The sequence below is a fragment of the Pseudomonas sp. EA_65y_Pfl1_P113 genome (genome assembly GCF_963970525.1).
Lineage (GTDB): Bacteria > Pseudomonadota > Gammaproteobacteria > Pseudomonadales > Pseudomonadaceae > Aquipseudomonas > Aquipseudomonas tritici.
In genome coordinates, this window is the sequence record NZ_CAXAQM010000011.1 from 57,672 (window position 1) to 115,342 (window position 57,671).

General features: G+C 60.9%; 46 protein-coding genes, 2 pseudogenes and 1 riboswitch (2 of these 49 cut by a window edge). Of the genes and pseudogenes, 14 read left to right on the forward strand and 34 right to left on the reverse strand.

Features of this window, described 5'->3' with window-relative positions; all coding sequences use genetic code 11:
• The 4 genes from AACY52_RS12745 to AACY52_RS12760 all read right to left on the reverse strand — a co-directional run.
• On the reverse strand, positions 1-44 hold the 5' end (the start) of the coding sequence (locus tag AACY52_RS12745; protein ID WP_339415634.1) for a YqiA/YcfP family alpha/beta fold hydrolase. 565 nt of this gene lie to the left of the window's left edge; only the first 44 of its 609 coding nucleotides appear in the window; its start codon is at positions 42-44; its stop codon lies off the left edge, out of view.
• Positions 45-247: 203 nt separating this feature from the next.
• Positions 248-1,063, reverse strand: coding sequence for a 3',5'-cyclic-AMP phosphodiesterase (gene cpdA, locus AACY52_RS12750; RefSeq protein ID WP_339415633.1), 816 nt, complete (start codon positions 1,061-1,063; stop codon positions 248-250).
• A gap of 97 nt (positions 1,064-1,160) precedes the next feature.
• On the reverse strand, positions 1,161-1,610 hold the full coding sequence (locus tag AACY52_RS12755; protein WP_339415632.1) for a DUF1249 domain-containing protein: 450 nt from the start codon (positions 1,608-1,610) through the stop codon (positions 1,161-1,163).
• A complete protein-coding gene (locus AACY52_RS12760) occupies positions 1,601-2,218 on the reverse strand; it encodes an NUDIX domain-containing protein (protein WP_339415631.1) in 618 nt (205 codons plus the stop codon). Before AACY52_RS12760 ends, AACY52_RS12755 begins: the two co-directional genes overlap by 10 nt.
• A gap of 247 nt (positions 2,219-2,465) precedes the next feature.
• Here AACY52_RS12760 and AACY52_RS12765 point away from each other — a divergent pair, with 247 nt between their 5' ends.
• The gene (locus AACY52_RS12765; RefSeq protein WP_339415630.1) at positions 2,466-3,203 is read left to right on the forward strand and encodes an RsiV family protein; all 738 of its coding nucleotides are present in this window, start codon (positions 2,466-2,468) and stop codon (positions 3,201-3,203) included.
• On the opposite strand, the gene cytX is transcribed toward AACY52_RS12765, so the two are convergent.
• Together cytX and thiC are read right to left on the reverse strand one after the other, a co-directional pair.
• Positions 3,172-4,461, reverse strand: a complete 1,290-nt coding sequence (gene cytX / locus AACY52_RS12770) for a putative hydroxymethylpyrimidine transporter CytX (protein ID WP_339493306.1) — start codon at positions 4,459-4,461, stop codon at positions 3,172-3,174. The genes AACY52_RS12765 and cytX overlap by 32 nt on opposite strands.
• Before the next feature lie 154 nt (positions 4,462-4,615).
• On the reverse strand, positions 4,616-6,520 hold the full coding sequence (thiC, locus tag AACY52_RS12775; RefSeq protein WP_339415628.1) for a phosphomethylpyrimidine synthase ThiC: 1,905 nt from the start codon (positions 6,518-6,520) through the stop codon (positions 4,616-4,618).
• Positions 6,521-6,669: 149 nt separating this feature from the next.
• A riboswitch (TPP riboswitch) is annotated at positions 6,670-6,775 on the reverse strand.
• A 207-nt stretch (positions 6,776-6,982) separates the two neighbouring features.
• Here thiC and AACY52_RS12780 point away from each other — a divergent pair.
• On the forward strand, positions 6,983-8,422 hold the full coding sequence (locus AACY52_RS12780) for a TolC family outer membrane protein (protein WP_339415627.1): 1,440 nt from the start codon (positions 6,983-6,985) through the stop codon (positions 8,420-8,422).
• Positions 8,423-8,540: 118 nt separating this feature from the next.
• On the opposite strand, the gene waaA is transcribed toward AACY52_RS12780, so the two are convergent.
• Positions 8,541-9,818 carry a lipid IV(A) 3-deoxy-D-manno-octulosonic acid transferase gene (gene waaA, locus AACY52_RS12785; protein ID WP_339427251.1) on the reverse strand — a complete coding sequence of 426 codons (1,278 nt, stop codon included), beginning with the start codon at positions 9,816-9,818 and terminating at the stop codon, positions 8,541-8,543.
• A gap of 23 nt (positions 9,819-9,841) precedes the next feature.
• Positions 9,842-10,732 (reverse strand): LysR family transcriptional regulator, encoded by an 891-nt coding sequence (locus AACY52_RS12790; protein ID WP_065879892.1) that lies wholly within the window; start codon positions 10,730-10,732, stop codon positions 9,842-9,844.
• A 102-nt stretch (positions 10,733-10,834) separates the two neighbouring features.
• Between AACY52_RS12790 and AACY52_RS12795 the strand changes: the two genes are divergently transcribed.
• The 4 genes from AACY52_RS12795 (at position 10,835) to AACY52_RS12810 (ending at position 14,292) form a co-directional block, all read left to right on the forward strand.
• On the forward strand, positions 10,835-11,170 hold the full coding sequence (locus AACY52_RS12795) for a multidrug efflux SMR transporter (protein WP_339415624.1): 336 nt from the start codon (positions 10,835-10,837) through the stop codon (positions 11,168-11,170).
• A gap of 142 nt (positions 11,171-11,312) precedes the next feature.
• Entirely contained in the window at positions 11,313-12,482 is a 1,170-nt protein-coding gene (locus AACY52_RS12800; protein WP_339415623.1) for an FAD-dependent oxidoreductase, read from the forward strand.
• Entirely contained in the window at positions 12,479-13,291 is an 813-nt protein-coding gene (locus tag AACY52_RS12805; protein WP_339415622.1) for an aldo/keto reductase, read from the forward strand. The genes AACY52_RS12800 and AACY52_RS12805 overlap by 4 nt, the downstream gene beginning before the upstream one ends.
• Positions 13,292-13,332: 41 nt before the next feature.
• The gene (locus AACY52_RS12810; RefSeq protein WP_339415621.1) at positions 13,333-14,292 is read left to right on the forward strand and encodes a metal ABC transporter ATPase; all 960 of its coding nucleotides are present in this window, start codon (positions 13,333-13,335) and stop codon (positions 14,290-14,292) included.
• Positions 14,293-14,401: 109 nt separating this feature from the next.
• On the opposite strand, the gene AACY52_RS12815 is transcribed toward AACY52_RS12810, so the two are convergent.
• From AACY52_RS12815 to AACY52_RS12840, 6 genes are all read right to left on the reverse strand, one after another.
• Positions 14,402-15,328: an NAD-dependent epimerase/dehydratase family protein gene (locus AACY52_RS12815; RefSeq protein WP_339415620.1), complete on the reverse strand. Its 927-nt coding sequence runs from the start codon at positions 15,326-15,328 to the stop codon at positions 14,402-14,404.
• Positions 15,321-16,745: a bifunctional D-glycero-beta-D-manno-heptose-7-phosphate kinase/D-glycero-beta-D-manno-heptose 1-phosphate adenylyltransferase HldE gene (hldE, locus tag AACY52_RS12820; RefSeq protein WP_339415619.1), complete on the reverse strand. Its 1,425-nt coding sequence runs from the start codon at positions 16,743-16,745 to the stop codon at positions 15,321-15,323. Before hldE ends, AACY52_RS12815 begins: the two co-directional genes overlap by 8 nt.
• A gap of 103 nt (positions 16,746-16,848) precedes the next feature.
• Entirely contained in the window at positions 16,849-17,457 is a 609-nt protein-coding gene (cysC, locus tag AACY52_RS12825) for an adenylyl-sulfate kinase (RefSeq protein WP_339560534.1), read from the reverse strand.
• The gene (locus AACY52_RS12830; RefSeq protein WP_339427254.1) at positions 17,450-18,154 is read right to left on the reverse strand and encodes a sulfotransferase family 2 domain-containing protein; all 705 of its coding nucleotides are present in this window, start codon (positions 18,152-18,154) and stop codon (positions 17,450-17,452) included. The genes cysC and AACY52_RS12830 overlap by 8 nt, the downstream gene beginning before the upstream one ends.
• Positions 18,155-18,307: 153 nt before the next feature.
• Positions 18,308-20,116 (reverse strand): lipid A export permease/ATP-binding protein MsbA, encoded by a 1,809-nt coding sequence (gene msbA / locus AACY52_RS12835; protein WP_339427255.1) that lies wholly within the window; start codon positions 20,114-20,116, stop codon positions 18,308-18,310.
• 9 nt (positions 20,117-20,125) lie between these two features.
• Positions 20,126-21,304, reverse strand: a complete 1,179-nt coding sequence (locus AACY52_RS12840) for an O-antigen ligase family protein (protein ID WP_339560535.1) — start codon at positions 21,302-21,304, stop codon at positions 20,126-20,128.
• Positions 21,305-21,452: 148 nt separating this feature from the next.
• Here AACY52_RS12840 and AACY52_RS12845 point away from each other — a divergent pair, with 148 nt between their 5' ends.
• Entirely contained in the window at positions 21,453-22,019 is a 567-nt protein-coding gene (locus tag AACY52_RS12845) for a toluene tolerance protein (RefSeq protein ID WP_339427257.1), read from the forward strand.
• On the opposite strand, the gene AACY52_RS12850 is transcribed toward AACY52_RS12845, so the two are convergent.
• From AACY52_RS12850 to AACY52_RS12885, 8 genes are all read right to left on the reverse strand, one after another.
• Positions 22,008-23,093, reverse strand: coding sequence for a glycosyltransferase (locus AACY52_RS12850; protein WP_339427258.1), 1,086 nt, complete (start codon positions 23,091-23,093; stop codon positions 22,008-22,010). The two genes, AACY52_RS12845 and AACY52_RS12850, sit on opposite strands and share 12 nt — an antisense overlap.
• A gap of 46 nt (positions 23,094-23,139) precedes the next feature.
• Positions 23,140-23,901 (reverse strand): glycosyltransferase family 2 protein, encoded by a 762-nt coding sequence (locus tag AACY52_RS12855; protein ID WP_339560536.1) that lies wholly within the window; start codon positions 23,899-23,901, stop codon positions 23,140-23,142.
• Positions 23,902-23,954: 53 nt separating this feature from the next.
• Positions 23,955-24,911, reverse strand: coding sequence for a glycosyltransferase (locus AACY52_RS12860; RefSeq protein WP_339427260.1), 957 nt, complete (start codon positions 24,909-24,911; stop codon positions 23,955-23,957).
• A complete protein-coding gene (locus AACY52_RS12865; RefSeq protein ID WP_339560537.1) occupies positions 24,911-26,296 on the reverse strand; it encodes a PIG-L family deacetylase in 1,386 nt (461 codons plus the stop codon). Before AACY52_RS12865 ends, AACY52_RS12860 begins: the two co-directional genes overlap by 1 nt.
• On the reverse strand, positions 26,293-27,189 hold the full coding sequence (locus tag AACY52_RS12870) for an antimicrobial resistance protein Mig-14 (protein WP_339415612.1): 897 nt from the start codon (positions 27,187-27,189) through the stop codon (positions 26,293-26,295). Before AACY52_RS12870 ends, AACY52_RS12865 begins: the two co-directional genes overlap by 4 nt.
• Complete coding sequence (locus AACY52_RS12875) at positions 27,189-28,319, reverse strand: glycosyltransferase (RefSeq protein ID WP_339560538.1); 1,131 nt, start codon at positions 28,317-28,319, stop codon at positions 27,189-27,191. Before AACY52_RS12875 ends, AACY52_RS12870 begins: the two co-directional genes overlap by 1 nt.
• Entirely contained in the window at positions 28,303-30,060 is a 1,758-nt protein-coding gene (locus AACY52_RS12880; protein ID WP_339560539.1) for a carbamoyltransferase, read from the reverse strand. The genes AACY52_RS12875 and AACY52_RS12880 overlap by 17 nt, the downstream gene beginning before the upstream one ends.
• Before the next feature lie 142 nt (positions 30,061-30,202).
• Positions 30,203-30,559 (reverse strand): YceK/YidQ family lipoprotein, encoded by a 357-nt coding sequence (locus AACY52_RS12885; RefSeq protein ID WP_339415609.1) that lies wholly within the window; start codon positions 30,557-30,559, stop codon positions 30,203-30,205.
• A gap of 198 nt (positions 30,560-30,757) precedes the next feature.
• Between AACY52_RS12885 and AACY52_RS12890 the strand changes: the two genes are divergently transcribed.
• Positions 30,758-32,860 carry a TonB-dependent receptor gene (locus AACY52_RS12890; RefSeq protein WP_339560540.1) on the forward strand — a complete coding sequence of 701 codons (2,103 nt, stop codon included), beginning with the start codon at positions 30,758-30,760 and terminating at the stop codon, positions 32,858-32,860.
• Positions 32,861-32,979: 119 nt separating this feature from the next.
• On the forward strand, positions 32,980-33,246 hold the full coding sequence (locus tag AACY52_RS12895) for a hypothetical protein (protein WP_339415607.1): 267 nt from the start codon (positions 32,980-32,982) through the stop codon (positions 33,244-33,246).
• 7 nt (positions 33,247-33,253) lie between these two features.
• Here the strand turns inward: AACY52_RS12895 and AACY52_RS12900 are convergent, their stop codons facing one another.
• The 8 genes from AACY52_RS12900 to glnE all read right to left on the reverse strand — a co-directional run bounded on the left by AACY52_RS12900 (position 33,254) and on the right by glnE (position 43,366).
• Complete coding sequence (locus AACY52_RS12900) at positions 33,254-34,699, reverse strand: lipopolysaccharide kinase InaA family protein (RefSeq protein WP_339415606.1); 1,446 nt, start codon at positions 34,697-34,699, stop codon at positions 33,254-33,256.
• Positions 34,699-35,451: a lipopolysaccharide kinase InaA family protein gene (locus AACY52_RS12905; RefSeq protein WP_339415605.1), complete on the reverse strand. Its 753-nt coding sequence runs from the start codon at positions 35,449-35,451 to the stop codon at positions 34,699-34,701. Before AACY52_RS12905 ends, AACY52_RS12900 begins: the two co-directional genes overlap by 1 nt.
• Positions 35,448-36,182, reverse strand: coding sequence for a lipopolysaccharide kinase InaA family protein (locus tag AACY52_RS12910; protein ID WP_339415604.1), 735 nt, complete (start codon positions 36,180-36,182; stop codon positions 35,448-35,450). The genes AACY52_RS12905 and AACY52_RS12910 overlap by 4 nt, the downstream gene beginning before the upstream one ends.
• A complete protein-coding gene (gene rfaP, locus AACY52_RS12915; protein ID WP_339415603.1) occupies positions 36,182-36,988 on the reverse strand; it encodes a lipopolysaccharide core heptose(I) kinase RfaP in 807 nt (268 codons plus the stop codon). Before rfaP ends, AACY52_RS12910 begins: the two co-directional genes overlap by 1 nt.
• Positions 36,985-38,109 (reverse strand): glycosyltransferase family 4 protein, encoded by a 1,125-nt coding sequence (locus AACY52_RS12920; RefSeq protein ID WP_339493308.1) that lies wholly within the window; start codon positions 38,107-38,109, stop codon positions 36,985-36,987. The genes rfaP and AACY52_RS12920 overlap by 4 nt, the downstream gene beginning before the upstream one ends.
• Positions 38,109-39,170 carry a lipopolysaccharide heptosyltransferase I gene (gene waaC, locus AACY52_RS12925; protein ID WP_339415601.1) on the reverse strand — a complete coding sequence of 354 codons (1,062 nt, stop codon included), beginning with the start codon at positions 39,168-39,170 and terminating at the stop codon, positions 38,109-38,111. The genes AACY52_RS12920 and waaC overlap by 1 nt, the downstream gene beginning before the upstream one ends.
• Position 39,171: 1 nt before the next feature.
• On the reverse strand, positions 39,172-40,206 hold the full coding sequence (gene waaF, locus AACY52_RS12930) for a lipopolysaccharide heptosyltransferase II (protein ID WP_339415600.1): 1,035 nt from the start codon (positions 40,204-40,206) through the stop codon (positions 39,172-39,174).
• 220 nt (positions 40,207-40,426) lie between these two features.
• Positions 40,427-43,366 (reverse strand): bifunctional [glutamate--ammonia ligase]-adenylyl-L-tyrosine phosphorylase/[glutamate--ammonia-ligase] adenylyltransferase, encoded by a 2,940-nt coding sequence (gene glnE, locus AACY52_RS12935; RefSeq protein WP_339427264.1) that lies wholly within the window; start codon positions 43,364-43,366, stop codon positions 40,427-40,429.
• A 383-nt stretch (positions 43,367-43,749) separates the two neighbouring features.
• Here glnE and aceE point away from each other — a divergent pair, with 383 nt between their 5' ends.
• The 4 genes from aceE to msrA all read left to right on the forward strand — a co-directional run bounded on the left by aceE (position 43,750) and on the right by msrA (position 51,777).
• Entirely contained in the window at positions 43,750-46,395 is a 2,646-nt protein-coding gene (gene aceE, locus AACY52_RS12940) for a pyruvate dehydrogenase (acetyl-transferring), homodimeric type (protein WP_339415598.1), read from the forward strand.
• An 11-nt stretch (positions 46,396-46,406) separates the two neighbouring features.
• A complete protein-coding gene (gene aceF / locus AACY52_RS12945) occupies positions 46,407-48,050 on the forward strand; it encodes a dihydrolipoyllysine-residue acetyltransferase (protein ID WP_339529784.1) in 1,644 nt (547 codons plus the stop codon).
• Between the two features lie 316 nt (positions 48,051-48,366).
• A complete protein-coding gene (locus tag AACY52_RS12950; RefSeq protein WP_339415596.1) occupies positions 48,367-51,057 on the forward strand; it encodes an EAL domain-containing protein in 2,691 nt (896 codons plus the stop codon).
• 72 nt (positions 51,058-51,129) lie between these two features.
• Positions 51,130-51,777: a peptide-methionine (S)-S-oxide reductase MsrA gene (msrA, locus tag AACY52_RS12955; protein ID WP_065875274.1), complete on the forward strand. Its 648-nt coding sequence runs from the start codon at positions 51,130-51,132 to the stop codon at positions 51,775-51,777.
• Between the two features lie 79 nt (positions 51,778-51,856).
• On the opposite strand, the gene AACY52_RS12960 is transcribed toward msrA, so the two are convergent.
• Positions 51,857-52,693, reverse strand: a complete 837-nt coding sequence (locus tag AACY52_RS12960; protein ID WP_339415595.1) for a 23S rRNA (adenine(2030)-N(6))-methyltransferase RlmJ — start codon at positions 52,691-52,693, stop codon at positions 51,857-51,859.
• A gap of 249 nt (positions 52,694-52,942) precedes the next feature.
• Between AACY52_RS12960 and AACY52_RS12965 the strand changes: the two genes are divergently transcribed.
• A complete protein-coding gene (locus AACY52_RS12965; RefSeq protein ID WP_339415594.1) occupies positions 52,943-54,220 on the forward strand; it encodes an O-acetylhomoserine aminocarboxypropyltransferase/cysteine synthase family protein in 1,278 nt (425 codons plus the stop codon).
• Here AACY52_RS12965 and AACY52_RS12970 read toward each other — a convergent pair.
• The 3 genes and pseudogenes from AACY52_RS12970 to putP form a co-directional block, all read right to left on the reverse strand.
• Positions 54,206-54,889: pseudogene (locus tag AACY52_RS12970) on the reverse strand (DUF4123 domain-containing protein). The gene AACY52_RS12965 and the pseudogene AACY52_RS12970 sit on opposite strands and share 15 nt — an antisense overlap.
• A 27-nt stretch (positions 54,890-54,916) precedes the next feature.
• Positions 54,917-56,892, reverse strand: a pseudogene (locus AACY52_RS12975) (type VI secretion system tip protein VgrG).
• A gap of 204 nt (positions 56,893-57,096) precedes the next feature.
• Positions 57,097-57,671, reverse strand: partial view of a sodium/proline symporter PutP gene (gene putP, locus AACY52_RS12980; protein WP_339415593.1) — the final stretch only. Its footprint extends 910 nt past the window's final position; 575 of the gene's 1,485 nt are visible here — the last part of the coding sequence; its start codon lies off the right edge, out of view; it ends in the stop codon at positions 57,097-57,099.

Genomic DNA, 57,671 nt, shown 5'->3' on the forward strand with positions numbered 1-57,671 from the left:
GGCGCGCTATTGAAACCGTGGATATAAAGGATCGAAGCGGACATGCCGGGCTCTCCGTGACGTGGCCAAAGAGGCGCAGTTTACAGGGATCGGGGTGGTGTGTGAGTCCCCTATCGTCCAGCCGCTGCAGAACCAATGTGGGAGCGGGCTTGCTCGCGAAGGCGTTGGGTCAGCAAATACAGATGTCGACTGTTACACCGCATTCGCGAGCAAGCCCGCACACATTTTTGATCAGCGTTTACCGCTTTTAATAGCCGTTGCTGCCGTAGTCCACGGTAAATGCAAAATCCTGGACCCGCTCCACCCCCGTTTCCAACCGTCCGTCGGCATGCAAGCGCAACCAGCGATACCCCGGCGCCTGCTCGCTGACCTTGAAATCCTCGCTGCCCGGCGCGAACTGGATGCAAGTGGACGGCGACGCCAACAGCCGCACGCCGTTGCGATCGCGGTCGATCTCCTGGTGCACATGGCCCCAGAGCACCGCCCGTACCTGTGGAAAACGGTCGAGCACGGCAAATAAAGCATCGGGATTGCGCAGGCCAATGGGCTCCATCCAGGCGCAACCGATAGGCACCGGATGATGGTGAAAGCACACCAGATGATGCCGATTCGGCGCTTCGCTCAGGGCCTGGGCGAGCAATTGCAGTTGCTGGTCTTGCAGATAGCCCGGTACCGAACCGGGTACCGCCGAGTCCAGCAAGGTGACGCGCCAGTTACCGATATCGACCACCGGCTCCAGCAAGTCGCTGTGCATGGCGGCGTCGGCCATGATCTGCGGCTCGTCGTGATTACCGGGAATCCAGCGGGCCGGGGCACCGATGGGCGCGGTCATGGCGCGAAATTGCTGGTACGACTGCAATGTGCCGTCCTGGGACAAATCCCCCGTGGCCAACACCAAATCAATCCGGGGCTGCTGCGTTTGCACCAGCTCGATCACCCGTTGCAGGCTTTCACGGGTATTCATGCCCAGCAGCGTGCCATCGGCCTCGGCAAACAAATGGCTGTCGGACAGTTGCACCAGCAAGGCTGGCGCATCAGGACTCACAGTGGATACGCTCGGCAAGGCGCTCTCCCAAGGCAATCACAGGAATGGACGTTTGGCGTGATTATGCTGGGGCAGGACACAAAGAGGAAACCCATGAAGCGGACGCAGTTCACATCTACCGCACAGCTTCGAACTCATGGCCCAGGGCCAGGCAGTGGCTCAACCATTCACCGAGGAACACATTGAGTTGTGCTTTCTCATCGGGCTGGTGCATGAACACGTTGGGGTAAGGATAGATGCTGCGAAAGCGTCGCGCATGTTCGGCGCTGATCACTTCAGCCATGCGCGCATCATGGTAGACCTGCACTTCCAGTTGCGGCACCGGCAGCCATGGCAGGCTGTGTTCCTGGCGCACGCGCAGGGTGGTGGTGTACGGGCAGTTGACGATGACGTCCAGGGCCAGCACGCCAAGCATCTGGTCGCCATGGGTCACACCGATGCGCCGAGCCGCAGGGGCATGGCGCATGTCGGGGAGCAAGCGCATCAGCCGCGCATAGTTGGCCTCGCAGGCGGCTTGCAGCCCGATCAGGTCGACTCGATAACGTTCCCGTGCCTTTACTGCCATAACCCCCTCACTTCCGCGCGATTAAGCGCAAGCCATTGCAGGGCGATGATGCTGGCTGCGTTGGAAATTTTGCCGTCACGCACCGCTTGCAGGGCATCTTCGAAAGCCCATACGGTGACGCGGATATCTTCAGCTTCTTCTTCCAATCCATGGACGCCACCTACACCGGTGCTGTCGCAACGGCCCAGGTACAAGTGCACATATTCAGTACTGCCGCCGGGCGAAGGGAAATATTGGGTGATCGGCCACAACGCAGAGAACGTCAGCCCAGCTTCCTCTTCGGCTTCGCGGTGTGCAACCTCCTCCGGTTGCTCGTCCTTGTCGATCAGGCCGGCGACCATTTCGATCAGCCAGGGGTTGCCGGTACGGCCCATGGCGCCGACGCGAAACTGTTCGTTCAACACTACTTCATCGCGCTGCGGGTCGTAGGGCAATACGCACACGGCATCATGACGCACAAAGACCTCGCGATTGATCACTCGGCTCATGCCACCATCAAATTTCTCGTGACGCAGCTGCAGGCGGTCGAGCTGGTAGAAGCCCTTGAAAGCATTGTCGCGCTGAACAATTTCAATCTTGCTCGGCGTCGATTTCGCAATGTCCGTCATATCCTTCCTCGTTAGCCTGTGCAATTCGCGCCATCCTAACGCGCTCACGCTGGTTGGTGCAGCCCCTTTCCAGTTGCCGGGATAGACGGCGAGCGTCAAACTCAGGGGGGCGCTCTCAATTAGTTTCCCCGTCGCGGCGGGAAAACTAATTGAGAACGCCCCCTGATCAGCTTAGTGGCGAACTGACTGCCTTGCCGGTAGTCGAAGCTCCACAAATTTCGCTCTTATCGTTAGACGAAGGACATCCATGTCGCTTTTAAAAATCGCCTCCGTGGCCTGCATCGCATTGACCCTGGGTGCCTGCCAAAGCCTGTTCCAACCGAGCTTTAGCACCCCGCTGGAATCCACCCGCGACGCCACCGAGCAGAGCAAGCCGGGCTGCGCCAGCACCGATTGCCCGCTGGTGAATATCGACACCGTGCACTTTGCCAAGGAACCCAAGCTGGACGCTTTGATTGAACAGCGCCTGCTGGAAATGACCCAAACCGACCCGCTGCCGACGAGCCTTGCGACGTACAGCGAGCAGTTCCTGCGCACCGCTGCACCGCGCAATAGCATGTATTTGCAGGCCAAGGTACGGGAGCAGCATGACGGTCTGGTGATCATCGAGCTGTCCAGCTACCTGGACCAGGGTGCTACCCACGGCGAACCAGGCCGTGCGTTCATCAACTATTCGCGCCAGCAGCAAAAGGCGCTGACCCTGACCGACATGCTGTTGCCGGGCAAGGAGGACGCGTTCTGGAAAGCGGCCCAGGTGGCTCACAACAGCTGGCTGATCAGCACCCGCCTGAGCCTGGAGCCGGAGTTTGTGAAAACCTACCCCTTCCAGAAAACCCCGAACGTGGCGCTGACCTATGGTGGCGTGATCCTCAAGTACCCGACCACCACGATCGCCCCCTATGCCCTGGGCCATGTCGAGCTGCAGATCCCCTACTCGCGCCTGGACGGCATCCTCAGGCCTGAACTGGTGCCCGCACGCCGCTGAAGATCCGACTCAGGATCAACTGCAACAGCCCTGCCAGCACCAGTGCCGGCAGGGTCGCGCCGATGTCCGGATACAGATCGGCCAGCAGGTGGTAAGTCGCGATGCCACCCAGCCAAGCCAATAACGCCGGCCAGCGCAGGTTGGCGATTGCGCCCTGGCCACGACGGCGCAGGATGAAGTGATCCACCAGCACCACGCCAAACAGCGGCGCAAACACCGAGCCGATCAATAGCAGGAAATTCTGGTACTGAGCCAACGGTGCAAAGCAGGCGATCAGGGTGCAGATGACGCCAATGGCCAATGCCAGGTGCTCGACCTTCAAGCGCAACAATATCCCGCTGGAGACTGCCGCCGAGTGAATATCGGCAAAGGCGTTTTCCGACTCATCCAACAGAATCAATAAAAGCGGAATGCCCAGGCCCGCCCCGGCCAAGGCCAGCAATAGCGCATTCACTTCACCGCTCGGCGCAAATGCCAGGGTGTACGCCACGCCCAGGCTCATCAGCCATAAATTACCGATAAAGAATCCAAGCGCAGTGCCGCCGAACACGCTTTTTGCGCGTTTGCCGAAGCGTGAGTAATCGGCGATCAGCGGCAGCCACGAGAGTGGCATGGCGATGGCGATATCGAAGCCCACGGCAAACGGCATCGAGCCGTCTCCAGCCTGGGCCCAGAGTGCAGCGAGGTCGGCTTTGGCGAACAGGTTCCAGGTGAGCCACACGCAGGCGGCAAGCAACAGCCAAATGCCCCATTTGCGCAGGATTTGCCGCACAAAAGTCAGTGGGCCGCTGACGGCCAGCAGGGTCGCCAAGCCGCCGAAAAACAGCGTCCATAACAAAGGACTGGCTAGCAGGCTGCCGTCACTGAACGCCCGCGCGCCCAACAGGCTGGCAGCGTCGCGCATCACAATGATTTCAAACGAGCCCCAGCCGATCAGTTGCAGCAGGTTGAGCAGCGCCGGTAGGCTCGCGCCTTTGGTGCCGAGGCTGAGCTTGAGGGCGGCCATGGCGGACAGGCCGGTGTCACTGCCGATCACGCCGACGGCGGCCAGCAACAGCACACCGACCAAAGTGCCAAGGAGGATCGCCACCAAAGAGCCCGACAAGCCCAGGCCAGGCGCGAGCAATGCGCCGGTTTGCAGGACCATCAGGCCGATGCCGAGGGAGAACCAGAGGGAAAAGAGGTCGCGGGCGCCGAAGACGCGCTTGTCAGCGGGGACTGCGATGTCCGGGGAGTAGGTGCTGGGTTGAATGCTCAAGGGGGTTATCTCTGAGGGACACGTTGTTGTTTGGGAGATCGCTATCGCGGGCAAGTCGAATCGTCGCACCGCCGCTCCCACACTGGAATGCATTCCAAATGTGGGAGCCGGTCTTGCCCGCGATGGCGGCGGCACAGTCACCGCCGCCTCTGGATCAGACCTTCTTGTACAACTGACTGCCTTCCTGCTTGAACCGCTCCGCCTGCTCCGCCAACCCCTTGGCTACATCGACATCCACCGCTTCAATGCGCTGGTTGGCCGCGTACTCACGCACTTCCTGAGTGATTTTCATCGAGCAGAACTTCGGCCCGCACATCGAGCAGAAATGCGCGACCTTGGCCGAGTCCTTCGGCAGGGTTTCATCGTGATACGAACGCGCGGTGTCCGGGTCCAGGCCGAGGTTGAACTGGTCTTCCCAGCGGAACTCGAAGCGCGCCTTGCTCAAGGCGTTATCGCGGATCTGCGCACCTGGATGGCCTTTGGCGAGGTCAGCCGCGTGCGCAGCGATCTTGTAGGTGATGATCCCGGTCTTCACGTCATCCTTGTTTGGCAACCCCAGGTGCTCCTTGGGCGTGACGTAGCAGAGCATCGCGCAACCGAACCAACCGATCATCGCCGCACCGATGCCGGAGGTGATGTGGTCGTAACCCGGCGCGATGTCAGTGGTCAGCGGGCCAAGGGTGTAGAACGGCGCCTCGTCGCAGCACTCGAGCTGCTTGTCCATGTTTTCCTTGATCAACTGCATCGGCACATGGCCAGGGCCTTCGATCATGGTCTGCACGTCGTGCTTCCAGGCGGTCTTGGTCAGTTCGCCAAGGGTTTCCAGCTCGCCGAATTGCGCGGCGTCGTTGGCGTCGGCAATCGAACCGGGACGCAGGCCATCGCCAAGGGAGAAGCTGACGTCATAGGCCTTCATGATTTCGCAGATTTCGTCGAAATGCGTGTAGGTGAAGTTTTCTTTGTGGTGCGCCAGGCACCACTTGGCCATGATCGAGCCGCCACGGGACACAATGCCGGTGACGCGTTTGGCGGTCAGCGGCACGTAGCGCAGCAACACGCCGGCGTGGATGGTGAAGTAATCGACGCCCTGCTCGGCCTGCTCGATCAGGGTGTCGCGGAACAGCTCCCAGGTCAGGTCTTCGGCGGCGCCGCCGACTTTTTCCAGGGCCTGGTAAATCGGCACGGTGCCGATCGGCACCGGCGAGTTGCGGATGATCCACTCGCGGGTTTCGTGGATGTGCTTGCCGGTGGACAGGTCCATCACGGTGTCCGAGCCCCAGCGAATGCCCCAGGTCAGTTTCGCCACTTCTTCTTCGATGGACGAACCCAGGGCGCTGTTGCCGATGTTGCCGTTGATCTTCACCAGGAAGTTACGACCGATAATCATCGGTTCCAGCTCGGTGTGGTTGATGTTGGCCGGGATAATTGCACGGCCACGGGCGATCTCTTCACGCACGAATTCGGGGGTGATGATCTTCGGCACGCTGGCGCCAAAGCTGTAGCCGGCGTGTTGCTGGTCGAGAAGGCCACTGGCGCGGGCTTCTTCAAGCTTCATGTTTTCGCGGATGGCGACGTATTCCATCTCAGCGGTGATGATGCCTTTGCGCGCGTAGTGCATCTGCGTGACGTTGGCGCCGGCCTTGGCGCGGCGCGGGTTCTTCACGTGGGCGAAGCGCAGCGCGGTCAACTCGGCATCGCTGAGGCGCTGTTGGCCGAAGTGCGAGCTCAGGCCGGGCAGGCGCTCGGTGTCGCCACGCACTTCGATCCACGGCGAACGTACATCGCCCAGGCCTTTGCGCACATCAATGATCACGTTAGGGTCGGTGTAGGGGCCGGAGGTGTCGTAGACGACGACGGGCGCGTTGATTTCACCGCCGAAATCGGTGGGGGTCACGTCCAGGCTGACTTCGCGCATCGGCACGCGGATGTCCGGGCGAGTGCCCTGCACGTAAATTTTTTGCGAGCGGGTAAAAGGTTGCACGGAGCCTGAGTCAACCTTGGCCGATTCACTCAGGTGCACGGTGTTTTTCAGTTTTGTACTTTTTTGTTCTGTGCTCATCACGGGCTCTCCAACTTATCCAGGCGGTGGATTTTTGTCGGAGCGAACCTGTGACGGATGGACGCACTGAAACCAGTGCTGTGCTTGGCGCACGAGGGCTGTTCGATTGTCGAACAACATCCCGGACGAAGCACAAGAGGACTCGCCGGGTGACGAGAAATCTTGTTCCCTACGCAGGCGCTAACCTGATCAGGTTCAACGGGATCCGGTATTTACCGATCTCAGCCTTCCAACAAGGCACCCCGACAAGAACGCGTCCAGTCTAGACCATGCCGTGGGCAAATTGCCAACACCCGAGCATTCAGCGTGATGAATGGCTCTTTTGCAGATTGTTGTGTGGTGAACACGCCACTACACTCGGGAACTGCTCAAGCCCTTGACGCCAGGAATCGGCCGTCTCAGCCTTGAGCGCAAATTACAGCCGTAATATTCAACTCATTATTTTCAACAAAGGATCGCCTCATGCTGCGCAAACTTTCACTGGCGCTTGCCGTGTCTTGTGCGACCAACGGAATGGTCTGGGCAGCAGAAGCGCCCTTGTCTGCCAGAACTGACCTGGTCAGCGTCTACCAGGAAGCGGTGGACAACAACGCCGACCTGGCCGCCGCCCGCGCCCAATACGGCGCGCAAAAAGAGGTGGTGCCCCAGGCACGCGCCGGGCTGCTGCCGAACCTGACCGGTGGTGCCGATATCAATAACGTGCGCACCCAGATCGACACGCCCGCCGCCACCGCCAACCGCGATGCTCACTCCTGGCGCGCAACGTTGAGCCAGCCGCTGTTCCGTGCTGATCGCTGGTTCCAGTTGCAGGCTGCCGAGGCCACCAACGAACAGGCGGCGCTGCAACTGTCGGCCACCGAACAGAACCTGATCCTGCAAAGCGCCGAAAACTACTTCGCCGTGCTGCGCGCCCAGGACAACCTGGCGTCGACCAAAGCCGAAGAAAATGCGTTCAAGCGTCAGTTGGACCAATCCAACGAGCGCTTCGACGTGGGCCTGTCGGACAAGACCGACGTGCTGCAATCCCAGGCCAGCTACGACACCGCCCGCGCCAACCGGATCCTGGCCCAGCGCCAGGTGGAAGACGCGTTTGAAGCGCTGATCACCCTGACCAACCGTCAATACAACTCAATCCAGGGCATTGTCCACACGCTGCCGGTGCTGCCACCGCTGCCGAATGACGCCAAGGCGTGGGTGGAAACCGCCGGCCGCCAGAACCTGAACCTGCTCGCCAGCAACTACGCCGTTACCGCCGCTGAAGAAACCCTCAAGCAGCGTAAGGCAGGGCATGCCCCGACGCTCGATGCTGTTGCGCAATATCAGAAAGGCGATAACGACGCCCTCGGTTTCAGCAACCCGAATGCCTTCGGCACGCCGTATCGGGGTGATGTGGAGCAACGCACCATCGGCCTGCGCCTGAGCATCCCGATCTACAGCGGCGGCCTGACCAGCTCGCAGGTGCGTGAATCCTACTCGCGCCTGGGCCAGACCGAGCAGCAACGCGAAGGCCTGCGCCGCCAGGTGGTGGAAAACACCCGCAATCTGCACCGTGCGGTAAACACCGATGTGGAACAAGTACAGGCGCGCCGCCAGTCGATCATCTCCAACCAGAGCGCGGTGGAAGCCACGGAAATCGGCTATCAGGTGGGTACGCGCAACATCGTCGACGTGCTGGAATCACAGCGCCAGCTCTACGCCTCGGTGCGCAACTACAACAACAGCCGCTACGACTACATTCTCGACAACCTGCGTTTGAAGCAGGCAGCGGGCACCTTGAACCCAGGGGATCTGCAGGACCTGGCGCGCTACCTCAAGGTTGACTACAACCCGGATAAAGACTTCCTGCCACCAGACCTGGCCAAGGCCGCAGCCGAACAGCTCAAGGCCCGCCCGAATAATTAAGCACACCGCATGACCCCTGTGTGAGCTGGCTTGCCTGCGATGCAGACGCCTCGGTACTTCTGGTACACCGAGGCGATGCTATCGCAGCCAAGCCAGCGCCCACGTTTGATTGGTGTTGTCAGCGCGCAAGCAGTTTGTCCAAACCATCCAGCAAACGCTTGAGCGCGCCCTGATTGGCCTGCATCACCTTAAGGCCAGCCTGGGCCATCTTGCGTGCATCCTGCGGTAGCTCGAACAGCTGGCGCACGGCTTCGGCCAGTCCTTGGGCATCATCCACCTCTAGCAACGCCCCGGCTTCCCGCATCATCGCGGTGATTTCGAGGAAGTTGAACACGTGCGGCCCCATGATCACGGGTTTGGCCAACGCTGCCGGCTCCAAAGGGTTGTGCCCACCGGTCGCCACCAGGCTGCCGCCAACAAACGCGCTGTCGGCCAACGCATAGAGAAACAGCAGCTCACCCATGGTATCGCCGAGCAAGACTGACGTTTGCGCGGTAACCGGTTCGCCGCTGGAACGGCGCACGGTAGCAAAGCCTTGCTGCTCGCACAGTTCAAACATCGGACCGAAGCGTTCCTGATGGCGCGGCACCAGAATCAGCAACGCGTTGGGATAGCTGTCGAGCAGCTGGCGATGGGCAGCCAGCACCACGTCATCTTCACCTTCGTGGGTGCTGGCGGCGATCCACACCGGACGCTCGCTGGCGCCCCATTGTCCGCGCAACGCAGCAGCTCGCACCGGCAACTGGGGGTCGATGGTCAGGTCGAATTTGATCGAGCCGGTGACGTCGACGGTTTCCGGACGAGCCCCCAGGCTAAGGAAACGCTGGGCTTCGGTTTGCGTCTGCACGGCGAACAGGCTCAGCTCAGACAGCATCGGCGCCGTCAGCTTGGCGAAGCGCCCGTAACCCTTGGCCGAACGCGCCGACAATCGCGCGTTCGCCAACGCCACCGGGATCCCGCGCTGGGCGCAAGCGTGGATATGGTTGGGCCACAACTCGGTTTCCATGATCACCGCGAGTTTCGGCTGCACACGATCAAGAAAACGCTTGGCCGCGTACGGCAAGTCATACGGCAAGTAGCAGTGCTGAATGCGCGGCTCGTTGGCGAACAGCGCCTGGAGGCGCTCGGAACCGGTGGGCGTCATGCAGGTGACGGTGATTGGCAGCTCTGGATAACGCGCAAGCAACCCCCGAACCATCGGCGCAGCAGCGATGCTTTCGCCCACCGACACCGCATGCACCCAGATCCCGCCCGGTTGCATCACCGGCAAGCCATAGGAAAAGCGCTCGCCGACGCGCTTGGCATAGGCCGGCGCCTTGCGCGCACGCAACCAAAGACGTAAAGCCACCAACGGCAGCGCCAGGTAAAACAGACAGCTGTAGAGAGTTCTATTCATGGCGCAGGAGTTTATCGGCTTTTTCAGTCGATCGCCTGCAAGCACTCAGCAAAACGTTTGGCCAGGAAGCGCGCGGCGGGCCCCAAGTGCTCGTCGCGGCGCCACACCAATTCCACCACCAGGGCCGGCGGCGTCCATTCGCTGTCCAATTCGACCATTTGTTGCTGATAAGTCGGGTACTGCACGATATGCCGGGGCAGCCAAGCCCAGCCCAGGCCACTCATCAGCCATTCGGCCAGCACGTAGAAGCTGTCGGCGCGCCACACCAGCGGGCTGGCGGCTTCACTGCCGGGGTAAACGCTGGTCTGGGTCGACATCAGCAGTTGGCGAAATTGCGCCAGGCGCTGGCAATCCACGTACTTTTCCTTGGCCAGCGGGTGATTGACACCGCATACCGTGACCATCTCCACACTGCCGACTACTCGCCGCTCGAGTGCTTCGGGGATCTGGTCGTGATAGAACAACAGGCCCAGGTCCGCCTTGCGCTCCACCAACTTGCGCGCGACATCACCCTGGGCGGCGCTGGACAGTTGCACTTCCAGCAGCGGGTACTGCCCCGCCAGCGCCTCAAGGCTATCGAGGACCGGCTGGAACAACATGGCTTCATCCTGAGCCAGGCGCAAGCAAGCCTCCTCGCCGCGCGTCAATGACAGCGCCCGGCCATTGAGCCGCTCGCATTGGCGCAGCACTTCGCGTGCTTCTTCCAGCAACACGCTGCCGGCTTCAGTCAGCCGCGGTTGGCGGCCACTGCTGCGCTCGAACAGGCTCACGCCCAGGTCCGCCTCCAGCATGGCAATCGCGTTGCTGACTGCCGATTGGGCCTTGCGCTGCTCACGCGCCACCGCCGAAAACGAACGCTGCTCGGCGACGCTGACAAATAGGCGCATCTGCTCCAGATCCCACTGCACGCTCATGGCTCAACCCATCTCTAATTCGGATAGGTAATGACTTTACCCCATCTGATAAAACTCTAAAATGCCAGCCTTATCTGATTGCTTTACCCCGAGGATTGACCCATGAACGCCGCCTACTATTACTTGGCAATCGCCATTTGCTCGGAAGTGATCGCCACCGTTTCGATGAAGGCCATCAAGGGCTGGAGCACGCCAATTCCCCTGCTGCTGGTGATCGTCGGTTACGGCGTGGCATTCTGGATGCTGACGTTGGTGGTGCGCACGGTACCGGTCGGCGTGGCCTACGCCGTGTGGGCCGGGATGGGCATTGTGATGGTGAGCATCGCGGCGCTGTTTATTTATGGGCAGAAGCTGGATATCCCGGCGGTGCTGGGAATGGGCCTGATTGTGCTTGGGGTTGTGGTGATACAACTCTTTTCGAAAACAGCAGGGCATTGAGGCGATAGCCAGCGGCAAGTTTCAAGCTACAAGCGGCAAGAAAAAGCAACGCGGTTCGCTTCTAACTTGCCGCTTGCAGCTGATAACTACCAGCTGCGCGCTATACTAGCGCTCCTTTTTCTACGCCAGAGGTCCCGCGCGCATGCCTATTTCCACCGACGTTCTGATTGTCGGCGCCGGGGTTGCCGGCCTCTGGCTGAATGCGCGCCTGCGCCGCCAGGGCTTTTCCACGGTGGTCGTGGAAAGCGCCACCCTGGGTGGCGGGCAAAGCGTGAAGTCCCAGGGGATCATTCACGGGGGTGCGAAATACGCCCTGCACGGTGCCCTTACCGGCGCTTCTGAAGCGATTGCCGATATGCCGCGCCGCTGGCGTGAAGCGCTGGCAGGTAAGGGTGAGCTGGATTTGTCCGGCGTACGCTTGCTGTCCGAGGCCCATTACCTCTGGTCCCCCGGCACGCTCGCTGGCAACCTCACCAGTTTCTTCGCCAGCAAGGCCGTGCGCGGCCGTGTCGACCAGGTCAAGGGCGATGACCTGCCACCCGCCCTGCAAGACCGCCGCTTCAAAGGCAAGGTCTATCGCTTGGCCGAACTGGTAGTGGATGTACCGAGCCTGATCGAACGCCTGGCACAACTGGCCGGCGACGGGTTGCTCGCCGGGCAACAGATTGAACCGTTGCTGGAGGGCGACGCGCTGGTGGGTTTGAAGGTCGACGGTCGCGACATTCGCGCCCAACGCATCGTGTTGAGCGCCGGCGCCGGCACGGCAGATGTGCTGACCGCGCTGGGCATCAGCCAGCCCGCCATGCAAAAACGTCCATTGCACATGATCATCGCCAAAGGGCCCGGCCTGAAGCCGTTGTACGCCCACTGCCTCGGCGGCGGCACCAAGCCACGCATCACCGTCACCACTCACCCGGCGGCTGATGGCAATTGGGTGTGGTACATGGGCGGCGACATTGCCGAAGCCGATGGCGTGGCGCGCACCCCACAAGAACAGATCGCCACCGCGCAGAAAGAGCTTGCTCAGCTGTTGCCATGGATCGACATGAGCCAGACCCAGTGGACCACCCTGCGCGTCGACCGTGCCGAACCATTGCAATCAGGCTTATCCCGCCCCGACAACGCCTTCATCGCCGAGCAAGGCCGGCTACTAGTGGGCTGGCCGACCAAGCTGGCGTTGGCGCCTGACTTCGCTGACCGGGTGATCGACAGCCTGGCGCGTGATGGCATCCGCCCAAGCGCCAGCGAGCCACTGCCCGCGCTGCCAAAACCCGCCATCGGCGTACCTGCCTGGGAGCAACTGTTGCCATGAGCCTGCCAACCCTGCACGACCTGCATCGCCCCTTGGGCAGCACCGGCCTGCTGGTCTCGCCGCTGGGCCTGGGCACCGTCAAGCTGGGTCGCGATCAAGGGGTGAAATACCCCAGCGGTTTCCAGATTCCCGGTGACGACGAGGCCCGTATGCTGTTGCGTCAGGCCCGTGAACTGGGCATCAACCTGATCGATACCGCACCGGCTTATGGCATGAGTGAAGAACGCCTGGGGCCGCTGCTGCGGGATCAGCGCAAGGACTGGGTGATTGTCAGCAAGGTCGGTGAAGAGTTCGAGAATGGCGCGTCCAGCCACGACTTCAGCGCGGTTCATACGCGGATGTCGATTGAACGCAGCCTGAAACGCCTTGAAACTGATTTTATCGACCTTGTGCTGGTGCATTCCGACGGTAATGACCTGCATATCCTCAACGACTGTGAGGTCTACCAGACCCTGGCCGATCTGAAAAAGGAAGGCAAGATTCGCGGTTTCGGGTTTTCCGGCAAAACCGCCGAAGGCGGTGTGAAGGCTCTGGAACAGGGCGATTGCGCAATGATCACCTACAACTTGAACGAACAGGCCGAGAAAGCCGTCATTGAGTATGCGGCGGCACACGGCAAGGGCATCCTGGTGAAAAAGGCCCTGGCCAGTGGTCACGTATGCCTTGCGCCTGGAGTGGATCCAATTCGCGCCAGTTTCACGTTGTTGTTTGCGCAAACCGGCGTCGCCAGTGCTATTGTCGGGACCATTAATCCGCTGCACCTGGCCCATAACGTGGCGACCGCTGCCCAAGTCATTCGTCAACTCTGATGCCGCCGACGCGGCCGACCCCGTCGCAAGAAGGAGCCGACATGGCGCGTACGCTCATAAGAAAAAACCCCAGCAACTTCAAAACACTGCCGCTGCACGTCGAAGCCACCCCCGAAGGCCTGAGCTACCAGAGCGTCGGCATGCCGCTCAACTTTGCCCAGACCCTGCAGCGGCGCAAGCCGGTGGAGGTGGCAGACCCCGAGCGCTTCGCGCTCGAACTGGCCAACCTGGGGGTTTCGGTACGCCTGACCCTGCATTGGCAGAACCGCGATTACTGGGTGCTGGTACGCCAACGCCGGCAGGACCGTGGCGATGTGGTGCTCAAGCTGATTTCCGGCTACGTGCCCGCCCATGAACTGAACCTGCCGCTGCACACTGCCATCCAGGAAATTGCCGAAGAGTGCCTGCTGGAAACGCCGGAAGGTTGGCTCAGCGGGCGCTTCAATGACACCTGGCTGCCCGCGCCCTACTCGGCCGCGCTGCATTACCGCGAAGCGCTGCCGTTTCGCCTGAGCCCCTTGTCCGGCGCTGCCCGCCCGGTGCGTTGTGCCACAACCCAGTTGATCGAACGCCCGCGTGCCTACGTGCACTTGCCCACCGCATCGCTGCAATTGATTTACGACCTGCGCCTGGAAGTGCCCAAGGAAGCCAAATCCCTGAGCCTGTTCCATGTGGACGAGCGCCTGGAAGGTGATCAACTGGTCGCGCGCCTGGACCGCAAGCGGCCGGACCTGTACCTGATGCCACTCAAAGACGGCCAACCCTTGGCCGAGCTGTACACCGTCAAGAAGGACCAGCTGTATCCAGCGAGCACCCGGGGTTTGTACCTCGCAGAAAGCTTCGCCCAACAGGAAGGCTGGGTGGTGCGTGAGGAGCGGATTCGCTGGAAGGATTGGCTGCGCCAGCAAGGGCTCGCGGTGCCGGAGAAAGAATCGAAATTGAAGCGCTTGGCAAAGCGGGTGCTGCGCAAAATCGTGCCGAAGAAAAAAGCCAAGGCTTAACACGAAACAAATGTGGAAGCGGGCTTGCCTGCGATACACACACCTCGGTGCATCAGGTAGACCGAGCTGATGCCATCGCAGGCAAGCCAGCTCCCACAATTGATTGCGTTCAGCCTTTGAGCAAGCGCTCCAGGCCGACCTTCAACGGCGTAGGCTCCGGCAGTGTGAAGCTCGCCAACAACCGCTGATTGTTCGCCCGCGAATGCCGGATATCCCCGGAACGCGCCGGCCCGTAAGTCACCGCCGGCAACTTGCCGACTATTTCTTCCAGGGCTTGCAGCACTTGGCTGAGGGTGGTGGTGCGGTTCCAGCCCACGTTGATTGCGCCCAAAGGTGCGGCGGGCGCTTCTACGGCCTGGACCAATACGTCCACCAGGTCTTCCACGTACATGAAGTCACGGGTTTGCTCGCCGTCGCCAAACACGGCAATCGGCACGCCTTGCTGTACGCGCTCGCTGAAGATACTGATCACGCCCGAATACGGCGATGACGGATCCTGGCGCGGCCCGAAGATATTAAAGAAGCGCAAGACCACCGGCTCCAGGCCATGCTGGCGGCGGTAGAAGTCGAGGTAATACTCACCGGCCAATTTGTCGGACGCATAAGGCGTCAACGGCGCCTTGGTGGTTTCTTCGTCAATCGACGCGCCCTCGCCATTGTTGCCGTAGACGGCAGCGCTGGAGGCATACACCACACGCTTGACGCCAGCCTTGCGCATGGCTTCGCAGACATTCAAGGTGCCGACGAAGTTGCTCTGGTGCGTGCTGACCGGATCATCCACCGATGCCTGCACCGAGGCCACCGCCGCCAGGTGCACCACCGCTGCCGCGCCGACAGCGGCACGCGCCACCAGCTCGGCATCGGCCACATTACCTTCAAGCAGTTCGACGCGCGGATCGTCCAACGGCAGGTTGCTGCGCTTGCCGGTGGAGAGGTTATCCAGCACCCGCACGCTGTAGCCTTTAGCGAGCAGCCCATCGACAAGGTGCGAGCCGATAAAGCCTGCACCACCGGTGATCAGTACCCGCTTACTCATTGTTGCGTATCTTCTCGACGATAGCCGTAGTCGAGCTGTTCTCAACCAGGCCCAGCACTTTGACCGTGCCGCCGTAGGCGCTGACAATATCCGCCCCCACGACCTGGTCGACGGAGTAGTCGCCCCCCTTGACCAACACGTCCGGCTTGACCTGGGCCAGCAGGTTTTCAGGGGTCGCTTCAGGGAAGCTGATCACCCAGTCCACCGCGCCCAAGCCTGCCAGCACCGCCATGCGACGGTCGACACTGTTGATCGGGCGGCCAGGGCCTTTGAGGCGGCTGACCGACGCGTCGTCGTTGACCGCGACGATCAGGCGATCGCCTTGGGCGCTCGCCTGCTCAAGGTACGTCACATGACCAGCGTGCAGGATGTCGAAGCAGCCGTTGGTGAACACAATGCTTTCGCCGTGGGCACGGGCATCGTCGATCGCCAGCAGCAATTGCTCAATCGTCAGCACACCGCGTTCCGAGCCTTCGGAGCGCTGGATCGCGCGACGCAATTCCGGTGCACTGATGGCTGCCGTACCCAACTTGCCGACCACGATGCCCGCTGCCAGGTTGGCCAGGGCCACCGCATGGGGCAGCTCTTCACCGGCCGCAATCGAGGCGGCCAGGGTGGAAATCACTGTATCGCCGGCGCCGGTGACGTCGAACACTTCACGCGCTCGCGCCGGAAGGTGCATCGCCGGGTGGCCCGGACGCAGCAAGGTCATGCCGTGCTCGCCACGGGTGACCAGCAAGGCGCCCAGGTCGAGGTCGGCCATCAGCGCTGCGCCCTTGGTCACTAGGTCGTGCTCGTCGGCGCAACCACCGACGATGGCTTCGAACTCGCTGAGATTCGGCGTGATCAGGCTGGCTCCACGATAAATCGAAAAGTCCTTGCCCTTCGGATCGGCCAGCACCGGGATGCCTTTGGCCTTGGCGGCCTGGATCAATACCTGGTGATTCTTCAAGGCGCCTTTGCCGTAGTCCGACAACACCAGCACCTTGATGCCTTCGAGCAGCTCGTCAACCTGGCCACTGAGGGCCAGGGCGTCGGTGGTGAAGGGTTCTTCGAAATCAATACGCAGCAATTGCTGGTGACGGCTCATGACCCGCAGCTTGACGATGGTCGGCTGATGGGCAATGCGCTGGAACAGCGCGCGCACGCCAGCACCGCGCAGGCTGTTGGCCAGGCTGTCGGCGGCTTCATCGTCACCGGTCACACCCACCAGGGAGGCCGGGGCGCCGAGGGCGGCAATATTGAGGGCAACGTTGGCAGCGCCGCCTGGGCGGTCTTCGATTTGCTCGACCTTGACTACCGGTACCGGCGCCTCAGGGGAAATCCGTGAGGTACCGCCATGCCAGTAACGGTCGAGCATGACATCGCCGACCACCAAGACAGGGGCTTGATCGAATCGCGGCATGGACAACTTCATGGAGCAACCCACATACAAAATGAACAGGGGCGCGATATTAGCACAGGGTGAGCGCCGCCTAGTTCGAGAGCTTTATCCGGGAGGCATCACAGGCTACATCTGCTCATTTTTTAAACAAAGCAGCCAGGATGTGGTCCACCGCGTCGGCCAGTTCGACCTCATCGGTGTTGACTTCGCAGTCAGCTGCAAGCGGCGCTTCGTAAGGGCTGTCCAGCCCAGTGAAGGCCTTGATGCGCCCGTCCAGCGCCGCACGGTACAACCCCTTGGGATCGCGCCGCGCGCGCACGTCAAACGGCGTGCTGATGTAGACCTCGAAAAACTGCCCCGGCCCGAACAGTGCCTTGGCAGTCGCGCGATCGGCGCTGAACGGAGAAATCGCCGAGACGATCACGATCAATCCCGCGTCAACCATCAGTCGCGCCACCTCGCCAATGCGCCGGATGTTTTCCTTGCGCGCCGCATCACTCATGCCCAAGTCATTGCACAACCCCGTGCGCAAGTTGTCGCCATCGAGCACAAAGGTATGCCGCCCTTGCTCATTGAGCTGCACTTCCAGGGCGTTGGCCAAGGTCGACTTGCCGGACCCGGACAACCCCGTCAGCCACAGGCAGCAAGGCTGCTGGTGCTTGAGCGCGGCGCGCGCGGCGACCGACAACGACAAGGCAAAGGGGCGAATGGAGGCAGAACCACGGGAGAGCGACGGACTATTCATAACCCAGGACCTCGTAGTCACGTTGATAAGCACGCCGGACCAAGCGGCGCGTACGCAGGGTGCAGAAGTCCCTGACCGGCTCGCTGCGCCGCCCGAGTGAAACATTGAGATGGGGCAGCGAAGACGTTACGCCGAGGCGGTCGCACAGCTGCTGGAAGTCTTGCTCCAGGGACTCTTGGCGACCCATGAAATCCATGGCCATTTGCCCCATGTGATCGACCAGGAAGTCGGTCTGGGGAGCAAAGTGCAGCTGGCGGCGCAGGTTTTCCGGGCACAGCCAGTGGGCAACGAAATGGTCAAAGTCGCGGTAGCTGCATACCAGTGCCTGTGCCTGCAGGTCGCGGCGGCCCAAGTGGTTGCTGCGCAAGTAGGTGTAGGCCGAGTAGGCGCGCTCCAGCGGGTCACGCACAAAGGCAAATTTGAAACTGCGTTGGCAATGTTCGGGGAATTGTTGCTGATACCAGTAATACGGCAAATGCCCTGGCCAGCGCCCATCGAGCAACGCCGAACAGACGCTGCTGCCGGCGCATTTGGGTACATGGATAAACACGCAGTTGTGTCGTTCGAAAGCAGGCGGAAGTGCCGTCACCCCAGACAACGATTTGTTCACCGCCTGGCGATCCACCACTGACAAACGTCCCAGCAAAAACACCCTTTGGGTTTTGGGAAGCAGTTTCCAGAACAGACGTTGCAACATTCCATTACCCACGCAAGAAGGTTAGCCCTCTCGTTCGTCATTCGAATCGAGAAGGCCAACATAACAAACGATAGGCTGCGAATTATTTGGCTTTGGTCAAGCCGAGTAAGGGGCTTGATACAAACGCCGGGACGCATTGCGCGCCCCGGCACATCAGGTGATGTTAGCCGTGACGGGCTCATCCAGGCCCATGGCGTGCAGGCGCGAGTAATAGCCGCCCAGAGCCAGCAGTTCCACATGTGTACCACGCTCGACAATTTCACCGTGGTCCATCACCAGAATCATGTCGGCTTTCTCGATGGTGGACAGCCGATGCGCGATAACCAGGGTGGTACGGCCCTTCATTACTTTGTCCAGCGCAGCCTGAATGTGGCGTTCGGACTCGGTGTCGAGCGCCGAAGTCGCTTCGTCCAGGATCAGCAACGGGGCATTTTTCAGCAGGGCGCGGGCGATGGCCAAGCGCTGACGCTGGCCGCCGGAGAGCAGCACGCCGTTTTCACCGACTTCGGTGTCCAGGCCTTTGGGCAGCTCGGCGATGAAGTCCATGGCATAGGCATCGGCGGCAGCTTTTTCGATGTCGGCACGCGGTGCATCCGCCAGGTCGCCGTAGGCGATGTTATTGGCCACGGTATCGTTGAACAGGGTCACGTGCTGGGTCACTTGAGCCACATGCCGGCGCAGGTTGCGCAGGCGGTAGTCTTCGATCTCCACCTCATCCAGCAGGATTTCGCCGGTTTCGTGGTGGTAGAACCGCGGAATCAGGCTGGCCAGCGTGGACTTGCCACTGCCTGAGCGCCCTACCAGCGCGATCATCTGCCCAGGTTCCGCCGTGAAGCTGATGTTCTTCAGCACTTCGCGCTCAGCACCCGGATAGGTGAAGCTCAGGTTGCGCACGTCCAGGCGACCGCTGACGCGATCACGCTCCACGGTACCGCTGTCGACTTCCGGCTCTTCATCCAGCTGTTCGAAGATGCTTTCGGCACCGGCGACGCCTTTCTGGATCGTCGAGCTGACTTCCGACAACTGACGGATCGGCTTGGGCAGCAGGCCCGCAGCGGTGATGTAGGCCACCAGGTCACCCGCCGTGGCGTCGCCGCGCAGCAACAGCACCAGGAACATTAAGGTGGCCATGGCCGTGTAGATCACCAGTTGCAGCATGGGCGTGTAGACCGCACCGGTCTTGTTCATGCGCAGCTGTTTGTCGGTGTTGCTTTGGCTGGCGGCGGCAAAACGGCGCTCCTCGTAGCTTTCGCCACCGAAGCTGCGCACCACGCGGTAACCCTGGATGGTCTCCGAGGCCACGTGGGTGACATCGCCCATTGCCACTTGGATCTTCTTGCTCTGCTTGCGAAATTTCTTGCTGGTGCTGCCGACCATGATGGCGATCAGCGGCAGGATCGCCAGCATCACCAGGGTCAGTTTCCAGTTCATCCACAGCAGGTAACCGAACAGGAACACCACCGTCAGACCTTCGCGGATCACGACCTTGATCGCATCCGTGGCGGCGCCGGTGACCATGGTCACGTTAAAGGTGATGCGGGAAATCAGGTGCCCGGAGTTATGCGTATCAAAATAGCGATTCGGCAGTACCAGCAGTTTGTTGAATAGCTGGACGCGCAGGTCATGCACCAGGCCAAGGGAGACCTTGGCCAAGTAGTAGTTGCCGAGGAAAGAGCCGAGGCCTTGCCACGCGGCGATCAGGATGATCAGCAGCGGCACGGCCATCAGCAGCTTGAGGTCCTTGAACAGCGGGATCTTGGGCAGGAACACCACGTCGGGATTGCTCAAGCCATCCACAAAGTACTTGAGGATCCCGGCGAGCATCGGCTGGGTGGAAGCAAAGATCACGAAGCCCAAGATACTCAGCATGAACATGCCGATGTACGGTTTCACATAGCCCAGCAGCCTGAGATAAATTTTCAGGCTGGATTCCTGGTCCGCTTTGGGCGGTGCGTCACTCATGTGTCGAGCTCACTGATTGGGTAGGACGCGAACTTTATCACATGCATCGGGGTTGGCCCGAGCCCAGACCAAGACACTGGCCAGCGCAATGGGCAGCCACGAGATAAACCACTCGGCCCGCGGGGTGCCCGTTAGGCTGGCCGCATCGAACTGCATGGCCAGGAACGAAAACATCCACATACCGATGATGCCTTTGCCATAGAGCGTGTCGCGGGCCTTCCAGGCTTGCCACAACACGCCAAACCACAGCCCGCACCACAACAGCAGGCCGGGCAGGCCCAGTTCGATCGCGACGTGGGAGAACAGGTTGTGGGCGTGATCGAAATAAAGACCGTCGGCAAATACCTTGTAGTCGCCACCCAGGCCCAAACCGGTCCACGGGCGCTCGGAAATCATCTGGACGGCCGCCATGAAGATCTGCGGCCGGTAGGACACACCACGGTCCAGCATCAGCGACTTCAGGGCGAAGAAAATCGCCAGCGCCGCCACGACTGCCGCAATTGCGGTCACCGTTGTCCGTCGGTCGCGGCACCAAGCCGGCATCGCCACGACGGTCAGCAGCAAGGCCAGTGCGGCACCGCGGCTTTGGCTGAGCACCACAAAGAGCCCGAGCAGCGCAATGGACACCGCCCACGCCACCTGCATCCAGCGCCCACGCGGCAACCAGTGCAGCAACCAGATGGCGGCCAGGCCAATCACATAGGCGCCCAGGATCGGATGGGACAACTGCCCCAAGCCCTCGATGCGCGCACTCCAGGCGTTATGCTCAAGGCCATAGAACTTGATGATCGTCACCAGCGAAGACAGGGCCAGGCCGAAACCACCCCACTGCATCACGCGAATGACTCGCTCGGTCTGCCCGCAGGCAAACACCGGGAAAAACAGCAGGAACACGCCGATGTACAGCAAGCGCTTGGCCTCGCGCGAAGGGTCTTCGGCATTGGTCCACGACAAACTGACTGCACCCCAGACGGCAAGCGCCGCAATCATCAGGCACATCCAGCGCTGTTCACGCCAGACTTCCTTGAGGCGCTCACGCGCCGACCAGGCAAACACCATGGCGGGCAACCAGAGAAACAACGTCAAACCTTGTTGATAAATCTTGTTGGTCGGCGCGAAAGCAATCGCCAGCAAAAACCAAAGTAACCCGAAAATCATCCATACCTGCGCCCAACGACTTACTTGCATCACCCGCTCCTGAATACGTACAACCCGCCAACCTGGCATGGTTAAAACCCAAAACTTTCGGCATTATTACCGATCACTGTGCCCGCGACTCCCACAAGGCTTTCCGACGATGCAATGTTCAAGGCTTCCCCAAGCCGATTTAAACGCGATGATTGAAGGTGCCCGAATCCTCGAACAGGACAGCTACGGCCCCAAAGTCTACCTGTTGGCCGACGGGAATATCCTAAAACTGTTTCGCCGCAAGCGTCTGTTTTCGTCAGCGCTGTTGCGCCCCTACTCCAAGCGGTTCATTGACAACGTGGCGCAATTGCAACAGCGTGGCATCCCCACCTTGACCGTACTCGCGTTCTTTCAACTGGCCGCGCCCGGCATGACCGCCGTGCTGTATCGCCCGCTGCCGGGTGAAACGCTGCGTCAGATTTCCAACAAGGAAGGCTATGACTGGCAATCGAACCTCGATCCGCTGGTGGCGCTGATCCGCCGCTTGCACGGTGCGGGGATTTACTTCCGCTCCCTGCACCTGGGCAATATTGTTGTCACACCGGATAACGAAATGGGGCTCATCGATGTGGCGGATATGCGCTTTTTGCGCGCGCCGCTGAGCCCGGAACTCGCACGGCGCAACTTGCAGCACTTTGCACGTTATATTGCACGCGAGAAGCTGAACGAACGCTTTCCAATGCAGGCACTGGAGCAGGCGTTGCTAGCGGCATGAAAACAGGCGCTGGGAGGTTTCACTGAAATCTTTCCAGGCTTGGTCCGGGGCCAGCGCTTGCGCCTGAGCCTCCAGTACTTCCTGGATTGATGTGGCGAACGCACGCTCCATCAGACTGCCCCAGGCCTGCACATCGTCTGACGGCGCGTACCAGCCCGCATTCGCCAGTTGCTCGCGAAACACGGCCAATTCGCTGGTCAGAACGGGCACGCCCGCCATCACCGACTCTTGCAGGATCAACCCCAAGCCTTCTTGCGTCGACGGAATGGCGACCCAGTCGAAGGCCCGGTAAAGCGTCGCGGCGTCCGGCAGATGGCCCGGCAACGAAACCTTGCCCTGCAAGCCGAGCTGTTCGATACGCGCTTCCAGGGTCTGCCTCGCAGCGCCCTCGCCGATAATCACCAGCCGCGCATCCGGCTGCTGGGCCGACACGCCGGCAAACGCGTCCAGCAAACAGCCAAAACCCTTGCCGCCTACCAGCCGGCCTACCGCCCCCAACACGGGCGAGGCGTCCAAAGACAGGCCCAGGCGAGACCGCGCCTGCGCTCGAGAAAGCGCAGCCGCACGGAAAGCCACCGGATCGAAGGCGCTGCGCAGCACTGTCACGGGCCGCTGCAGGTAACGCTCAAGCGAGTGAGCCAGGGTTTGCGAAACAGCCGCCAGGGTTAGTTGCGTAGCCGGAAACTGTTCGAAGAGCTTCTGATCCGCCCGGCGCATGCGCGTGACGCCATGGAACACGACGACGGCGCGCACATGTGGCAAGTGCTTGAGCACCGGCAACATCACACGGGCCACACCAACCCCGTCCAGCAGCACAACTTCCAGATCGTCAGGCAGCGCCTTCTGAAAACGCGCGCGCATCCAGGGTGCCAGCAACTTCCACAGGTGCCGGCCCTTGAGCTGGGCTGAGGAGAAGTTCCATTCCAATGCCGGCGCGCTCTCGTCCGAACCGCCTTGAAGCAACCAGGTAGCGATCGGTGCCCGGCAAATAGCGTGGGAAAGTATCTGTTGGTGAACCTTCTGCACCGAAGCGAATGCAGAACCACCGGCCCACATGATGTTGAGGATACTCATCTGAAAAATGACCTTTTGCGGCGTTGTGGTGGCTTGCTGCATGTACTTAACGGATCAACCAGCCGATACCGACACCCAGTACCAACATGACTGCCAGCTTGATCCGCTCTCGCCGCTTGCGCCGCGCCTTGGTCAAGCGCTCTTCTGACGTAGCCACATGCAAACCGAAACCCGTGTGCAAAACCGCATCGCCTTCCAGTGTCACGGCCGCCAGGTTCAGCTGCGCGTAACGCTTGGATAGCCCCTTCTCACCCTCGAATCCGGCGTAGGGCGCGCACAAGCGATATTCCTTGATACGCCGCAACCCGGGATTCAGCGAAAAACCCTGCCACTCAGGCTTGTCGGACAGCAGGGGATAACACGGCACCCCGCCAATCACCTCACGTGGCCCCAGATGGATATAAGGGCTGTGCACCTGCAAGTCATAAACGTAGTTACGCAACCACACCTGCAAAATATCGGGTCGCTGCTCCAGTACCGCCTTGGAGTCTTCGACAAAGCCTGGTCGATAAAACGCCCAATCATCCTCGCAATGGAATATGTAGGGGGTCTTGACCGACGCGTAGGCCAAGTCGACGGATGCCAACTGCCCAAGCTTCGGGCGGTTGATCAGGAAATGGCAATGGCCGTGCCAGTGCTGCGGCACCGCAAGGCGCACGGCTTCATCGCCAGAGTCTTCGGTAATGAAAACTTCGCGGATATCCGCCGTATTGAACAGATCGAAGCTCTCGAGCGTCCGCTTCAATAAATCGAAGCGACCACAACTGGTCACCACGAGCGTTATGTCGCTTTGATCGGAGAACTGCATTCAAGCCTCGATAATATCATATAGCCACTATTTGCGGCCATATCTGACCGATATTAAACGCCCACCTTCAGACGCAACCTTTCCAGCACATTCAATGGCGCACGAGGCCGCAAGGGCGGCTCGAGGACTTCGACAATACGCTGGCCGATACGGGCGAAACCGAACTGGCCGACGGCCAAGTCCTGCCCACTGCGCGCGATGTCTGCCGCCAACTGCGGGTTGGACCGCAGCACGGCCAGTTTTTCCTGCAACTGCGGGATGTCCTTGTAGAACACCACATTGACCATGTCTTCGAACCCGAGGGCCGCGTTTTCCTCGACTCCCTGATCGAAGGCCAGCAACACGCAACCACAGGCCATGGCTTCGAAGTTCTTGATCATGTACTCGCCCATGCCCACATCGGCACTGACGAAAAAACGAATCCGGTTGAGGGTCGCGCAGTATTCCTCACCCGATTTGGTGCGCGTCACTACCAAAGGTTCAACCCGCGCCAGCTCATCGAGCAGAGCCTTGCGACCACTATAGGCCACGCTGTTGGTACTACCGACAAACGCCAGTTCGATATCTCGTTCACGATCCTGGGGCTGTAGCAGTGCCTGGTCATAGCCCTTGGGCACGAACACCGCATCGAAACCTTCGGCGCGCAGGCGCTCGGTCACCATGTAGCCTGAACTGATCACGCGAACCCACGGCAAGCGACGGTAGTGGGCGCTGAATTTGCCGGTGTACTTGCAGGGAATGTAGTTCTGGTAAGCGTCGTGCTCGAGGATCACCAGGTTTGGGATCGTACGGATAAACCCGGCCTGGCGGATTTCCTGCTTGAAGCGCAGGAAGAACACAATACGGTCGTAACGGGTCACGTCGACTTCGCGCCGAAAGTAACCGCGCAGGGTGCGCTGCTCATCGCTGCTCAACCAGCGGATATCACATTCGCAGTGCTGGGCCACACCTTCGTACAAGCGGTCGAGGATGGCGCGCTGCTCTTTCTGCACCAGAAACAAGACTTTCATTACTTATCCTTTCCCAAACGCCAGAACAACTCATGCCGTCGTACGGCCTTACGGAAAAATTCGTTCTCACCGTAGGGCGATTTCGCGCGACCTGCCAACACCCGCTGCAACCAGCGTCGCACACGGCGCTTGAACGGCGGTGCCGGCTGCAAGTCATGCATCATGCCCAGCGCCATGGCCTTATCACGCTGCTGAGCCAACGTCAGCGGCAGGTTGCACGGCAGCAACTCCACGGTCGCGTCGAACAACGGTGGCAACGCAATACCGGCTCCGGAGGCGCCCATTGGCCAACGATCATTGTCATGCAAGTGGTTGGCATAGCCCAGCACAGTGGTCGGCTGCCACTCCAGCCCTTGCAGCGCCTCCATCACGGCTTGCTGCGCACAGACATGGTCTGGATGCGGGTCCAATACCGGATGCGGCAACACGATCACTTCCGGGCGCGCCATTAACAGTACTTGGCGCAGGTCGGCCAAGAGGTTGTTCCAGGTGGGCAGGCCGTCGCTGTCCGCCGGTAATGGAAAGGGGTTGAACTGACGGAATGGCCGCACGTCCGTCAGCTCTGCCTCGCGGGAAGCGAACGGCAGGTCCGGCGCGGCCTGCATCGCCTGCAACTGCAGGCAGAAATAGCCCAGCTGCACGCAGTGGGCCTGGGGCACACCCGCCCAGAGCGGCACGGCGATGCTGTCCCAGGCACGCAGGCGGCCTTTGATGCGCGAGGCTTCGACCGCGTCCAGGCCCATCTGCTCATAATGCTCGGCTTCGATTTCACCTGCCGTCAGGGTGACGATCCAGGGATTTTCAGCCTGGCTGTACAGGCCGAAGGCCGCCAATTCAGCATCGTCGGCGTGGGGCGCGATCACCATCACGCGCTGTGCGCGGTAGTCCGGATGGGTCCAGGCCCACAGACGGGGCGTGCCGAGCAATCGGCAATGGCGACCGCGCAACGTTAAGTCGCTCAGCGCCAAACCGCTGAGGTTCAGGTAACGCACGCCGTTGACGCCACGCTCAAAGGTTTGCCGATCGTCCACCAGCTCGACGCTCGGGTCAAAAAAACGCCCCAGCCAAGTGCTCTTGACCTTGATCGCCAGCACCACCGTCGCGTCCGCGTCCACCGCCTGATCCAGCAGCAAGCGCCCATTTTCCAAGCGCACGCCCGCCAGCTCGGCATCCGCCGCGAAACGGTACTGGTAATCTTCGTTGGGCGCGTAGAACAGGTGGTCGGCAAACCACGCTTCATGGGCCACCCAGGCCAGCAGCGCCAACAGCAACGGTAACCACCAGACCACCAGGATGCCGACCAGCAACAGCAGCAACACACCAATGATCAGCGCCGTACGCTTGTTGCGCCGGTGACGTTTGAGCAATTGCTGCTTGCGGGTCATACGCTGAATACCTGCACAGGGTTGCACCAACGGTCCTTGTATTCGCGGTCGGCGCGGCCAAAGGAAAAGCGCAGTGGCTTGCCGACTTCGCGTGCCTGCTCCCAGGCGCTCTGGGTATTGAGAAAGCTCAGCACGCTGCCGGGGCTAAAGGCGCGAGTTTCAGGATCGACCCCACCGTTGACGTACTCCACACTGATCCATTGCGGCGACTCGACCCGATACACCAACTGGATTGCGATGGGTGCGTCATTCAGAAAAATCACCGAGCCGATCAACCACTCGCGCATCAGCTCGATGACCTCGGCCATGCGCTCGGCGCCTGTGGCGGTGAAGCCCCAGCGGCGCAGGAACAGGTCACAGTAGATGGACGCCAGCTCCGCACTGGAAAACTCACTGACCGACCGCACCACGCCGCCCGCCTCTTCCAGCAAACGCAGTTCGCGGCGCTGGTTGTAGCGAAACTTCTTCGACAGTTCTTCGGGCGTTCGCGCCATGGCCAACTGCTCGGCCTGAAGCTTGAGGCCGCTGAAACGCCCTTCGTTCAGCGCAGACAGGTAGCGCGCACGCTGCCTCAGCGGTGCCTGCGCGTCGGCGGCGGCCGGCAGGATCAGCTCGGCATTGCCCAGATCGAACAGGCCTTTCTTGCCACTGCGCTTAAGTACATCCTTGGACAGCGCCAGGTCGCGCCCCCAGGTGGCAATGCACGCTTTGAGCTCACCCGCCTGCTCCCAGGCCAAGTAACGCACCGGAATCTGCGCCAACCCGGCCAGGCGTTCGATCACTTGCGGATGCGTCGCGACGCTGCCGCCAAAACGCTGCCAGGCCTCGCTGTATGCAGGCGCATCGACGACGGACCAGCCGCGCTCGCGCCAGCCTTGAAATCGATTGAGCATCAAGCCCTCGCGGTCAGTTCAATGACATGCGGCAGTTGCCAGAAAGTAGCGCGCACCGCCTGATCCGAGAATCGTGCGTGCAGGCGCTCCAGCATCAAATCAGCGCACTGGCGTTGCTGGTGCTGATCCATCGCAGCCAAGTGCCCCAGCCCTTGGGCCAGGTGCTCGCCGTCGCCGAAGGGAAACAGGATACCAACGCCCTCAACCACTTCCCGCGCGCCGCCACAGGCGGTGGCGAGCAAGGGGACGCCGGCCGCCATGGCTTCCAGCAACACCATACCAAAGGGTTCGTGGTCGGAGCTCAACGCAAACACGTCAAACGCACGGAAATAGCGACGCGCCTCCGGCACCTGGCCGAGAAACACAACCTTGTCGGCAATCCCCAGCTCGCGCGCCTGCTCTTTCAGGTCCTGCTCCAGGCGTCCGGTGCCGAGGATCGCCAGACGACTTTCAGCCGGTAACGTTGGCAATGCCAGGGCAAAACCTTTGAGCAGCGTGGCCTGATCCTTGTCCGGGTGCAGGCGGCCGACATTGCCGACCACCCACTCATCCGGCGACAAGCCAAGGGCGTCGCGCGCCTCATCCTTCGAAACCTGCTGGGCCTGCAGGTTTTCGACATCAATGCGGTTGTACAAGGTCTGGATACGCGCCGCCGGCCATTTCGGCAGGCAGCGACGAATGTCATCGCGCACGGCATCGGAGACGCCCAACAAGCTCAGGCGCTGGCGAAAAATCGTTGCAAACAGCCGACGCCCCCGGCGCTGGTAGTCGCCAAAAGCGTGATGCACGCCAATCACCTGCAAGCGCGTGGCGAGCAGCGCGATGTAGATCGGCTTGGCGCGGTGCGCGATGCAGAAACTGAAGTTGCGCGACGCGGCAATCTTGCGCAGCTCGGCGATGGCGCCCAGCTTGAGGCCACGGATGGCCTTCGAGCTGTACTCCATGAACAACACTTCATCACTGGCGCAACCGGCCGCCACCTCAGGGTCGGCGACCCCGGTGAGAAACACCGTGGTCACCTTGTAGCCTGACCCTGCGAACAAACTGGCGTACTGCCGCGCACAATCGAGGAATGGCCCGTCATAGCCGTGGCAGAACTGCAGGACGTGGCGGTCAGCCGAGCGCGTCATAAGGGTCCACGCCATCCTTGACGACCAGGATGTCTTCCATGATCAGGTACTGCAGGTCAGAGCCGAAGAACATGTTCAGCGCGTCGGTCGGCGAGCAGATCATCGCTTCGCCACGACGGTTGAGCGAGGTGTTCAGGGACACGCCGTTGCCGGTGAGCACTTCCAGCTCTTTCATCATGTCGTAGTAGCGCGGGTTGTATTCGCGCTTGAGCACCTGGGCGCGGGAGGTACCATCTTCATGGACCACTTCCGGCACGCGGGTCTTCCACTCTTCGGACACTTCAAAGGTGAAGGTCATGAACGGCGCCGGGTGATCGACCTTGATCATCTGCGAGGCCACGGTGTCGAGCATCGACGGGCAGAAAGGCCTCCAGCGCTCGCGGAACTTGATCTGGTGGTTGATGCGATCCGCCACACCGGTGGCGCTCGGGCAACCGATGATCGAACGACCGCCCAGGGCGCGCGGACCAAACTCCATGCGGCCCTGGAACCAGGCCACCGGGTTGCCGTCGACCATGATCTTGGCGATGCGCTGTGGCATGTTCTCGATCTTGCGCCAGTTCGGCTTGCTCTCGTGCTTGGCGCACGCGGCAATCACGTCTTCGTTGCTGTAGGACGGGCCGAGGTAGACGTGTTCCATCTTCTCGACCGGCACACCACGGGCGTGGGACACATACGCCGCCGCACCGACCGCAGTGCCGGCATCGCCCGACGCCGGCTGTACGAACAGCTCTTTGACGTCGCCACGGGCGATGATCTTCTGGTTCAGCTTGACGTTCAGCGCGCAACCGCCGGCGAAGGCCAGTTTGCCGGTGTCCTTGAGGATGTCGCCCAGGTAGTGGTCGATCATCTGCAAGGCCAGTTTCTCGAACAGCGCTTGCATGCTGGCGGCGTAGTGGATGTACGGCTCGTCGGCGATATCGCCTTCGCGCTTTGGACCCAGCCACTCGATCAGTTTTGGCGAGAAGTAGAAGCCCTTGCCCTTCTCTTTGTAGCGGCGCAGGCCGATGACGTTAGCGTAGTCGGTGTTGATCACCAACTCGCCGTTCTCAAAGGAGGCCAGGCGCGAGAAATCGTATTTGCTGGCATCGCCGTACGGCGCCATGCCCATGACCTTGAACTCACCGTCGAGCATCTCGAAACCGAGGAACTCGGTGATCGCGCCATACAGGCCACCGAGGGAGTCTGGATCGTAGAATTCCTTGATCTTGTGGATCTTGCCGTTTTCGCCGTAGCCGAAGAACGTGGTGGCGTACTCACCTTTACCGTCGATCCCGAGGATCGCGGTTTTCTCCTGGAAACCAGAGCAATGGTAGGCGCTGGAGGCGTGGGCCAGGTGGTGTTCAACCGGTTCGATCTTGATTTTCTTAGGATCGAAGCCCAGTTGCTCCAGGCACCAGACGATCTTGTTGCGGTAGCGCTTGTAGCGACGGTTGCCCATCAGGATCGCGTCGAGGGCGCGGTCGGGGGCGTACCAGTAACGCTTGGCGTAGTGCCAGCGCGCCTCGCCGAACAGGCTGATCGGGGCGAACGGGATCGCGACCACGTCAACGTCGGAAGGCTTGATACCGGCCTGTTCCAGGCAGAACTTCGCCGATTCGTAGGGCATGCGGTTCTTTGCATGTTTGTCGCGTACGAAGCGCTCTTCTTCGGCGGCCGCGATCAGCTTGCCGTCGATATACAAGGCTGCGGAAGGATCATGGCTAAGGGCGCCGGACAGGCCAAGAATCGTCAATGCCACAGGGGTCTAGCCTCTTTTAGTCTGCATGCAGGCGGGTTACGCCTGAAAAAAGTGTGCCCCCTGCCTGGGCAGGAAACAGCTAAAGGGCGGGATTATAGCTTAAAAGCAGTGGGGAGCTGTTAGCGACAAGCGTCAAGAGGGATCAGCGGAAGATCTGGATGCTGCCGTCCCTATTCTGGCGGTAAATGGTGTAGGGCAGCACCAGGGTGTCCAGCACGCCGGAGGCGACGAACTCCACGGCGACGATAGGCAACACGCTGCCCCCATGGTCTATCAGGCTCTTGTCCTTAAGGCTCCTGCCAGGCGCTGGCTCGCCATTGAGCGTGCAAAACCCGTAGATCACCCCGCTGTAGATGCGCGGCACGTTTTCGCAATGGCTGCGTGAGTCCTTGAGGTTCTGGCTGGTCACGGCGTCGGGTCGGAAGACGGTATTGATGGTGCCGCAACCGGCCAGCGAAAAAGACACCGCAACCCACAAGACTTTCGACGTAATCCTCATGACCCCACCCTTTTGACCCTTCAGCCATTGTTACTGCCAAGGCTGGCCACGCTAACATCACAACGGATGGCGACCCAGGGCGGGAACACCGATTCGCTGCGTAAGACGACTCCTAAATGATAAAACTCGCCTGATTCACTAAACTCGCGCCCCTTTGCGCGTTTACCTCCTATGCGCGCCACGGATTCCGGCTGACTGATGAACACCCTCGCCCGCTTCACCCTGTTGCTGCAAGGCCTGCTCACACTGAGCAATACGGCACTGGCCGATGACACGCCTTTGGTCCTCGACCCGAGCGTGGTCAGCGGCTCACGCAGCGCCAGCCCGACCTTCGACCTGCCCTACTCGGTGGACGGCATCAACCGTGAACAGATCAGCGACGGTCAACTCGGCATCAATGCCTCCGAAGCCCTCTCCCGCGTGCCCGGCCTGGTGGTGCAGAACCGCCAGAACTATGCCCAGGACTTGCAGATTTCCTCCCGAGGCTTTGGTGCCCGCTCGGCATTCGGCGTGCGCGGCATCAAGCTGATCGCCGACGGCATTCCGGCCAGCACGCCGGACGGCCAGGGCCAGGCTGCCACCTTCAACCTCGACACCGCCGAGCGCATCGAAGTACTGCGTGGGCCGGCAGCCACCCTGTATGGCAGCAATGCCGGCGGGGTGATCCAGATGTTCTCCCGCGACGGCGAAGGCCCGCCGCGCATCGGCGCCGAAACCCTGGTGGGCAGCAACGGCCTGAACAAAAACCACCTGACCGCCGAGGGCGCCACCCACGGCGCAGGCTTCGTGCTCGACGCCTCGCGCATGGACACCAACGGCTACCGCGACCACAGCAGCGCGCGACGTGACCAGACCTTTGCCAAGCTCAACTTCCAGCCGGATGACGACAGCAAGCTGGCGCTGATCTACAGCAGCCTGGAGCAGAATGGCACGCAGGACCCGCTAGGGCAGACGTGGTCAGCGTACAAGGCCGATCCACGCTCGGTGAGTGCGAATGCGCTGACGTACAACACGCGCAAAAGTATCGATCATCAGCAATTGGGGATGAATTACGAGCGCTATATCGGCGATGCGACGTTGCAGGTGAATGCGTATACGGGACGGCGGAGTGTGATTCAGTATTTGTCGATTCCTGACAAGTTCGCCAGTGGCGCGAAAAACCCCGCCAATGCTCGCGGCGGTGTGGTGGCTTTCGACCGCAAGTTATACGGCGGTTCCGTCCACTGGCTGCAACCCATCACCAGCGCACCCGGCGACCTGACGCTAATCGCCGGCCTCGACTACGACCGCAGCGAGGATGATCGCCAAGGCTATTCCAACACCGTTAACGGTGTGCACGGCGTCAAAGGCGCACTCGGCCGTGATGAAATCGACACCGCCACCAGCCTCGACCCGTTCGTGCAAGCCAACTGGCTACTGGGGGACTGGACACTGCAAACCGGCCTTCGCCACAGCACCATGAAGATGGACGTGGACGACCACTTCCTCAGCGACGGCAACGACAGCGGCAGCAAGACCTACCAGAAAAACACGCCATCGGTCAGCGTCATGTACGCGTTTACGCCTGACTTGCACGGCTACGTGAGCGCCGGCAAAGGTTTTGAAACGCCGACGCAAGCTGAATCCGCCTATTCAAGCAACTCGAACAGCTTCAACTTCGCGCTCAAGCCATCGGTCAGCAAACAGTATGAAGTCGGCTTGAAAGCACGTGTCGGCCAGGACACCCGCATCAACGCTGCCGTGTTCCAAATCACCACCGAAGACGAGTTAGTGGTTCAGCAATCCAGCGGCGGTCGCACGACTTACCAAAACGCCGGCCGCACCCTGCGCCGCGGTTTCGAACTGGGCCTCGAAAGCCAGCTCAGCGAACAGTGGAGCAGCAGCCTCGCCTACACCCGCCTGCAAGCTACTTACGACAGCGACTTCGTCAGCGGCGGCAGCACCGCCGTCGACAAGGGCAACTACCTGCCCGGCGTGCCGCAAACCACGCTGTTCGCCGAACTGAACTGGAAGCCCCGCGACTGGGTCAGCACCGCCATCGAAGGCATTTACCGCAGCAAGGTCTACGTCGAGGACACCAACAGCCGACACGCCGCACCGGCCTACAGCGTGTTCAACTGGCGTGCGCGCTTCGAGCAGAAGGTCGAACACTGGACCTTCCACCAGACCCTGCGCCTGGATAACCTGCTCGACCGCCAGTACGTCGGCTCGGTGATCGTCGGCGATGGCAACAACCGCTACTACGAAGCGGCACCGGGTCGCTCGTGGTATGCGGGTGCGGGCGCGGAGTACCCATTCTGATCAGCGCGCCGCGCACAAGCCGCGATGCGGGCGGTCGAAAGGCCCTGATCCCCCTCTAGCCTGCAAGGAACGCTCATGAAACACATCGCGATTATCGTCGCGCTAGGCTGGGGCTCAAGGTGAAGGAGCGCAGTCGCACTACCGCCGAAGAGGAGCGCCTGCTGTCCCGCGATTCGACCTGCGTCGTGGAACGCGAATTGGCGGCCAGCACACTCAACTCGGCGCTGAGCGGCAATGCCAAAGCGCTCAATTGCACCGCCGCTGGCGATCAATACCGCGCCACCAGCACCGTCATGTACCTAGAGGACTACGGGTACTTCTTCGCCAGCCAGGACAATACTCAGAACAAGGTCGACATTCGTACGACGCTGGTCAAGGCTCAGTAACCGGCCTTCAGGCCTCGATCTGTTTGGGCAGGCGCTGATCAATCAGTTGATACAACGCACTGTCCTGCGGCCAATTACGCATGAACCGCGCGCGGTCCCTGGCAAACGCCGGGGCGAAGCTGGCTTGGGTGCTGTGTTGGCGCATGGCATCCAGGTCGATCAACGACCAGCGATCCTTGTCCCAGAACAGGTTATGCCCCTTGAAGTCGCCATGGCTGATGCGCTCGCGGATCAGCTCGGCGAACAGGTGATCCAGGGCGAGCAGTTCGTTCTCCGGCGCGTCACCGCTCTCAATGTAAGGCGCAAAGCGCTCGATGATGTCCGGCCCCGGCAGGAATTCGGTAATCAGGTAAGCGCGACCGCGCAGGCCGAAAAAGCGCTTTTCCAGCACAGCCAGCGGCTTGGGCGTAGCGATACCGAGGAACACCAGGCGATTGCCTTCACGCCAAGAATGCCAGGCACGGCTTGGGCGCCAGAAGCGCTTGAACCAGTGAGCAAAGCTCTTGATGTTGTAACGTTTGATCACCAATGGGCGACCCGCCACTTCGGCCTTGGCCACCGTGGCGGTTCCACCGGTCTTGTACAAGTGGCCCTGCTCGAGCAAGGCATCGGCCTGTTCCAGCACCGCCAGCATCGCGACTTCTTCCTCACGACGGGTTACACGCAGGGCAAACGGCCCGCGCAGCACACTGAACAGCGTGCATTCGCGACCGACCTTGTTGAGAAAGTCCTTCAGGCGCCAAGCGCTGACCTTGCGCACCTGTTTCTCCAAGGCCTCCAAGGGCAAAGCGTGCTCGCCGTTGCCCAGCAGGTAATACACCAGCAGCTCTTCGTTAAACGGCTCGAGATGCTTCGGCAATTGGGCGAAAAACACCCCAAGGTTTTCCAGTACGCGGTTGCGCGACAGGGGCTTGCCCGCCTCTTCCACGCGAATCCCGGCACCATCGATCAAATACAGCTTGCCGTCCCGACGCAGCAAGTTGTCCAGGTGCAGGTCTTCCTGCCACAGGCCTTTAGTGTGCATCAGGGCAATAGCACCCAATGCCTCGGCAAGCACCGCAGTTTGCTCGTCAGCCAAGGGCGGCAGACCTTCGACCGCGTGCCAGGCGTCCGCCAAGCTCTCGGCGCCTTCGATAAATTCGAACAACAGCCAACCGCCCTCGCCTTCCTGCAAGCCATCGGCCAGCAACAACGGTGTGGTCAGGCCTTGCTCGGCGAGCAGGCGCACGCCATTGAGTTCACGCTGAAAGTGCCGCGCCGCCTTGCTGCCCACCAGCAACTTGGCCAGCACCGGACGCCCGCGCCACACCGCTGCGCCTACGTAGCGCTCGCCCGGCAGCACACGCAACAGGCTCAGCAGTTGCAACTGGCCTGGGCCCGCCGCATCGACCAGTTCAATCGTCAGCGGCAGGGTGGGAGTACGGCCGGCGGTTTTCAGCTCGGACAAACGCATCAACGGTTTTCCTTATGGCTACGACGAGCGCCAAGGCGCTGGAACCAAGTGGCGACCAACTCGCTGCCCTCAGGCTGTTCCAGATATGCCGCCAACAGTTGGCGGACCTGCGCATCGGACCATTGTGGTGCGCGACGCAACAACGGCTCCAGATCCTTGACCCGATCACGCCAGCCGAACAGCAGCGGGCGGGTTTTCTCCAGGTCGATCAACTGCGCGGCATAACCGTCACCGGTGGCCTGCAGGAAAATATGCTTGGGGTAGAAACAGCCATGCACTTGGCCGACGCTGTGCAGTCGGCGTGCGAGTTGGCCACAGGCCAGCAGGATCGCGCGGTGCTGGGCATCGCTCAGTGAAGGCCACTGCTCCAGCAACGAATCCAGGTCATTCCAGCCGTCCAGGGCGCGGGTCAGCAGCATCGCGCGGTGTTCGCCAGCGACTTTTCGCTCCCCGTAGAACGCCGCTTGCAAGGCAGGAATACCGAGCTTGCGGTAACGGCTGATATTGCGGAATTCGCGGGAGAAGCTCGGTTCGCCGAAGGGGCGGTGCAGGCTGCGCGTCAGGTAATTGCTCTGGCGCTTGAGGTAGTAACCGTGGCCGTCGAGCTCCAGGCGAAACACGCTGCTCCAGCCGCCGCGACTGGTATTCGGCTCGTCCACCGCATCCAGTTGTTTGGCCCACAGGGCATCGAACGTCGCCAGGCCGTTGCGCTCCAGCAGCGCACGGTCTTCAGCCGCCAGGAAATCACTCATTCACGTCCCTCGAAAAACTTCACCACGTGGCGAATACGCTGCTTGTCCGAAGCACTCAGGTGCCGGCGCTGACGGTACTGCATGTAGAAGCGCAGGCGCTGGGTGGCGGACAGGTGATACTTGGCCACCTTGTCCAGGCAGGCCAGGTCTTTGGTAATACGGTACTTGAGCCAGAAGCCGCGCCAGAAATCGCCGTTGGGGCAATCGATCAGGTACAGGGTGGTCTGGTCGTCGATCAGCAGGTTGCGCCACTTCAAATCGTTATGGGTAAACCGATGATCGTGCATGGTGCGCGTGTATTCAGCGAGCTGGCGGCTCACCGCGTCGACCCACTTCGGATCGCGCAGGCGTGCATCATTACGCTCGGCCAGCACCGACAGGTCTTCCGTCCTCGGCAACTCGCGGGTGATCATCGCACCACGGTCGTAGGCCAGGCCTTTGCGTTCCAGGCCCCAGGCAACCACGTCGGCAGTGGGAATGCCCCACTTGGCGAAGCGCTTGAGGTTCTGCCATTCGGACTTGACCCGGGGCTTGCCCAGGTAACGCCGCAAGCCCTTGCCGGCGCCGACGTAGCGCTTGACGTAGTAATTGACCCCGCCGCGCTCCACCCGGACCACCTCCGACAGCGGGTCGCGGGTCAGCCGCTCGCCTTGCAGGGCAAAGACGGCTTCGAGGCTTCCAAAATCATCCGCTAGGTGGGCGTAGGCAGGTTCCAGGTTCCAACCCGCCATCAGATCGCATCCCCGTAACGTTGCTTGCGCGCATAGAGCTTGTCGGCCTTGCGCTGCATCAGGCTCAACGACGCCGATTGCTCGGCCAGGATCTGGCGCAGCGGTTGGCGGAAGTAGCCCTTGAGAAAGCGCAGCTTGTCGCGGCGGGTCAGGCCGATTTCCAGCGCCGAGTAGTACAGCGCCGACAGGTCCTTGTCGCGCCAGCGCAGCGGCAGATGGGCCCGCAATTGGGCACGGTGCAGGTCGATCACCGACAGCTTGATCGTGCTGGCATCAATGGGCTTCGAGGTGTCCAGCAGAAAGTGGCACAGGTAGCAGTCGCGGTGATTGACGCCACCTCGGTGCATATCACCGACCATGCGCGCCAGCTCAGCCGTCAGGGCGTGGCGCAACGCAGGCGCAGGCGGCTCGGCAACCCAATTGATCGTCAGGTCTTCCAGGCTGATCGTCGGCGCCAGCTCTTCGGTGATGATGAACGAATGCTGGTCCGCCGGGTTGCTGCCCTTTTCGCCGAACGCCACGCCGGTCATGGTTGGCACACCCAGTGCCTGCAAACGGTGGATGGCGTCCCACTCCAGGCCGGCGCCGAGCACCGGCAACTTGGCGGTGATCAGGTTCTTGAAGATTTCCGCCCAACCAATGCCGCGATGGATTTTCACGAAAAACGGGCGGCCATCGACCTCGGTGCGCAAGGTGCGACGCGCCGCCAGCTCACGGAATACCTGGCCTTGCAGTTTCTCGACTTCGGCAAAGGCATCAAGCCCGGCCCACAACGTCTTGAACGGTTCGGCAAGAATCAATTTCATCGTTTTGGCTCCGCCAGAATCACATCTGCCGCGTGCTGCGGCATGCTGTAGAGGTCGGCCGTCTCGGCGAAGGCCAACCCATTGCGGCTCCAGGCCGCGCGCTGTGCAGTGTCGGTGAGCATCTGGGCCAAATACTGGTTCAGCTGCGTTTGTTCAAACGGCTCATCCAGTACCAGGCCGCTGTCGGCCTCATGGATGTAGTGGGCATAACCACACACCGCCGAGACCAGCACCGGCAGCCCGGCCACCAGGGCTTCGAGCAATACGGTACCAGTGTTTTCATTGTACGCCGGGTGGATCAACAGGTCGGCGCCCAGCAGGAAGCGCGGGATATCGCTGCGGCCTTTGAGGAACTGCACGTTATCGCCCAGCCCCAACGTGGCGCTCTGCAACTGGAATACCTTGGGGTCGTCCTGGCCGATTACAAACAGGCGCGTGCGTTTTTTCAGCTCCGATGGCAAGGCGGCCACGGCCTTGAGGCTGCGGTCGACGCCCTTGGTCTTGAAGCCGGAGCCTATCTGCACCAGCAACAGATCGTCTGCGCCCAGGTTGAATTCCTTGCGGAAACCTTCGCGAATCTCGGCGGCGTTCGGCGGCGCGCGCCGGTCCTGGGCAATGCCCGGCGGCAGCAAGTGGAAGCGTTCCAGCGGGGTGTCGTAATGCTTGATGAACAGCGGCTGCTGCACTTCGGAAATCATCAGGACTTCGGTCTTGGCATCCTTGGCAAACACCGCGCGCTCGTACTCGGCAAAGTGGCGATAACGGCCAAAGCTTTTGTACAGCGAATGGCGCAGGTTTTGCGCCTTGTCTTCAAAGCAGCCGTCGGCGGCGTAGTACACGTCCAGGCCAGGCATTTTGTTGAAACCAATCAGGCGGTCCACTGGGCGCTTGGCCAGGTCGGCCTCCATCCAGGCGCTGAGTTTCTCGTTGCGCCGATGGTTGAAGAACGCCTTGACCGGCGCCACCAGCACTTCGAAACCGGGCGGGATATCGCCTTCCCAGATCAGCGTGTAGACACGAATCTGATGGCCGCGCTGCTGGCATTCCAGGGCGATGCGCATGAAGTCACGCTGCAGGCCGCCGAAGGGGAAATATTTGTACAGAACAAAAGCCAGTTGCATCAGTGCAGCTCCTCAGCCAATAACAACGTGCTCAGTCGGCTTGCCACACGCTCAGGGTTCAGGCGAGTGAAGCACAGGGGCGACTCGCGCGTGATGTCGAAGCGACGCAGGTCGTCGGCCGTCGGTTGATAGGTACAGTGCTTTTGCAGGCAAGGCGCGCAGGGGAAGTCGCTGGCCAGGTGAATCTGGCCCTTGCCATAGGCACCAGTGAGGCCAGGGTTGGTCGGGCCGAACAGGGAAATGGTCGGCACGTCCAGCGCAGCAGCCAGGTGACCGAGACCGGTGTCCACCGCCACGCAGGCGCGGGCGCCGGCCAATACGCGGGCGACACCGGCCAGGTTCAGCTTGGGCAGCACTTCGGCGTTTTGCAGGCCCTGGGCCAAGCGTTCGGCGCGGGCTTTTTCGGCGGCGTTGCCCCAGGGCAATTTCACGTCCACACCCAGGCGCCCCATGCGTTCGGCCAGCTCGCGCCAGTAGGTTTCGGGCCAGTGCTTGGTGTCCCAGGTGGTGCCGTGCAGCAGCAGGACGAAGGGCTTTTTCGGCGGTAGGCCGAGCAGCTTGTCGACGCTCAGGCCATAGTCGCCCAAGCCTTTGGGCAAGTCATAACCCAGCGCCACGGCGAACAGTTGGCGCAAACGCTCCACCGCATGTTGCCCGGGGGCCACGGCCAGGCGCCGGGAGTAGAAGCGTGCTGCGAACGGCTCGCGGGCCGAGTGCTTGTCGAAACCGGCTACCGGGGCACGTACATAGCGGGTCAGCCAGGCGCTTTTAAGCAGGCCTTGGGCGTCGATCACCAGGTCGTACTTGGTCGACTGGACCTGCTGCTTGAAGCGCCGCCATTCGCCACTTTTGAGGGTCTGCCAGATGTTTTTGCGCCAGCGACGAATTGCCACCGGGATGACCTTGTCGACCGCCGGATGCCAGGTGGGAATCTCGGCGAAGCCTTCTTCCACGACCCAGTCGAATTGAATGCCGGGGATCGCCCGCGCTGCGTCGGTCAGTGCCGGCAACGCGTGGATCACATCGCCCAGGGATGAGGTCTTGATTACCAGTACGCGCAAACTATCGGACCTCGACCACAGAGCCCTGCAACCGCTGCAAGGCTTCGTTCACCGGTTGCGGCAGCAATTGGCGCATGCAGTTGTAGTGACCGAAACGGCAAGTGCGCTCAAAGCACGGACTGCACTCCAGGCCCAGGCGCACGACTTCGACCTTATCGGCCAAAGGCGGGGTGAAACCAGGGGAAGTGGAGCCGTACACCGCCACCAATGGGCGGTTCAGCGCGGCGGCGACGTGCATCAGGCCGGAGTCGTTGGACACCACCGAATCGGCGCAGGACAGCAGGTCGATGGCCTCGGCCAGGGACGTGTCACCACTGAGGTTGACCGACTCTTCGCGCAGGCCGGGAATCAGGCGCTGGCGAATATCTTCACCCACCGGATGATCCTTCTTCGAACCAAACAACCACACCTGCCAACCTTCGCGGATCTTGGCCTCGGCGACCTTGGCGTAGTGTTCCGACGGCCAGCGCTTGGACTCGCCAAACTCGGCCCCTGGGCACAGCGCCAGGACCGGACGGTCGAGTTGCAGGCCGAACTTGACCAGGGCGGCGTCGCGGCTGACCGGGTCGATCTGCAGGCTCGGGCGCGGATACGGCTTGGGCAACTCGGCACCCGGCTCATACGCCAGGGCCATGAAGCGCTCGATCATCAGCGGGTAGCGGGATTTGTCCAACCTGCGCACATCATTGAGCAGCACGTAGCGAAACTCGCCGCGCCAGCCGGTGCGTTTGGGGATGCCGGCAAAATACGGCACCAGCGCCGACTTGAGGGAGTTGGGCAACAGGATCGCCTGGTTGTATTCGCCCGCCAGGGATTTACCGATGCGGCGGCGGGTCGCCAACTCCAGGGCACCGTGACCGAGCGGGAAGCTCAAGGCCTTGCGCACCTCGGGCATGCGCTCAAGGATCGGCCGGCTCCACTCAGGGGCGAGCACGTCGATCTGGCAGTCTGGGTAGCGCATGCGCAGGCACTGAAACAGTGTCTGCGCCATCACCATGTCACCGACCCAGCTGGGCCCAACGATCAGAATATTCATGTAGTTTCCACAAACGATGCGGGGAGGCTTATGCCTCCCCGCCTCGATAATGACTATAAGACCGGGTTTGTGTGAACACCGGTTTGTGTGGGAGCGGGCTTGCTCGCGAAGGCATCACCGCAGCCCGATAGACAGACCGCAGCGCCTGCTCCGCGAGCAAGCCCGCTCCCACATAAAGCCGGTTTCCACATCAGATCGGCGTCGCTCAATTCATCAAGTTTCAGCTTAACCCCAGTTCTTTCCAGATTCGCATCACCTGGCGCCGCTCGTCGGCGAACTGATCCCCGGCCACCGTACCGGCCTCGTTTTGCAAGGCCTGGCGGTGCGCGGCGGAACGGTAGGCCTTATACACCTCACGCAGCAGGTGGGCATCGGCGGCGGGCATCAAGCCCACCTGCTCCAGGCCTTCCAGAATGCGGATATTGTCGGTATAGCGCAGCAACGATGGATGTTGCGCAGACCATGCCAAAGCCGCGTATTGCACCATAAATTCAATATCGACGATACCTCCGGCGTCCTGCTTGAGGTCGAACGCCGCCGTGGCTTCGAAGGCATTGGCGCCAGTGCCGGCCGCCGTGGTCTTGGTACCCAGGTTGTCACGCATCTTCGCGCGCATCTCGCTCACCTCCTGGCGCAGCTTCGCCAGATCCCGCTCCCGCCCCAACACTTTAGCCCGGACCCGTTCGAACCCATGCCCCACATCCTGGCTACCGACCAGCACCCGCGCACGGATCAATGCCTGATGTTCCCAGGTCCAGGCTTCATTTTGTTGATAGCGATCAAACGCTCCCAGTGAACTGACCAACAGCCCGGAGGCGCCGGAAGGCCGCAGGCGCATGTCCACTTCATACAGCTGGCCGGAGTTGGTCTGGGTGGTCAGCAGGTGAATGATCCGCTGGCCCAGGCGCGTGAAGAACTGCGCGCCATCAATCGGCTTGGCGCCATCGGTTTCGGCCTGCGGGTCGCCGTCGTGGATAAACACCAGGTCCAAGTCCGAACCATGCCCCAGTTCGATCCCGCCGACTTTCCCGTAACCGACAATAATGAACCCAGGATCGCACAGCGTACCGTCCAACCGCTGCGGCGAGCCGTGGCGCGCGACGGTCTGGCGCCAGGCCAGGGCCAGCACTTGCTCGAGGATGGCCTCGGCGAGCCAGGTCAGGTAGTCGCTGACTTTCATGAGCGGCAAGCTGCCGGCGATTTCAGACGCGGCCACGCGCAGGCGGTGAGCCAACTTGAAGTGACGCAAGGCTTCCATCTGTTGCTCAAGGTCGTCCTCGGGGATGCGCGTCAGGCGCTCGCGCAGCTCAGCCGCAAGCTCCGGCGCCAATGGCGGCTTGAACAAACGGCCTTCGTTAAGCAGCTCATCCAGCAGCAGCGGGAAGCGTGTGATCTGTTCGGCGATCCACGGGCTGGCGGCGCACAGGGTCAACAGGCGACGCAACGCGTCAGGGTTTTCCGTGAGCAGCACCAGATAGGCAGAACGCCGAGCGACCGCTTCCACCAGCGGCAACACACGCTCCAGCACCAGGTCCGGGTTGGCGTGTTCGACAGCCTGGGCGAGCAGACGCGGGATAAATGCATCCAGGCGTTCGCGGCCCAGGCGCTGCATGGCACGCAGTTGGGGGCTGCTGCGCAGGCCGGCCAACACTTTGAGCGCCTTGGTCGCGTCAGTGAACCCGCCTTCGGCCAATTGGCGGCAGGCCGCTTCGTCGTCTTGGGATTCTTCCCACAACGGCAACCACTCACCGCCCACTACCAGTTCGCTCTCTTCACCCTCTTCTTCGTCTGGATCGGCAATCACTTGGCGGAAATGCCAATCCACACGCCCGCGCCAGTACATCAGGCGCTCATGGAACGCGGCCCAGTCGGCGAACCCCAGCATAAAGGCAATGCGCGCCTGATCTTCCGGGTCGTCCGGGAGCATTTGCGTCTGGCGGTCGGCAATCGCCTGGATCGCATGTTCGGTATAACGCAGGAATTCGTAGCCATTGCGCAATTCGGCGATCACCGCCGGCGGCAGGTAACCCTGACCCTCCAGGGTGCCGAGCACCTTGAGCAGCGGCCGCTGTTGCAAGCTGAGGTCGCGGCCGCCATGGATCAGCTGGAAGGCCTGGGCGATAAATTCCACTTCGCGGATACCGCCAGAGCCCAGCTTGATATTCTCGGCCATGCCTTTGCGCCGCACTTCCTGCTGGATCAACTGCTTCATGGTGCGCAGCGCTTCGATGGCGGAGAAGTCCAGATAGCGCCGATAAACGAACGGTCGCAGCATGTCGAGCAGTTGCGCACCCGCCACCTGGTCGCCCGCCACCACCCTCGCCTTGATCATGGCGTAGCGTTCCCAGTCACGGCCCTGGTCTTGGTAGTACTGCTCCAGCGCATTGAAGCTGAGCACCAACGCGCCCGCGGAACCGTAGGGACGCAGGCGCATATCGACGCGGAACACAAAGCCGTCAACCGTCATCGGGTCGAGGGCCTTGATCAGTTTTTGACCAAGACGGATGAAAAATTCCTGGTTGTCCAGGGAGCGTTTAACACCGACGGTTTCGCCGCCTTCGGGATACGCGAAGATCAGGTCGATATCCGACGACAGGTTCAGCTCCACCGCGCCGAGCTTGCCCATGCCGAGGATGACCATGTGCTGCGGCTCGCCGCTGCGCCGGCCGGTAGGCGTGCCGAACTGCGCGCAGTGGCGCTGGTACAGCCACAGGTAGGCCTGGTCGATGCTCGCGTCGGCCATGTCGGAAAGGTCTTGGCAGGTTTGCACCAGGCCCGCCTGGCGGGTCAAATCGCGCCAGATGATGCGCACTTGCTGGCGAGTACGCTGGCGACGCAACACACGGCCCAGCTCGTCTTCTGTTTCGGCTTGTTGCACTGCGCCAGCAATTTGCCCGCACAGCTCGCCAGGGGCGAAACCCCGGTCCAGCTCGCCCCAGGCCACCAGCTCGAGCAACATCAAAGGGTCACGAACACTCTGTTCAATGACGAAATCACTGGCGGCGCACACGCGGACGAAATCGGCCCACCGTTGCGGCGTCCACGCAGAAAGTCCATGATCGTCGTCCAGCGCGGCCACGGCGTCACGAAATGACTGCTCGGCCCGCTGGGCTTTTGGCAAGAGAATGGCCGGCAGTTCGGCCAGCATTGGAAGGCTCATGGTCTATCCTTGATCAGCGCGTAAATGGCTTGTTGCTGTGGACGTGATACTGGCGCTACATGAAGGACTGTCGAACAAAGGTTATAAATAGCTGAAAATCTATAGTTGTTGGCAGGGAACATTAAACTTCCACCTTTTCTTGTTCGCAAAAGATCAACAATAACGATTATGCTCACCAGCCAGACCGAGCCATACGCTCAGTCTTGTGTAGTTTTACTACTCGTATATACATTCGAAAGGCTGAAATGGCCGACGATTTGTAGTAAAACTACAGGACGCCGAAGCAACCTTCGGCCATCCAAGAATTTATGTCGTCTGCCCACAAGGCCAGTCGCAAACTTCAGGCAACCGATTCTGGTAGCCTTTCCGCCCTGGAGCAAGCCATGCAAGACCTCGATCCCGTCGAAACCCAGGAATGGCTGGACGCCCTGGAATCGGTTCTCGACAAAGAAGGCGAAGACCGTGCTCACTACCTGATGACCCGTATGGGCGAACTCGCGACCCGCAGCGGCTCGCAACTGCCTTACGCCATCACTACGCCATACCGCAACACCATCCCCGTTACCCACGAAGCACGCATGCCTGGCGACCTGTTCATGGAACGCCGCATTCGCTCGCTGGTACGTTGGAACGCCATGGCGATGGTAATGCGCACGAACTTGAAAGATTCTGACCTGGGCGGTCACATCTCCAGCTTCGCTTCCAGTGCAACTCTGTATGACATCGGCTTCAACTACTTCTTCCAGGCCCCGACCGAGGAACACGGCGGCGACCTGATCTACTTCCAGGGCCACACCTCCCCAGGCGTTTACGCCCGTGCGTTCATGGAAGGCCGCATCACCGAAGACCAGATGAACAACTTCCGCCAGGAAGTGGACGGTGGCGGCCTGTCGTCGTACCCGCACCCTTGGCTGATGCCTGATTTCTGGCAGTTCCCGACCGTTTCCATGGGTCTGGGTCCAATCCAAGCGATCTACCAGGCACGCTTCATGAAGTACCTGGAAGCCCGTGGCTTCATCCCTGAAGGCAAGCAGAAAGTCTGGTGCTTCCTGGGCGACGGCGAGTGTGACGAGCCGGAATCCCTAGGCGCCATCTCCCTGGCTGGCCGCGAGAAGCTCGACAACCTGATCTTCGTCATTAACTGCAACCTGCAGCGCCTCGACGGCCCGGTTCGCGGCAACGGCAAGATCATCCAGGAACTCGAAGGTGTGTTCCGTGGTGCTCAGTGGAACGTGACCAAAGTCATCTGGGGCCGTTTCTGGGACCCACTGCTGGCCAAGGACGTCGACGGTATCCTGCAACGTCGCATGGACGAAGTCATCGACGGCGAGTACCAGAACTACAAAGCCAAAGACGGCGCATTCGTGCGTGAACACTTCTTCAACACGCCAGAACTCAAGGCGATGGTTGCAGACCTGTCCGACGACGAGATCTGGAAACTCAACCGTGGCGGCCACGACCCGTACAAGGTCTACGCGGCGTACCACGAAGCGGTCAACCATAAAGAACAACCCACCGTCATCCTGGCCAAGACCATCAAGGGTTATGGCACCGGTGCCGGCGAAGCGAAGAACACTGCCCACAACACCAAGAAAGTCGATGTCGACAGCCTGAAGTTGTTCCGCGACCGCTTCGACATTCCGGTCAAGGACGAAGAGCTGGAAAACCTGCCGTTCTTCAAGCCTGAGCCAAACAGCGCCGAAGCCCGCTACCTGAGCGAGCGTCGCACTGCACTGGGCGGTTTCGTGCCGCAGCGCCGCGCCAAGAGCTTCAACATCCCGACACCACCGCTGGATACCCTCAAAGCTATCCTGGACGGCTCGGGCGACCGCGAAATCTCCACCACCATGGCCTTCGTGCGGATCCTCGCGCAGTTGGTCAAGGATAAGGAAATCGGTTCGCGCATCGTCCCGATCATCCCGGACGAAGCCCGTACCTTCGGTATGGAAGGCATGTTCCGTCAGTTGGGCATCTACTCCTCCGTCGGCCAACTCTACGAGCCAGTCGATAAAGACCAGGTGATGTTCTACAAGGAAGACAAGAAGGGCCAGATCCTCGAAGAAGGCATCAACGAAGCGGGCGCCATGAGCTCCTTCATCGCTGCCGGTACTTCGTACTCCAGCCACAACCAGCCGATGCTGCCGTTCTACATCTTCTACTCGATGTTCGGCTTCCAGCGTATTGGCGACCTGGCGTGGGCAGCAGGCGACAGCCGTACCCGTGGCTTCCTGATCGGCGGTACCGCCGGCCGGACTACGTTGAACGGTGAAGGCCTGCAACACGAAGACGGTCACAGCCACATCCTGGCTGCCACCATCCCGAACTGCCGCACCTTTGATCCAACCTACGGCTATGAGCTGGCGGTGATCATCCAGGACGGCATGAAGAAGATGACTGAAGAGCAGCAGGACGTTTTCTACTACATCACCGTGATGAACGAGTCCTACCAGCAACCTGCCATGCCGGCCGGTGTTGAAGAAGGCATCATCAAGGGCATGTACCTGCTCGAAGAAGACACCAAGGAAGCGGCGCACCACGTGCAGCTGATGGGCTCCGGCACCATCCTGCGTGAAGTGCGTGAAGCGGCGAAGATCCTGCGTGAAGAGTTCAACGTCGGCGCTGACGTGTGGAGCGTTACCAGCTTCAACGAGCTGCGTCGCGACGGCCTGGCCGTAGAGCGCAGCAACCGTCTGCACCCAGGCCAGAAGCCTGCGAAGAGCTACGTCGAAGAGTGCCTGGCCGGCCGCAAAGGTCCGGTGATCGCCTCTACCGACTACATGAAGCTGTTTGCTGAACAGATTCGCCAGTGGGTCCCGTCCAAGGAATTCAAAGTCCTGGGCACCGACGGTTTCGGCCGCAGTGACAGCCGCAAGAAGCTGCGTCACTTCTTCGAAGTTGACCGTCACTTCGTGGTGTTGGCAGCCCTGGAAGCCTTGGCTGACCGTGGTGAGATCGAACCCAAGGTGGTGGCTGACGCTATCGTCAAGTTCGGGATCAACCCGGAAAAACGCAACCCACTGGACTGCTGAGGAGATTTTTTGTGAGCGAACTCATTCGCGTACCTGACATCGGCAGCGGTGAAGGTGAAGTAATCGAGCTGTTTGTGAAGGTCGGCGACACTGTCGAAGCCGACCAGAGCATCCTGACCCTGGAATCGGACAAGGCGAGCATGGAAATCCCTGCTCCCAAGGCCGGCGTGGTCAAAAGCCTGAAAGTGAAGCTGGGCGACCGCCTGAAAGAAGGCGACGAACTGCTGGAACTGGAAATCGAAGGTGCCGCTGATGCGGCCCCTGCTGCGGCGGCTCCTGCTGCCGCTGCTGCACCTGCACCGGCTGAAAAACCTGCTGCCGAGGCCCCTGCGGCCCCCGCGGCTGCCCCTGCCGCCGCCAGCGTTCAGGACATTCATGTCCCGGACATCGGCTCGTCGGGCAAGGCCAAGATCATTGAGCTGCTGGTCAAGGTCGGCGACACCGTTGAAGCCGACCAATCGCTGATCACCCTGGAGTCCGACAAGGCCTCCATGGAAATCCCTTCGCCGGCTGCCGGCGTGGTGAAAAGCATTGCAGTGAAGTTGGAAGATGAAGTCGGCACTGGCGACTTTATCCTCACGCTGGAAGTGCAAGGCGCTGCACCTGCTGCCGCTCCAGCACCGGCCGCTGCTCCAGCCGCCAAAGCTGAAGCTGCACCGGCTGCCGCTGCACCTGCACCTGCTGCAAAAGCCGAGGCCGCACCGGCCCAAGCGGCTGGCGCACCTGCGCCAAGCGGTGCCAAGGTTCACGCCGGTCCAGCCGTGCGTCAATTGGCCCGTGAATTCGGCGTTGAGCTCAATGCCGTATCGGCAAGCGGCCCTCACGGCCGCGTGTTGAAGGAAGACGTGCAGGTCTACGTCAAATCCATGATGCAAAAAGCCAAGGAAGCGCCGGCTGCCGGTGGCGCTACCGGTGGTTCGGGCATTCCGCCGATCCGCACCGTGGACTTCAGCCGCTTTGGCGAAACCGAAGAAGTGCCGATGACCCGCCTGATGCAAATCGGCGCGTCGAGCCTGCACGCGAGCTGGCTGAACATCCCACACGTGACTCAGTTCGACCAGGCCGACATCACCGACCTGGAAGCTTTCCGCGTTGCGCAGAAAGCCGTGGCCGAGAAGGCTGGCGTGAAACTGACCGTGCTGCCACTGCTGCTCAAGGCGTGTGCGCACCTGCTCAAGGAACTGCCGGACTTCAACAGTTCGCTGGCGCCAAGCGGCAAGGCGATCATTCGCAAGAAATACGTACACATCGGCTTTGCCGTCGACACACCGGAAGGCCTGCTGGTACCGGTCATCAAGAACGTCGATCAGAAGAGCCTGCTGCAACTCGCTGCCGAAGCCGCTGCGCTGGCTGCCAAGGCCCGCGACAAGAAGCTCACCGCAGACGACATGCAAGGCGCATGCTTCACCATCTCCAGCCTCGGTCATATTGGCGGCACTGGCTTCACGCCAATCGTCAACGCGCCGGAAGTGGCGATCCTGGGTGTGTCCAAGGCCACTATCCAGCCTGTGTGGGACGGCAAAGCGTTCCAGCCTAAGCTGATGCTGCCGCTGTCGCTGTCCTACGATCACCGCGTGATCAACGGTGCCGCTGCTGCTCGCTTCACGCAGCGCTTGAGCCAACTGCTGAACGACATCCGCACCATCCTGCTGTAAGCCTCAACGGGCCTCCTCCTCACCGAGGGGGCCTGGCTACACCGATTTCCGAGCGCCACGCTCGTACCTCAACCCCGCCACTTGGCGGGGCTTTTTTTGCCTGTTCCCCGGCAGGAAGCTGGATAAAGAAGACAGGTTTGTACACCTTCCATCATTCCGATTGAAGAAACCCCTCCCGCGGCCGATAACACCCTTATAGCACTTAGCCTTCATCCTCTCTTGTCAGCCCGCGCCGCATGATGCAACCTTGCCGCAGGCAACAGAAAAGAGGGCGTAAGCCCGGCGCCGTGCGCGTTATTTCAAATGAGTCTGCCCCATGAAAAGCCAACCCGATGTCGCCCGAATGGCGGCCGAGGTAGTGACGCAGTTACCGGTGCCTTCGCGCCTCGGTATGCTGCGTTTCGAGCGGCTGAATGAGGCAAGCTGGGCCCTCCTTTACCTCGACCCCAATTGCGAGCGCCAATTCGGTGTGTCGGCCGTTGAGCTGTGTGCCCTGCTCGGCACGCCCTACGCCAGCCTGATGGAACCCCAGGCGCGCTATGAACTGCACGACACCATCCAGCAGCAACTGGCCCTGAGCCCTCACTACTTGGTGCGCTATACCCTGCATACCAATGATGGTCCGCTGAGCCTGCTGGAAATGGGCGAAGCCTATAAACAACACAATCGCCACCTGCTGCGCGGCTACCTGATGGTGGTCGACGGCCTGTTCAGTGAACTCCCCGCTGCCGCTGCCGTGCCCACGGCAGACCTGGAAAACCAGAACAGCCGCCTGCAGATCGCACTAGAGCTCAACCAGCGCGCCCAGCAGGAACAGTTGCAACACCTGGAGCGGGTGCGTGCCCAGCAGGAGTTGATTCTGCTGCTGGCCCGCCAACGCTACACCATCAATAATTCGTTGCAAGAAGCCGCTGAGCTGATCACTCGCAGCGCCTGCGATATCTACCAGATCGACTGCGCCAGCATCTGGAACCTCGAAGGCCAACGGCTGGTGCCCATCTCGGCCTACCACCGCGACGACCAGCAGCACCACCTGCCCGACTCCATTGACGCAAGCTGCTTCCCGGATTACCTCGAAGCCCTGCACACCAGCCGCGCCATTGACGCCACCAACGCCTTGCGCGACCCACGTACCTGGGAAATGGTCGAGAACAAAGACATTCACGCCATGCTCGACGCGAGCATCCGCGTCGATGGCCAGGTCGTCGGCGTGTTGTGCCTGGAACAAAGCAGCTGCACGCGCGCCTGGCAGGCCGATGAAATCGCCTTTGCCGGCGAACTGGCCGATCAGTTCGCGCAAGTCATCAACAACCACAACCGCCGCACTGCCACCAGTGCACTGCACTTGTTCCAGCGTGCCGTGGAACAAAGCGCCAACGCGTTTTTGCTGGTCAACTGCGACGGCGTGGTGGAGTACGTCAACCCGAGCTTTACCGCGATCACCCAGTACAGCGCCGAAGAAGTCCACGGCCACCGCCTGGCCGAATTGCCGGCGCTGGAAAACTTCAGCGAATTACTGTTCGACGCACCGTCGAGCCTGGCCAAGAGCAACAGCTGGCAGGGCGAATTCAAAAGCCGGCGTAAAAACCTCGAACCCTACTGGGGCCAACTGTCAATTTCCAAGGTCTATGGCGATAACCGTGAGCTGACGCACTACATCGGCATCTACGAAGACATCACCCAGACCAAGCTGGCCCAGCAGCGCATCGAGCGCTTGGCCTACACCGACAACTTGACCAACCTGGGCAACCGCCCCTCGTTTATCCGCAACCTGGATGAACGCTTTGCACGTGACAGCGACAGCCCGATCAGCCTGTTGCTGGTGGACATCGATAACTTCAAGCGAATCAACGACAGCCTTGGCCACCAGACCGGTGACAAACTGTTGATCAGCCTGGCGCGCCGCCTGCGCAACAGCCTGAGCGCCAGCGGCAGCCTGGCGCGCTTTGCCAGTAACGAGTTTGCAGTGCTGCTCGACGACACCGATTTGGAGACCGGCCAGCAGGTCGCCAGCCAACTGCTCGCGACCCTCGACAAACCGATGTTCGTCGATAATCAGTTGATCAGCGTCACCGGCTCCGTGGGCCTCGCCTGCGCGCCGCTGCATGGCCGCGATCCGCAAACCCTGATGCGCAACGCCGGCCTGGCCCTGCACAAAGCCAAGGCCAACGGCAAACACCAGGTGCAAGTGTTTACCGAAGCCCTGAATGCCGAAGCCAGCTACAAACTGTTCGTGGAAAACAACCTGCGCCGCGCCCTTACCCAGAACGAGTTGGACGTGTTCTACCAACCCAAGCTGTGCCTGCGTAGCGGTCGCCTATTGGGCATGGAGGCGCTGCTGCGCTGGAACCACCCGGAAAAGGGCATGATCCGTCCCGACCAGTTCATCAGCGTGGCTGAAGAAACCGGGCTGATCATTCCCATCGGCAAATGGATTGCGCGCCAGGCCTGCCGCATGAGCAAGCAACTGAGTGCCGCCGGCATGGGCAATCTGCAGGTGGCGATCAACCTGTCGCCCAAGCAGTTCTCTGACCCGGACCTGGTCGCGTCGATTGCCACGATCCTCAAGGAAGAACAACTGCCGGCCAACCTTCTGGAACTGGAGCTGACCGAAGGTTTGCTGCTGGAAGCCACCGAAGACACGCGCTTGCAACTCGATCAGCTGAAAAGCTTTGGCCTGACACTGGCCATGGATGACTTCGGCACCGGTTACTCGTCGCTGAGCTACTTGAAAAAATTCCCCATCGACATCATCAAGATTGATCGCAGCTTTATCCACGAAATCCCGGATAACCAGGACGACATGGAAATCACCTCGGCGGTGATCGCCATGGCCCACAACCTCAAGCTCAAGGTCGTGGCCGAGGGCATTGAGACGGCCGAGCAACTGGCGTTCCTGCGCCGGCACCGTTGCGATGTCGGCCAGGGCTACCTGTTTGACCGGCCGATCCCCGGAGCAGAGCTGCTCGAGAAGCTCAAACGCTATCCGCGCGGGCCAATCGCCTGACAGCGCTGTAACACTCGGGCACACTGGCGGTCTGACGTCTTATCCAATTCAACCTGACTGAGAGGACTGATCATGGTCTTGCGCTCGGAAATTCTGGTGAACAAAAACGTGCTGCCTACTCAAGAACAAGCTTTGCCTGGTCGTGAAACCCCAATGACGCTGCCAGAGACTCATTTCGTCAACGGCAACCCGCTGCTGGGCCCGTTCCTCGATGACGTCGGTTTTGCGATCTTCGGCCTGGGTTGTTTCTGGGGCGCCGAGCGCAAGTTCTGGGAGCGCGATGGCGTGGTCAGCACCGTGGTGGGTTACGCCGGCGGCTACACGCCGAACCCGACCTATGAAGAAGTCTGCTCAGGCCTGACCGGCCACAGCGAAGTAGTGCTGGTGGTGTATGACCAAGCCAAAGTGAAATACGAAGACCTGCTGAAGATGTTCTGGGAACTGCACAACCCAACCCAGGGCATGCGTCAGGGGAATGATATTGGCAGCCAGTACCGCTCGGTGATCTATGCGACCACGCCGGAGCAGTTGGCGGCGGCGCAAGCCAGTGCTGATGCCTATCAGGCTGAATTGACCAAGGCCGGCCTGGGTGAGATCACGACGGAAATCGAAGAAGCGCCGACGGTGTACTTCGCCGAGACGTATCACCAGCAGTACCTGGCGAAGAACCCGCAGGGCTACTGCGGGATTGGCGGTACAGGCGTGAGCTGTCCGATCTGAAGATCGGAGCTGCAAGTTTCAAGCTGTAAGCTGCAAGTAAAAGCAGCAACCACCACTTGCAGCTTGAAACTTGCAGCTTTCATTCAGCAATAAGCCAATCCATCTGCCACCCGCCCTGGGTCTGCCCGAGCTTCTTCGACAACCACGGCAGCAGCTCACGCAATTCCTCCTCCAGGCCCCACGGCGGGTTGGCGATCGCCAGGCCCGAGCCGGTCAGGGTGTTGGGCGTGTCCAGCGGATGCACCAGCAACTCCACACGCAACAACTTCGGCGCACCGGTGCCGGCCAGGTCCTGGTAGAAACGGCGCAACAGGCGCTGGTCCTTCACCGGGTACCAGATGGCCGCGACGGTCTGGCGCATGCGGCTCACGGCTTCCTTGAGGGACGCCGCGCAACGTTGCATCTCGTCGAGCTTCTCGAACGGCGGATCAATCAGCATCAGCGCACGCTTTTCCGGCACCGGCAGCAAGGCACGTGGCACATGCCAGCCTTCGCCCAAGTGCACCTTGACCCGGCGATCACCTTTCATGTTGTCCTTGAGCAGCAGACCGTCTTCCGGATGCTTTTCATTGAGCAGTACGCGGTCCTGTGGACGCGTGAGGCGCCGCGCCAGCTCCGGCGAGCCCGGGTAGTAGCGCAACTCGCCATCCGGGTTCATCTCATGCAGCACACGCATATAATCGGCGGTCAGCGGCGGCAGGTCACTTTCGCCCCACAGGCGCGCGATGCCTTCCAGGTATTCACCGGTGCGGTTGGCCTGGTCGCCCTGCAGGTCGTACAGACCGATGCCGGCGTGGGTATCGAGGTAGGTGAACGGCTGCTCCTTGCGCGACATCAGGGCGATGAGGCGGGTCAAGGTCAGGTGTTTGAAGACATCGGCGTGGTTGCCGGCGTGAAAGGCGTGACGATAATTCATGGTTGCTCCTGCGCAGGGGGCGAAGTTTACCTTTTACGCGGGCGTTGGTGCAGTGCGGCTTGCCGGACGGTGCTTATGTCAAAAGCACAGGCGTTATGCCGAAAATGATCTAGCGGGTTATGTGGGAGCGGGCTTGCCCGCGATGCAGGCGCTGCGGTATTACCAACTACCGCGGTGATGCTATCGCAGGCGAGCCAGCTTGCACCTTGCAGCGGGTGCCCACAGAGTCCAGGGAGGTCAATAATTTTCATGAAAGACGCCACCATCGCATTGCACCACGGCTTCAAGTCCGACCCAACCACCAAGGCCGTCGCCGTACCGATCTACCAGAACGTCGCGTTCGAATTCGATAACGCCCAGCACGGCGCCGATCTGTTCAACCTGGACGTGCCTGGCAATATCTACACGCGAATCATGAACCCCACCAATGACGTGCTGGAGCAGCGTGTCGCCGCCCTTGAAGGCGGTATCGCCGCCCTGGCCGTGTCGGCCGGCAGCGCCGCAATCCACTACGCGATCCAGACCCTCACCCGGGCCGGCGACAATATCGTCACCACCCCGCAACTCTACGGCGGCACTTACACCCTGTTCGCACACTTGCTGCCAAGCTTTGGCGTCGACGTGCGTTTCGCCCGCGACGACTCCGCCGAAGCCATCGCCGAACTGATCGATGACAACACCAAGCTGGTGTACTGCGAAAGCATCGGCAACCCAGCCGGCAATATCGTCGACCTGGAAGCCTTGGCCAAGGTGGCCCACGCCCGAGGCGTGCCGCTGATGGTGGATAACACCGTGGCCACGCCGATCCTGTGCAAACCGATCCAGTTTGGTGCCGATATCGTGGTGCACTCGGTGACCAAGTACATCGGTGGCCACGGCAATTCACTGGGCGGTGTGATCGTCGACAGTGGCACCTTCCCCTGGACCGACTACCCAGAGAAATTCCCCGGCCTCAACACCCCGGAGCCCGCGTATCACGGCGTGGTCTACACGGAAAAATTCGGCCCTGCCGCCTTCATCGCCCGCGCCCGCACCGTACCGCTGCGTAACACCGGCGCGGCGCTGGCCCCCATGAACGCCTTTCTCCTGCTGCAAGGCCTGGAAACCCTGGCCTTGCGCATGGAACGCCATACCGAAAACGCCCTGAAAGTTGCGCAATTCCTGCAAGACCACGCGGATGTCGAGTGGGTCAGCTACGCCGGCCTGCCAGACCATCCCCATCACGTATTGGCGCAGAAATATATGCAGGGTAAACCGTCGGCGATCCTGTCGTTTGGCCTAAAGGGTGGTTACGAGGCCGGTGTGCGCTTCTACGACGCGCTGCAAATCTTCAAGCGGTTGGTAAATATCGGCGATGCCAAATCCCTGGCCTGTCACCCCGCCTCTACCACCCATCGGCAGATGAGCGAGCGGGAACAAGCCAAGGCCGGCGTGAAGCCGGAGATGATTCGCCTGTCAGTCGGTATCGAGGCGATTGAAGACCTGATCGAAGATCTGCAGCAGGCACTGGGTTCAACTCAGCTCTGAGGCCAGATAGCCGGCCAGCGCCTGATGGCTGACATCCGGACCGCGCGAAAAGTAGACGACCTTGTGCTGCAAGGTCGTGGGCGTGAAGGCGGTGTAGAGGTGGGGGCGCTGCTCTTCCAGCCATTGCAGCAAGTTGCCGATAAGAGTCTGCGGCGATTGCCCGGCCAGGTGTTCCAATAACGGTGCAGGCACCCGCCACCACGGGCTGGCTTTAGCCGCCGTGACCGGGCCAGTCGCAACGGTCAGCGACTGGCCACTGATCAGGTAATGCTGGAATACCGGCAACACCTCGCCACCCACTTGCTGCAGGATGGGTAGCATCTGATCGCCATCCCATAAACGCAAAAACACCTCCTGGCCATCGGGCAGGTACACCTTGGTCAAGCCTTGAAGATGTGCCACCACACTGTCCAACGAGCTCAACGAAAGGGCCAGCCACCCTCAATCCGTTGCGTCAGTGGAGGCGGCCCAATCGAGGAAAGGGCTGCCCGGCTCGACGATACCCACGTAGGGCATTACCTCTTCCCATTTCTCGTAGGCGGTGCCAGCCCAAATGGGTTGCAGTGGGGCGCCGACGGCAAGCGCTCTCCAAGCCTCCAAGGGCTTGGCGTCGCTGGCAGCGCCCAGTACCGCGAAGAGCTGTTCACCAGCAAGCAAGGGTTGATGCATCGACGTAAATTCCTTTTAAAGTGGAGGTCAGGTGAGATCACACTGGCCGTTTTTACAACGCTCACACTCTTCGCAAAACGGCGCGCTGCGCTTCAGGCTGGCAATTTGCACACGACTCAGCGGTGCAGGAATCACGGCCAGCAACTTCTCTTTCACGCCAGGAATCAACGGCGCGGATGTCGGAACGGCGGAGCCGCCGAGCTGAATCGGTACGCTGCTGAAAATTCCGCCCGCAGACAGCGTGATCGACTGCCCACCCGCCTGAATCGTGACGGTCGCGCCCGCATCAATGACAACGCTTTGCCCTGCCCCCATCTGGATGGTCTGCCCGGCGCGCACCTGCTGTGAGCCGCCAACCACCAGATGGTCGTCCTGCTTGAGGTCGGTCACGCGGTTGCCATGGGTTATGCGCTGCTCTTCGCCTTGCTGTTCATGGTGCGACTCACCGCCCACCTTCACCCGATGGTCATGCAGCACATGCTGCGTCCAATCACGCTGGGCACGCAGGTAGATTTCCTCGGCCCCCTTGCGATCCTCAATGCGTAGCTCGTTGTAGCCTCCCCCACCTGGGCTGCTCTGGCTGCGGAAAATGCTGCGGGTCTTGTCCGCCGGCAGGTCGAGGGGCACCTGTGTTGCGGCGCTTGCCAGGCAGCCCACCACCAGTGGCATGTCCAGGTCGCCATTGACGAAGCCCACCAGCACTTCCATGCCGACTCGCGGGATCACGACCGACCCATAACGATCATGCGCCCAGGCGCTGGCAACCCGCAGCCAGCAACTGGAATGGTCGTTATGCTCTGCGGCACGATCCCACGCCAACTGCACCTTGACCCGGCCGTATTCATCACAATGAATTTCACTGTCGACGGGGCCGGTCACCGTTGCGTTTTGATAGCCAGCAATGCTCGGGCGAGGCTGCTCTGGCATTGGCGGCCGGAAAATCACATCCCACGGGGCGGCGGCGAATTCGTTGCGATAGCCCTGGCGAAAATCCCCGCCCGACACCTCGGTTACAAGCTCTTCCAGTACCTGGGGCTGCTTGCCCTCATGGGTTACTTTCGTCACCAGCCACAAGGCGTTCCAGTCTTCGCGCGGGTGACCGGCGAGCCTGAGGAACCGTCCGCTGACCAGAGCAGGTTCATCACCACTGCCACAGGCGACACGATAGTCGCTGCGATGACGCTCCAGGCCACGCTGTGCGAGGTATTTGCCATGGGCACGGTCGCTGAAGTGGCCGGGATAATCCTGCGCTTCGAGCTTGGGTAACTGCTCGCCAGACACCGCGCTTTCCAGCGCCAGGCTGGGTTTGCGAAAGTCATAGTCGCGCAGGTTGATTGCCGTGGCGCGCGTCTGCACCTGCACCGTAAACCGCTTGATCGCCGGGGTGTCCGCGACCATCCCGGAACCGGGAGTGTAAGGAGTAGGCTGATCCGCCTGGACAAAAACCGTCTGGTCATCGCCAAATACCAGCACATGCGCCTCGGCCGAATGCTGGAAGTGATAGTGAATGCCCAACTCGGCACACAGCCGCTGAATGAAGGCCAGATCAGTTTCGCCAAACTGCACGCAATACTCGCGCTCGGGGTAGGTGCCGCTGAGCCGGCACTCGAAGCGGTCGCTCTGGATCCCCTGCCCCTCCAGCACCTGCGCAACAATCTGCGGTACTGTCTTGTGCTGGAAAATACGCTGGTGACTGCTGTGCGCCAGATAGGCGAGCTGCGGTACAAGCGTCATTTGATAACGCGTCAGTCGGCGCCCTGAATCACCTTGCGCCACTCGGTGAACCAGACCATGAACGCCATGGCCACGATCATCAAATCCGAGATACACCGGGTGATGCAGCAGACTTTCCAGGTCTAGATCGGGCTGCTCGGCGACCAGTTCGAGTTCAAAACGGTAGGGTTGGCTGATGGACTCACACCCATGAACTCGAACACCTTGAGTTCACTGGGCTCCCCATCGAGGGTCAGGGTGAAGGCACTTTGATTGGCAGGAGCGAACATCCGGTGTTTCTCTGCGAGGGATAGGTGGCAGATTCTGCACCACCGTTTCACCTTGCTGAACACACCCCAAACAAATCAGTAAAACCCTACATGCACGCGCCAGAGCTTTCTTCAGTCCGACGTAAAGCACTCACAAAAAAAGGCCCGCCATCCGTAGGACGCGGGCCTTTTTTTCATTTCGTAGGGCGCTTCACGCCCGTCGAATTACTTATTGAGGTTGTAGTCTTTTTCCGCCGCATCAAAGCGCTCAACCATGCCCGCAGTCGGTGCGCCCATCTTGCTCACGAAGTAAATCGCGAGGCTGGCGAAGATGAAGCCAGGGATGATTTCGTACAAACCCAGCAATTCGAATTGTTTCCACACGATCACGGTGATCGCGCCGACCAGGATACCGGCCAGTGCGCCGTCGCGGGTCATGCCTTTCCAGATTACCGAGATCAGCACCACAGGACCGAACGCAGCGCCGAAGCCAGCCCAGGCGTAGCTCACCAAGCCCAATACACGGTTTTCCGGGTTGGCAGCCATGCCGATGGCGATCAGGGCAACCAGCAGCACCATCAGGCGACCGACCCATACCAGCTCAATCTGGGAGGCGTTTTTGCGCAAGAAGGTTTTGTAGAAGTCTTCGGTCAGGGCGCTGGAACACACCAGCAATTGGCAGCTCAAGGTGCTCATCACGGCAGCCAGGATGGCCGACAGCAGCACACCGGCAACCCATGGGTTGAACATCAGCTTGGCCAGCTCAATGAACACACGTTCGTGGTTCTCGGTCACAGGAC

Bases quoted from the DNA above. Each gene is read 5' to 3' on its own strand.
- waaF (WP_339415600.1), bottom strand. From the start codon at position 40,206: ATGAATATTCTGATCGTTGGGCCCAGCTGGGTCGGTGACATGGTGATG.
- AACY52_RS12885 (WP_339415609.1), bottom strand. From the start codon at position 30,559: ATGAGGATTACGTCGAAAGTCTTGTGGGTTGCGGTGTCTTTTTCGCTG.
- msrA (WP_065875274.1), top strand. From the start codon at position 51,130: ATGGTCTTGCGCTCGGAAATTCTGGTGAACAAAAACGTGCTGCCTACT.
- rfaP (WP_339415603.1), bottom strand. From the start codon at position 36,988: ATGAAATTGATTCTTGCCGAACCGTTCAAGACGTTGTGGGCCGGGCTT.
- AACY52_RS12790 (WP_065879892.1), bottom strand. From the start codon at position 10,732: ATGAGCGTGCAGTGGGATCTGGAGCAGATGCGCCTATTTGTCAGCGTC.
- AACY52_RS12875 (WP_339560538.1), bottom strand. From the start codon at position 28,319: ATGACGCGCTCGGCTGACCGCCACGTCCTGCAGTTCTGCCACGGCTAT.
- AACY52_RS12960 (WP_339415595.1), bottom strand. From the start codon at position 52,693: ATGAATTATCGTCACGCCTTTCACGCCGGCAACCACGCCGATGTCTTC.
- AACY52_RS12800 (WP_339415623.1), top strand. From the start codon at position 11,313: ATGCCTATTTCCACCGACGTTCTGATTGTCGGCGCCGGGGTTGCCGGC.
- hldE (WP_339415619.1), bottom strand. From the start codon at position 16,745: ATGAAGTTGTCCATGCCGCGATTCGATCAAGCCCCTGTCTTGGTGGTC.
- AACY52_RS12810 (WP_339415621.1), top strand. From the start codon at position 13,333: ATGGCGCGTACGCTCATAAGAAAAAACCCCAGCAACTTCAAAACACTG.
- AACY52_RS12865 (WP_339560537.1), bottom strand. From the start codon at position 26,296: ATGACCCGCAAGCAGCAATTGCTCAAACGTCACCGGCGCAACAAGCGT.
- cysC (WP_339560534.1), bottom strand. From the start codon at position 17,457: ATGAATAGTCCGTCGCTCTCCCGTGGTTCTGCCTCCATTCGCCCCTTT.
- AACY52_RS12860 (WP_339427260.1), bottom strand. From the start codon at position 24,911: ATGAAAGTCTTGTTTCTGGTGCAGAAAGAGCAGCGCGCCATCCTCGAC.
- AACY52_RS12870 (WP_339415612.1), bottom strand. From the start codon at position 27,189: ATGCTCAATCGATTTCAAGGCTGGCGCGAGCGCGGCTGGTCCGTCGTC.
- AACY52_RS12850 (WP_339427258.1), bottom strand. From the start codon at position 23,093: ATGAGTATCCTCAACATCATGTGGGCCGGTGGTTCTGCATTCGCTTCG.
- msbA (WP_339427255.1), bottom strand. From the start codon at position 20,116: ATGAGTGACGCACCGCCCAAAGCGGACCAGGAATCCAGCCTGAAAATT.
- AACY52_RS12840 (WP_339560535.1), bottom strand. From the start codon at position 21,304: ATGCAAGTAAGTCGTTGGGCGCAGGTATGGATGATTTTCGGGTTACTT.
- AACY52_RS12950 (WP_339415596.1), top strand. From the start codon at position 48,367: ATGAAAAGCCAACCCGATGTCGCCCGAATGGCGGCCGAGGTAGTGACG.
- AACY52_RS12780 (WP_339415627.1), top strand. From the start codon at position 6,983: ATGCTGCGCAAACTTTCACTGGCGCTTGCCGTGTCTTGTGCGACCAAC.
- AACY52_RS12965 (WP_339415594.1), top strand. From the start codon at position 52,943: ATGAAAGACGCCACCATCGCATTGCACCACGGCTTCAAGTCCGACCCA.
- AACY52_RS12845 (WP_339427257.1), top strand. From the start codon at position 21,453: ATGATTGAAGGTGCCCGAATCCTCGAACAGGACAGCTACGGCCCCAAA.
- AACY52_RS12890 (WP_339560540.1), top strand. From the start codon at position 30,758: ATGAACACCCTCGCCCGCTTCACCCTGTTGCTGCAAGGCCTGCTCACA.
- glnE (WP_339427264.1), bottom strand. From the start codon at position 43,366: ATGAGCCTTCCAATGCTGGCCGAACTGCCGGCCATTCTCTTGCCAAAA.
- aceE (WP_339415598.1), top strand. From the start codon at position 43,750: ATGCAAGACCTCGATCCCGTCGAAACCCAGGAATGGCTGGACGCCCTG.
- AACY52_RS12910 (WP_339415604.1), bottom strand. From the start codon at position 36,182: ATGGCGGGTTGGAACCTGGAACCTGCCTACGCCCACCTAGCGGATGAT.
- AACY52_RS12920 (WP_339493308.1), bottom strand. From the start codon at position 38,109: ATGCAACTGGCTTTTGTTCTGTACAAATATTTCCCCTTCGGCGGCCTG.
- AACY52_RS12830 (WP_339427254.1), bottom strand. From the start codon at position 18,154: ATGTTGCAACGTCTGTTCTGGAAACTGCTTCCCAAAACCCAAAGGGTG.
- AACY52_RS12815 (WP_339415620.1), bottom strand. From the start codon at position 15,328: ATGAGTAAGCGGGTACTGATCACCGGTGGTGCAGGCTTTATCGGCTCG.
- waaA (WP_339427251.1), bottom strand. From the start codon at position 9,818: ATGAATAGAACTCTCTACAGCTGTCTGTTTTACCTGGCGCTGCCGTTG.
- thiC (WP_339415628.1), bottom strand. From the start codon at position 6,520: ATGAGCACAGAACAAAAAAGTACAAAACTGAAAAACACCGTGCACCTG.
- AACY52_RS12855 (WP_339560536.1), bottom strand. From the start codon at position 23,901: ATGCAGTTCTCCGATCAAAGCGACATAACGCTCGTGGTGACCAGTTGT.
- AACY52_RS12900 (WP_339415606.1), bottom strand. From the start codon at position 34,699: ATGCGTTTGTCCGAGCTGAAAACCGCCGGCCGTACTCCCACCCTGCCG.
- AACY52_RS12755 (WP_339415632.1), bottom strand. From the start codon at position 1,610: ATGGCAGTAAAGGCACGGGAACGTTATCGAGTCGACCTGATCGGGCTG.
- AACY52_RS12760 (WP_339415631.1), bottom strand. From the start codon at position 2,218: ATGACGGACATTGCGAAATCGACGCCGAGCAAGATTGAAATTGTTCAG.
- AACY52_RS12805 (WP_339415622.1), top strand. From the start codon at position 12,479: ATGAGCCTGCCAACCCTGCACGACCTGCATCGCCCCTTGGGCAGCACC.
- AACY52_RS12795 (WP_339415624.1), top strand. From the start codon at position 10,835: ATGAACGCCGCCTACTATTACTTGGCAATCGCCATTTGCTCGGAAGTG.
- AACY52_RS12905 (WP_339415605.1), bottom strand. From the start codon at position 35,451: ATGAGTGATTTCCTGGCGGCTGAAGACCGTGCGCTGCTGGAGCGCAAC.
- AACY52_RS12765 (WP_339415630.1), top strand. From the start codon at position 2,466: ATGTCGCTTTTAAAAATCGCCTCCGTGGCCTGCATCGCATTGACCCTG.